Below are 57,671 nucleotides of genomic sequence, written 5' to 3' on the forward strand. Positions count from 1 at the left end.
TGGCGGATCCGCAGCTCGTGGGCGACCATCACGTTGCGCTGGTACCAGGCGACCAGCTCAGGGAAGTGCCGTTGGGTGAGGATTCCCGACTCCAGGCAGACGCCGATCGCGTCACACCGGACCTCGATCGGATCCGGGCACGGGATCTTGAAGCAGGGTTTCGTCGACCCGGCGATGTCGTCGGCCTCGGTGTGCACGAACGTCATCGACGCCACGTCAAGGCTGGGAATGGGGAAGTACCTCAGCCCGCCGCGCGCCAGCTGGATCTCCGGCAGGTCCCACAGCATCTCCGGGCAGGCGATGCTCGCCAGGTCATACACCGTCTCGCTGGGCGCACACCAGCCGCCCGAGGCGACCAGGTCAGTGCCCGGCAGGCGGGCCTGGTCGGAGGCGAGAAGCACCGCCCGGGTGCCCTCGGTACCCGACGACGAATCGTTGACGATCAGCTCGCGGTTGAACGGCAGCCGGTAGGAAGCGGTCAAACCGACGCCGCCGCCCGCGGTCTTCAACGCGTTGGCGCGGCGGATGATGCCCTCGGTGACGCCGTCCATGTCCAGCGGCTGCCCCGGCTGGTAGCCGGGCACGTCAACGGACGCGGTGATCTCCGGGCCGGGCGGAGGAGGCGGCGGCAGCACCGACGGCATACGGCGCCGCACCCCGGACAGGTCCAGTGCCGGGCGGCGCTGCACCACGGCGGACGACGCGGTCACCGGCTCTTCCACAGCAGCGGCGGGCTCTTCGACCGCGACCGTCTCCCCGCCCTCCGCGGCAGCCTCCACCAGCTCGTCGCCCGGGGTGCCACGCACCTGGGCTGCCAGCTGGTCGATCTCGGCTGCGGCAGCCTCAGCCGCCTCCAGGCGAGACTGCATCTCGCTGCGAATGTTGTTCACCGCACCCGACAGGCGGCGCAACTCGGCCAGGTCGTCAGCTGACACCCGGTCACTCGTGGACAGCGCGTCGAACGCGGCGACAGCACCCGCAAGGAGCTCTGACAGTTCGGCGTCGTCCAGGGCAGTGATGTCGTCGGGCAGCTCGAACCGCTCCACGGTCTCTCCCAAAGATTTCGGAGAGCCCGGCCCACGACCAGCGGCTATTGCCGGTAGCGTACCCGCAACCTGGCCTTTCGGGCGTCTACCCCTTCAGGGGTGGCCGCGTTTCGCCGACCCGCCCGGCACACCCCCGGGGCCGCGGTTATTCCGCCACGTCGTACACCGGGTTCCACCCCGCCTCGGCCAACGCGTACAGCTCGACGTCATCGCAGATGAGGCGCTGAATGTCCCGGCCTACCTGTTCGAAAACGCTTTTCATCGAATCTCCCAGGGCGGGGTGGCGCAGCAGCAACTGCAGGCCGCCCATCACCACGTACGCGTCCCGGCGACTCACCCGAACATCAACGGGCGGAAGACCCGACCAGCGTTCGTAGGCGCTGCGCACCAAAGCCACCCCAGCCGCCTCGCTACCACAAGGACCGTTTTCGTTGTCCGTCACCTCGGTTACGGTACGGCGACCGCCTACCCGCCGGGGTTCACAGCCCGAAATCCGCTGAGCGGAAGCGTGCACCAAGCCCTGGCCGGCCGGTTCGGGCAAAAGCCTTCCGCGCTGGGTACCGTCGCCGTCATGGCTTCTCCTCCCCCTGAGACAGGCCGGCTGACATACACCGACGAGGACGTCATGGCCTGCCTCTGCTGCGGCGAATCTCTTGGCACGCACTTCGACCACGTCTGCGTCGCCGCGAAGAGCGGCATGGTCGACACCCAGGTCGAGGCGATCGGCCCGGCCCGTATCGGGGCGTCCCGTAAACGAGCACAGAACCCGTGCGCTCCATACCATTTCTGACACCCTAGGTGCTACTGCTGTTATATAGGGAGGAAATGTGGCTGAGTTGTCTTCTGCTGACCCCAGGGAGCCAGACACTGCGGACGAGGTACGGCACGCCCTGAGAGCACCGGAACGCGGATGGTCTAGCCCTTCGCTGCTGAACTTCCCGGCGGCCGCCGCAGAACTGCTGGGTTGGCTGGAAGACTCCCGCAACTTCGACCCCAGGTACCATCCGCCAGCGTTGATGTCAGCGATCCGTGACTACGACCGTGCGATGAAGGATGGGCTCGGAGCGAAGGTTCAGGCCGCGCTGCAGAGCGACCTCGCTGTCTTGGAGACGTCGCTCATGCCTCTTCGGAACGATCCCGAAACGGATAGAAAACCCGCCGAGACGGCGTTGAACATCCTTATCAACCATCTCAAGAACCCTGACGTGCTGCAAGCAGCATGGCTCGACCTGTGGTCGAAGTGCGGGAGGGACGATTCCTCTCCCGAAGCGATTGCGATCAGGCGTGATCTCTTCCTGGCGCTCGCGCGCCTCGCTAAACACGATGTCGAACAGTTCATCTCCGACCTGGACGGGCTGCTCGACAACGACGCGTCGGCCGTGCATCGTATCCGCTCCGCTCTCGGCGACACCCCGGCGCCTGACTCCCCCAGTACCAGACCACACCCCTGGGAGTTGGAGAAGTTGTCCGCCACGCAGCGGCGCGACCTAATCGAACGATTCCTTACCTTGCCGCCCAGCGCACGTCAGCACGTGGTCTGGCTGGCGTGCGAGCGGGCAGCCCTCTATCTCCGAACCGCCGACACGATCGGGAACATGGCCTTCTTCGACAGCGAGACCGTTCCCGACGACCCGCAGAAAGCCACCGCCAAGTTCGGTAAGTATGGAGAGCAGTGGACCAGCTTCGACGGCCAGAGCATGGCTAAGATGCCGCACACCAAGGGCGTCGTGCTCATTCGCGTCTCCCTGCCCGCGAACACCTACGTCGACCCTGTCAAAGCGGCCCGCGACCAGGTAGAGGCGCTGGTCACGATCGGGAAGTTCCACGCGAACGTCTACGAGGAGCGCGTCTGGCGTCTCCTGCCCGGCACCAGCCACCTGTCGCCGGCGCAGACCCGTCTGCAGTACATCCCCGTCAGCTGCGACGCCGCTGGCAAACCGTCCGACTATCCCGAGCTGATCAGGGTTTACGCCGAAATGACCACTTGGGCGAAGGCCCATGGCAAGATCCCGATTATCGAACCCAGGCTGGCCGAAGCCGTGGAACTGCTGAGCTGGTGGCGAGATGCTCAAGCCCAGTCGGCTCGCGGCCGGGTGACCGCGAACGTCCAGGTGATCGAGACCGCTGCGTCTCGTGTCGGCACGGCCGCATGGGACGACCATCTCCGCGCGTACATGAAGACGGCATGGCTGGAGTACCAGACCCGGGCACACCTGGCCGGCACGATCTTTGACGCTGTTGGTGGCGATCTCGGGGAACTCCCCATCACAGCGTGGAAGCAGCTTGAAAACATCAAAAACAGGACGGTGGAGTTCACCGAGCTGGGACGCATGGAACTCGTTCCGAACTCGACACGGCAGGCCCTCCATGAGCTCAAAGACCTCTACCCGACGCATCATCAGCTGGGGCGCCGGCTACGAACCTTGGACAAGCGGCTGAGCAACACCGCCGCCTTCAACACGTGGCTGACCCAGCTTGTCGACCAGTGGGACCGTCAACTCGACCGGCTCTTCCGGATCCGTAACGCGGTCACCCACGGCGGCCCTGCAACCGCAGGCGCGGTGGGCAGCATCGCCCTGTTCAGCAGCTATCTCGCCATGTGGGAAGTGGAGATCTTCTTGGAGTCCGCCCTGACCGGCACCGACCTGGTGACCGCCCATAACGACTTCCACACCAAGAACACAACCTTGCTGGACAAGTTGCGTACGGCGGCGCTGCCAGGGGACCACCTGCATATGTGACGGCGGACCGCCGCAGTGTCTCGGCGGCCTACCTTTGGGCCGACTACGGCGCGGGGGCCGGGTTGCCTCCTGCGGCGGACACGACCTGACCACCCGGGTAACGCTGGGCAACCGCGTCCGCAGCCGGCCGGGACGTACTCTCGTAGACGACCCGGCCGGTGGTCTCCTTCACCTGCCACACAGGCCGGTTGGCGGCGCGGGCCGCGCACGGCGTACACGCCATCACGCCGCCTTGATCTCAGCGGCGAGCGCTTGTGCGATCTCCGCGCGGATCGGCGCCAGCCCGGCAGCCAACGCCTCGATTTCAGCGCGGGCCGCTTGCCGACGTTCCATCTCGTCGACCACAGCGACAGCCAACTGCTCGTAATCGACGACCGGAACCGCCGGGACCGCCAGGGCGGGGGCGACGGCCGCGGTCAGCGCCAGGTTCGCCCGGCCGATGACCACGGACGCGGCCAGCCGGGACGGATGCCCGGGGACCGGCACCGACAGGACCGCCCGCAGCGCCCACCGCCCGGACTGCTCCTGCCGCATGTGGTAGCTCGGCTGGCAGGCGGTGAACACCATACGGTCCCAGTCGCTGAGCCAGGGCGCGGCCGCACCGCTGAACCACATGCCGCGCTCGTTCATCCCCACGGTGATCACCCCGGCGACGGTGCGTGAGTCGTCGAACTGGCAGGCGGCGGTCTCGCATTCGGCGCCGTCCCGGTGGTGGCCGACGTTCATCGTGAACGCGCCGACCTTCACCGTTGTCCCGTCGTCCAGGTTCATCCTGGCGCGCAGGAAACCCGTCAGGTCGATGTCACCGAGGCTCTCGATCGTCAACCGGCGGCCGGGGAACCCTTCGTGCGGCACACCGGCCTGCGCCACCCACCCGTAGATCCGGCCGTCGGCGTAGTGGACGCCACCCGAGTCCGGCGGCAGCTCCTTCACCGTCGGCTCGTGGAACCACGCGGCGGGCAGAGCGGGCAGGGCTTGCAGCTCGTGCCACGCGGACGCGGTCAGCGGGTCCATCACCTCGAGTTCGCTGCTGCTGTCGCACTCCTCGCAGTCGCCGGAGGCGGCCAGGCCCGGCGCGGGCGCGCCGACTGGGTCGAGGGTGATGCACGCCTGCGCGAAAGCGGGCATGGCCACCAGGGTGGCGCCGCGTACCCGCGCCTTCGTGATGCGCATGACGAAGTCACCGGCCTGCTCGGAGAACAGCACTTCGCCCGGCTTGTCGTCGCCGTCGCCGGCGGCCGCGGCGATGCCCGCCGCGGTGAGCGCCGCCCGCAACCCGTCGCCGCTCATCGCCCCCTGCTCGCCGGTCGTCCACTCCACCACCTGGGTGGCTCGCACCGACCAGGCGCCGCCCGGCAGCTGCATGACCGACGCCTCCTTCAGGGACGCCAGCAAAACCACCTCGTCCTCAGCTGGGTGCTCTTCGCGGCGGCGCCGGTCGACGAGCTCCATGTCGACGTCGTCCAAGTCGACGGACACCCCCAGCGGCGCCTGCTGCTCCAGCAGGTCGATCGCCGCCTGCCCCGCGCCCCGGTCCGGGTACAGGACGCCGCCTCCGGTGATACGGCCACCTACCCGGTTGATCTGCTGAATCTCCCCGGCGAGGACAGCGCCCTGGTGGCCGCCGCGCATTTCGTCGGCGTACTGCAGCGGCCACGACTCGCCGTCCCAGTACAGGGCGCGCGGCGCGAAAATCCGGCCGTCCCCCGTCTCCTCGTCTTCGAACGCGAGCGCCGTCTCGCCCGGCGTGGACCAGCGGCGGGGCGGCTGCGCGGCAGCGGAAAGGTCCTGGTCAGGCATGGCGTCTCCTTCAGAAGCCGAGAGTGGAATGTCGGTGATGTCGCCGTTGAACACGACGCGCAGCCGATCAAACGTGATCGGCCCGGTCCGGTCGACCAGCCCGGCAAGCTGGGCCAGGTCGTCGCTGTAGGTGAGGGTGACGTGCGCCACCCACGGGGTGTGCTGGGCCGGGAACGCGTACACGTCGCCGACGCAGTACGTCACCGCGTTTTTCACCTGGGCGAGGTGTTCGCCGCCGACGCCGAGCACAAGCGCCGTGTCCGGCTCGGAGCTACCCGGGTTGAACGCGCTGAGCGCGAACCCGTCGCCCTGCACGGGCAGCGGCACACCGTCGACGTCGCGCAGCTCCGCGACACACCCCCGCAGCCGGTCCACGATCTCCTGCCGGGTTTCGGCGTCAACGTCGTCGCCGTCGCCGAGGAACAGCAGCGTCAGGTGCAGGTCGTCGGCGAGTTCGCCGTCGTCGACCAACAGCCGGTCGATGTCGGCTTGCGACGGCACCAACGCCACCATCGCCCCCGTGTACGGGCCGCCCGAAGCGGCACTAATGTCCCTCACAACCCCTCGCTTTTCGAACCCGTTGACGACATCGTTGATTTCCTGGTCTGACAGCCCCTGCCGGCCGGTGTCAGGCGGCGGCTCGGCCGACTCCTCGGAATGGAACGTCATCGCACACCGGCAGTTCACCGTGTTGCCCGGCGAAGCGATCGGGTCGCCGGGGAAGTCGAGGAACTCGCCGCCCACACGAAACACCCCGTCCAACGGCACCACCTGCCCGTCAGCGCGGAAATGCGCGTCGCGGGTGCGCAGGTCCAGCGTCGCCAGCCAGCTTTTGAACAGCGGCCGCGATCCGGACGGCTGGGAGCGGGCGACATGCAACGCCGCCCAGTTCCACGCGGCCAGCGTTTCCGTGCGGGCGATACGGGCGGCGCGGGCCTCCCCCAGCTGGGCTCCGCCTTCCCGGAACGTGGCCTGCAGCCGAGCCCGTAACCCGTCCATGGTGTCGCCGGCGGCGACCCCGTCCGCGAGGGACTGCCGGGCCGCCCGCCACAGGCTGTCGCCGACGTCACGCAGCCGGTTCTCCGCGGCGAGCAGGTAGTCACGGACCACGTCGGGCAACTCCAGCGGCCGGTTCATATACAGGTCGACCAGGTCTGGGATGTCAGCAGGCCGGTCCGGTTCGCCGGCCTTCACCGGCGAAGGATCAGGCGGCGGGGTGCTGGGCTGCTGGTCGGGCACGCCGAGCGCCCGCCGCGCCGCCACCAGGGCGGCGCCGAACACGGTCAGCAACGCCAGCACGATCACGAGGAGCGCCGCAGCCCACAACTCGGAGACGCGGCGCGCGTCAGCGTCATCAACCGGCTCCCCCTGAGCCACCAGATCCCCTACGGCGGTGGATGCTCGCAGGGAGGCCGCGTACTGGGCGGCGACCCGATCCAACGCTGCCCGCACAGCGCGCCCCACCATGGGTTCCAGCCCGGCCAAAGCCCGCGCCACCTGATCACGCTGCCCGGCCCGCGGATCACGCCCGCCCATCACGTCTCCTTGGAGTGCAGCAGCACCAGGCCATACAGCACATCCCGTAGCTCATCGTCGTTCAGGCCGTGCCGGCGCTTCATCTGCTCGACCAGGTCGCGCCCCCTGCGGTCCATGTGGGCGAGCGTCCCCGCCGGGTCGTGCACGGCTGCGGCAGCGGGCAGTGTGTCCGGCATGTTTTCGGTCTCGTCGACCGGCAGCCCCGGCTCCCGCCCGATCGGCTCCTCTCGGGCGTCGCGGGCGGCGCGGGCCTGCTTCTCCTCCAGGGTGGGCGCGTCGTCGTCGTCGAACCCTGTCTCCCGGCGCAGCGCCTGATCAGAGATGACCCCGCGGTCGTGCACCTCCAGCGCGGTCTGCGGCCGGTTCGCGCGGATCCGCAGCAAACTGGTTTCGTACCAGACCAGCGCCTGCTCAGCCTCTGGGTGGTTTTCGTCTTCCAGGGTGGGTCGCAGCCACTGCGTGGTCAGCGCGTCAGCGAGGGTGCCCAGGCGCGGCTCCACCGCCAAAGTGATCGCTTCCTCTTTCAGCTGCCAGCCGGAGTTACCGGTGAAGAACACCGTCCCTTCGTGGCGTGCCAGCCATGTGCCGTTCGGGGTGGTCGGGCACCAGATCGTGCCGGTGTACAGCTCTTCGGTGAAGCTACGGCCGCGTGGCGCGAACGTCGCCCGGTCGGAGCCGATGACCATGTGCTGGGTCTTCTTGCGCGGCCCTGACGCGGACGTTCCCCACCCGTTGTGCTCGGTCCGGTACGACGAGCGTCCAGACAGGATCAGAGCCAGCTCGAAGGCGTCGCACATGCGCGGGTTCTTCTGCCCGAACACTGGCGTCTTGCCCTGCATGTAGTGGCCGTCTGCGCGGATCGCGGTGTCGATGAACAGCTCCAGCTGGGCGGCGGTGAGGGAGCGGACGAAGTCGAGCGTGACGATCCGCTCGGGGGCGTGCTCGACCACCACTTCGGCGGCGGCCGAGTTCAGCCGGAATTCCGTCAGCTGGCCATTCGCCGAGATGGTCATCCGCCAGCGCGGTATGGCGTCGCGGGTCTTGCTGTCGCCGGCGAGGTACTTGCCGGCCATTACCTTGGAGACGCCGAGCCGGCGGCCGATGTCGGCGTTGGTCATCGTCGGGTTTTCGGCCTTCAGCCGCTTGGCTTCGTCGCGGCGGGCGACCGATTCGGGGCTGGCGTAGCGGCCGCCCTTGTCGAGGGTTTCGCTCGACGGGCCGAACAGGGCCGTCAGGGCGCGCATGATGCGGTCGCAGTTGCCGGGGTTGACGTGGTGCGACTGGTAGATGGACACCTTCGGCGTGTTGCGGCCCTGCCGGACACCGGAGGTTCCCTCGGTGAAGTACCAGGCGACCGCTTCCACCAGGGCGTCGCTGTACTTGGGCTCCGTGGGCAGGTCGGCGTTCGGGGCGGCCAGCACCAGGTACTCCTGGCGTTGCGTGTCCGGGCCGTCGTGGTGGGCGGCGTCGGCGAGCTCGCCGCTGGTCGTCCAGGCGCGGGCACGGTTGCGTCCGGTGACGAGCGGCCAGCGGTGCTTGGCCGTCGTGATCGAGGTATGACGCCTGCCCTTGATCTTGATCATGGGTTCGTCGACGACGTCCCAGGTGTTGACGGCGGTGAGGGGCTGCCACTGCGACAGTCCGGTCTCGTGGTTGAGAGTCAGAACCGGTTCGCCGACCGTGAGCTGGTCGTAGGTCTTCCAACCCGACCCCGTCATGATTTCCACATGGCGCACCGTACACCAATGATTTACTTCACCTGTGCCCAACAGGATTTCCGCCGGAGTATCCAAACCTGTGGCGAATCGGCGGATGGTTTCCTCGCGGAGCTTCGCCGCCAGGTCGTCGAAGTCCGACTCAAACGTCACCCGTTCGATCTTGCCGATCGCGTCGGCCGGCACCTCCAGAATGATCGGCACTGCGGCCGCCGCACTCTCGGGATCCTTGTACGCGGTTTCAGCGACCTGCATGAACACGTCGATCAGGTCGTCTTCTTCGCCGTCCAGCACACCCGGTTTGGACGGGAACCGGGTTCCGTGCGGCACCAGCAGCACGCCGCGCCCCGTCAGCCGGGAACGGGCGATCGACGCGACAGCCGCGTTCAGCAGCCGTAGTTCTTCCAGCAGGCCCAGCGACGACCGGATCGGCGAGTCCGCTTCGATATGCCGACGCGGGTGCGGATCCCACACGCGGATCGCGGCCGGCGCCAGCGGGTCAGCGGGTTTAGACGGGTCATGCGGCGGGATCGGAACCGGCTCGCCGTCGATCTCCGCCTCCAGGTCCTGGCCTTTCGATGTCACCTCTAGCACCGACAGGGCCCGCCAGTCCTCGCCTGTGCGCTGCCCGGTACGGGCGTCCTCAGTGGGACGGATAACGATCCACCCTTCGCCGGCGACCACCAGGTGCGGGCCGAACGCGGCGAGCAACTGCGACTGCCCAGCCGGGCCGCCGGCGATGGACGCCACCAGCTCGGATGCCCGGTGGCTGTCAGGTAGCGGCTTGACGGTGCCGTCCTCGTCGCGGACGCCAGCGAACAGGCGGCCCTTGCCCATGGCGTTGCCGATCCACTTCGACGCGAACCGCACCTCCGGGGTGGTGTCGTAGTAACTCCACGCTCGGTGTTGCCACGACTGGTCCGGCTGGGTGATTCGGAACCGGCGGGCGGCCCAACGCTGAGCCGCCGCGACGAGTTCACGCGGTTTCCTCACCTGGAACCACCGGGCTGGCAGCTGGTCACGTCACGGGCCCCCGAAGACGTAGGGTGCCCGGCCCTCAGCTCAGCGGCGCACGGGCCAGCCTAGCGGGCGGCTCTAGCCGATCTGGGAAGGTGATGTGGAGAGCGGTTGCCGAAGTCCCGCGCCGGTCTGGGCTGATTCTGGGACTAGGGTCGGGCACCGCATACAGACCGGGAAGTATCAACGGCCGTTCTTGCGGCCAATCTTGGTCGGTGATCATCGTCCGGTGCTCCCGCAGCGGCGTCGTCGCGCTGGGCCGGGCCACTGGGCGAAGTTAGTGCTTTTACTCGGTTAAGCGGTGAGGTCAAGGAAGTCTCGGACAACTGCCACATGCCGGTGTTTAGCGAGTTTGCCCCTCAAGTCGTCCAGAGTCGCTGTCGATCGGGCCGAGTCAACGCCACCGAGGCAGCGGACAGCATGGTCGGCGACCGCGACCGCTTGGTCCAGGTCGCGCAGTGCCAGGTGAGCATCCGCGGCGCGCGCTAGATATATGGCATGCGTGCGCGGATACTGGTCGTCTCCCGCGTAGTTAGCGTCAATCGCGGCGTCGAATCGGCGGATTGCTTCATGGGGGTCGCCGAGCTGAAGCGCGGACGAGCCAGCGATCATTTCCACCTCGCCCAGGGTTACCCAATACAGGTAGGGCGGATCATCGGCGTGCGGCCCGAAGGCGAGTAGATCACGTGCTTGGTGCAGCGCGCGAGCGCAGGCGCGCCGATCGCCAGCTTTGGAGTAGGAGCGGGCGGCACGGGCGGCGAGCATCGCGCGGAAGCGGGGAGTGGCTTTGTTTTTCGTCTGGACTTGAGCAGCTTCGATGAGGGCAACGGCGTCGTATGGATCTCCAGCGGTGTAATGCTGAATGGCTCGGAAAGACAGCGCGTACGCGCCAACGAGGGCGTCGCCTGCGGTAGCCGAGGCGCGCAGCGCCGCGTCGAAGAACTTCTCCGCTTGGGCGTGGAAGCCGTCGTCGAAGTGGACCCAGGCGCAGCAGCGAGCGGCTTCGGCGGCGGCTGCGTACAGGCGGCGGCTGGTGGGTCCGTCGAAGCGCGCATCCTTGACCAGCCCGACGATGAATGAGAACTCGGCCATCGCGAGGTCGCGGAGGTGGGCACTGCCCAGGGCGTCGTCGAGATGACGGAGGCGATCCAGGCGGACCTCAAGGTGATCCACCATCGGCGCGGATATGCGGCGCCGACCGGTCGAGACCGGGCTGGTTATCGCGGCCATGGCCTCTTGCCAGCCCGCAACGGAGGAGCCGAGAGCAGCCGACGTCATGATCAGAAACTCGCGTCGGTCCACCGCGCCTCCCCGTGCCAGATCAGTCAGCACTCCTACCGTAGCTGCCTGATCCCCATAGCAGGGAGACCCCTGTATCTGGTGGCATGCCGTTGCCAGCCACTCCGGCCACGGCATCGCTTTCACGAGCGCAGCCGGTACCCCATGCAGTTCTGCAATCGCCCGCTGCGCGGAAGCCTGCGGGACCACCGAGCCAGACTCCCAGCGGTAGATCTTCTGTCGCCGGTGCGACAGCCCCCCGAGCCTGAGTGCCTGATGCACCTCATCCAGCTTCTTCGCGTACTCGGCCTGCGACAGACCGAGCTCAGCACGCAAGATCACCAATGGATGATCTTTGAGTGGTTCCGTCATACGGCTGCTCCCCAGGGGTGGGTGTGCTTGCCAGTACTCTCACGATCCCGCACCCGCGCCTTGATCGCCTAGCGCTCGCGGGCGAGAGGCTACAGCGGCTGCGCGAAAAGACTACAGACAACCTCTAGTCAGCCTTGTGACATCAGGTTTTCATAGCCATCAGCACTGGTGAAAGGCATGAGAGCACGCTCTCGATGATGTGCTTCTCAGTCTGGCTTTCCTTAATCGCACGCCCGTGAAGGGGCCTGGTTTCGCATGCACAGACTCGCGCTCCACGGCTTGCCCGGCGCCGGTAAATCCACCTTCGCCCGCCTGCTGACCAAGCAGCTCGACGCGGCCGGGGTGACATCCACGATCGTCAAAGTCGGTGCGCCCCTGTATGAGCTGCAGGCACTCATTCACACGGTCGCCGGACGCCCCCTGCTCTCCCCTGCTGTGCAGGATGGGCTGCTGCTCAACGACCTGGCCGGGCATCTGCGTCGGATCAATCCCACCGCATTGACCGACCTGTTCGCCGCCAAGGTGGCCACCGCTGCTCCCGCCACCGTGATGGTGTGCGACGACATGCGCGCCCCCGACGTCGACGCGCTGGTGGCCCTTGGCTTCCTGCTCATCGAGGTCCACGCCCCCGAAGACACACGTCGAGCGCGCAAACAGGCCCGCGGTGACCTCACCACCGGCGATGAGGAGCATCCGAGTGAAGCACCCATCGGCCGTGTCCCGTACTACCGGGTGGCCAACCATGGTGGTCTGGCGGCGCTCCGCGCTCAAGCGGCCTTTCTGATCGACCAGCTGGCGGTCAAAGCATGATTCTCACCGGTCCGGCAATCACGGCCGAGCAGCAGCGCGGACGGATCGTCATCGACCCGTTCACCCCTGATCTGGTTAATCCCAACAGCGTCAACTACCGGCTCGGTGCGACCTTGCGCCTGCACCGCAGCACGGTTATCGACCCGCTCGGTGATCACCCCACCGAGGAGATCGTCATCCCCAAAGACGGAGTCGTACTCCGGCCGGGTCGCGTCTACCTCGGTACCACGCTGGAGCGGATCGGCAGCGACCACTACGTGCCGTCCCTGATCGGCCGCTCCTCTCTCGGCAGGCTCGGGGTGTTCCTCCAGGTGTCGGCTGACCTGGGAAACCTCGGCGCAATTCACCGGTGGACGTTGGAGCTCGTGGTCGTCCAGCCGATCCGCCTGTACGCGGGGATGGTGGTGGGTCAGGTGTCGTTCTGGGTACCCGACGGAGCTATTCATCCCTACGTGGGGCACTTCGGGGGTTTTTCTACTGCTGTTACTCCGCCGCCACGGCTGCTCACGGCTTCCTGACCCGCCATTTCGACGCCACCGCCAGGAGGCCCCCGATGATCTTGACTGGTTCGGAGATCACTCTCCAGCACGCCGCGGGACGAATCACCATCGACCCGTTCACCGCTGATCAAGTAAATCCCAACAGCTATAACTTCCGGCTCGGCCCGATACTCAAGACCTACACCTCCGAGATCCTGGACGTCGCCCAGCCCAATCCCGTCATCGAGCACACCATCCCCGCCGAGGGGATCGTGCTGGAGCCAGACCGCATCTACCTTGGCCACACCTTGGAGATGATGGGCAGCGACCACTACGTGCCGATCATCCGGGCCCGCTCCAGCATCGCCCGGCTCGGCCTGTTCGTCCACGTGACCGCCGACCTCATCGACCTCGGCTCACACAACCAGTGGACACTGCAGCTGCACGCCGTGCAGCCCGTACGCGTGTACCCGGGCCTGCTCATCGGCCAGGTGACCTTCTGGCGTGTACAGGGCGACATCACCCTGTACACCGGCAAGTACCAGGGTGCGCGCGGACCCCGCGAGTCGGAGATCTACCGCGACTTCCGCCCTCCGGGACACATCGCATGACCCCCTCCCCAGAGAAGGACCCGTCCGCGGGCTGCGGCGATGAGACCAACCGCCGGGTGGTCGCCGCCGCCTACGAGCTGATCTCCTCGCGCTACGTGCTGGCCCGGCACCAGATCGGCGCCGCCATCCTCGACCGAAACGGCGGCCTCCATCTCGGCCTGCACCTGGATGCCATGGTCGGCCGCGCCGCGGTGTGCGCCGAAGCCGTCGCGCTCGGCGTCGCTCGCATGGCCACCACCGCCCCGCTGATCATGGTCGCCGCCGTACGGTACCCCAAACCGCAGGAGGACGAGCCCGCACGGCTGGTGCCACCCTGCGGGCTATGCCGCGAACTCCTGCTGGACCACGCACCCGCCTTGGCCGTCGTCGTCGGCACCCCCCTCGGCCCGCGCACTGTACCGCTGGCCGAGCTGCTGCCCCACAAGTACGTCGGCACCAAATGGGCCACGTCCGGCCCCTGACCCCTGCCGCAACCGAAGGAGAACGCACATGGACTTCCGCACGCCCGCCCTCGACCAGCTCGCCGACACCATCCCCCAGGAGTACTTCGAGCTGAGCGCCGAAGACGCCCGCGACCGCTACTTCGCCGACACGCGCATGCTCGATGGCAAGCAGCTCGCCCACAACCGATTCCGCACCAACCCTCGCACCATGGTCGATCATCTGCTGGAGCAGATGGCGCTGACCGGCACCGAGTCCTGGCTGGACGTGGGCTGCGGCAACGGATTCGTGGCCGAGCAGATCCGCCCCCACCTCTCCGACGGCCGGATCGTCGGCCTCGACATCGCCCCCGGCGTGCTGAGCGCCGCCCGCCAGCGGATGGCCGGTGTCGCCACCCCATGCGAGTGGATCGAGGGCAGCGCCGACGACCTGTCCATGTTCGCCGACAACTCCTTCGACCGCGTCACAGCGATCTACATGATGCACTACGTCTCCGACATCGACGCCTGCCTGAGCGACGTCGTACGGGTGCTGGCCCCAGGCGGACGGTTCATCCTGACCACCGACCGGCCCGACTCCATGGTGGAAATGTTCGACGCCCACTTCACCGCCATGAAGCAGATGAACGCTCCCAAACACCTGTTCAAGGCCACCCCCAAGGCCCGCATCTCGTTGATCAACGGTCATGACCAGCTCGCCGCCCACTTCACGGAGATCGACCTGCGCACATGGCAGGACCAGCTTCGCTTCACCGCCGTCGACCCGTTCCTGGACTTCTACGCCGCACACAACTACTGCTGTGCCGCCTCCCAGCCGGGCGACGAACTCGAAGCGGGCTTCTACACCGAGCTGCGTGAACGCGTCGGCGAGCAGGTACAGACGGTGATCGACCGCGACGGCTACTTCGCGGTCACGAAGTTCACCGGCTCCTTCATCTGCCAGTAACCGCCAGCGAAGCGGCCCGGCGGCGAAGGAGCGGACACCCCCTTCCGGTCCGCCGCCCTCCTCACAAGCCTGCACCCGCCACCTCCGGCACCAACCAGGAAAGGATCTTTCACGATGTTCACCGATCTGGTTGAACTCGACGGAGCACGCATCCTCATCACCGGCGGAGCCGGGCTCATCGGCGCCGCCATCGCCCGGCACCTCAGCGCCGTAGGCGCAAGCGCGACCGCCGTGGACGACCTGTCCGGCTACGACTCGGCCACCTACGCTCTCCTGGGCGCCACCCAGGACACGCCCGGCCTGGTCGTCGGCGACATCAACGACCAGCCGCTCATCGACCGGCTCGTCCGGAGCAGCGACTTCGTCATCCACGCCGCCGCGTTCTCCACCGTGGCCGGATGTCTGCGCAACCCCGACGCTGCCTTTCACGCGAACATCGCCGGAACCCACCGCATCCTGCGCGCTGCCGCCGACGGCAGCGTGCGGCGACTGGTGTTCATCTCCTCCGCCCAGGTGTACGGGCACGGCGTCGCGGGCCTGGACGAGGTGCAGATCTTCACCGAGGACCAGCCCATGAGCCCGCTCAACCCCTACGCCACGGCCAAGCTATGGGGGGAGACACACACCCGGCACCTGCTGGAGGCCGCCGGGGTGGACTACACGATCGTCCGGCCGTTCTCGGTGTACGGCGAGCGGCAGATTCCCAAGCCGGGTGCCTGGTCGTGGGTGGTTGCCCAGTTCTGCATGTACGCCACCCTCGGCCAGCCGCTCCCGCTCAACAACAGCGGCCGCCAGGTCCGCGACTTCGTCCACGTCGACGACGCCGCCCACGCCATCATCCGCGCCTTGATCGCTCCGCAGGCGAGCGGCGCCACGTTCAACATCGGCACCGGCCAGACCACCAGCATCTTGGAGGTCGCCGAACTGGTCCGCTCTCACCTCCCCGCAACCGTGTTCGAGGCAGCGCCCAGGCCCGCCGGCGACCCACTCGGCGGCCGCGCCGATATCACGCGCATGACCAGCGTGCTCGGCTGGCAGCCGAGCACGCCGATCTCCGACGGCGTAGCCCGCTACCTGGCGTGGCTGCAGGCCACCCCGGCAGCCATCCCGTCGTGGCTGCCCGACGAACGCGACCGGGTCACCGCCTGGAACACCAGCCGCTAGCTGGACCCCCCGTCGATCGAGGGTGGCGCGTCAAGGCTGCGACGCGCCGCCTGTCCCTGTCCGTTCCTCGCGCATGTAGGTGGTTCCACAATGAGCAGATCCCTTCGCGCAGCAGTCATCGGCCTGGGCTGGGCCGGCACCGTCCACGCCCGAGCGCTGTCTCAGATGGACGGCGTGGACCTGGTCGCCGTGGCCGACACCGACCCCGATCGGCGCGCCGCCTACCCAGCCCTGCACCAGGCCGTCGATGTCGACGGCCTCCTGGCCCTGGATCTGGACTACTGCGTGGTGGCCACGCCGACAGCCACCCATGATCAGGTCGGGCTCGCCCTGGCCGCCGCCGGAATCAACGCCCTCATCGAAAAGCCCTTGGCTTCTACTCTGGCGGCGTCCAGGCGTTTAGTCGACGCCTTCGACCAGCAACGCCTCGTCGCGGCCGTCAACCACACCGAACGGCGAAACCCCGCCATCGGTGAGCTCGTCGCCCGGCTGCGCTCCGGCGAGTTCGGCCCCATCTACACCGTGGCCACCCGCCGACACAGCCCGTTCCCTGACCGGATTCGCGACGTGGGCGTGGTGAGCGACATCGGCATCCATGACGTCGACCTGGTGGCCTACCTGACCGGCCACCAGATCACGTCGGTCACCGCCCACACCGTCCGCATCTCCGGCCGCTCCCACGAAGACCTGGCCACCGCGACGTGTGTCCTGGACGGCGGGGGGCTGGCCACCATCGAGGTCAGCCGCATCGCGCCGCTCAAGGAACGCCTCGTCACCCTCTACACCGCCTCCGGACGGGTGAGCGTGGACGCGATCACGCGCACCATCACCCACCACACCAACGCCGCCCACCAGGGCATCGGCCAGTCGGAAGGCTTTCCCGGCATGGCCGCCGGGCCGATGATCAGATGCCGTGTCGACGGGGCGGAACCCTTCTACGCCCAAAACGAGGCATTCCGCGACGCGCTCTACGGCCGCTCGCACGACATCGTCACCCTGCACGAAGGAGCCGCAGCGGTCGCCGCGACCGAGGCCATTCTCACTGCCGCGCAGACCGGCAGCAGCACGCCCGTGCCTCGTCTGCAACCGGCAGGCCACGACGTACCAGCCACCGCCCTCGCTCTCATGCCCCAGGAAAGGACCCTGCTGTGAGGCTCACCATCGACACCGCCGTCCAGTTCTTCCCCCGCGGCGGCTCGGCCCAAGTCATCCGTTACCTGGCCGCTGACCTCACCGGCCGAGGCCATACCTGCCGCATCCTGTGCGGCTCCCTCGGCCAGCCCGGCCAGTTCAGCCACGCCGAAACCTTCTACCAGAATCTGCCAGTCACGGCGATGGACTACACGCCGGCCGCCGATGCCTACGCGCGGGGCGGCAGCGCGATGGATGGCCAGGCGGCGCCGTTCCACCCTTCCTTCGAAGACCGTGGCCCGGACGCGCCGGACCGCATGTTCACCGCCGTCACCGCTCCCACGACAGCACACCTGGTCAATGCGTGGGCCCAGCATCTGATCAGCCGTCGTAGCCAACGCCCCGACGTCGTCCACGTCCACCACCTCAGCCACCTGCAGGCCGCAGTCGCCCGCGCCTACCCGGGCATCCCGAGGGTCACCACCTTTCACGGCACCGACCTCAAGCTGCTCGACCAAGCCCAGCAGCACACCAGGTTGGCTGCTCGAACAGGGGTGTCCTTGGAGCAGCTGGCGCGAGCATGCCGCCACCCTGACCCCGGCGCTCGCCATGACGCGCTTGAGCAGCTCCTGCCCCGCGAGCTTGAGGCCGCGTTGCGCGAGCGGGTACACGCCCTCGACTGGCGACACTGGAGCCACGCCGACAGTTGGGTTGCCCTGATGAACGCCTACGCCCGGCAGGCCGGCCGGATCGTCACCGTGTCGACCAGCGACCAGGCCGAGGTCGAGCGGCTGCTCGGCCTCCCCGCCCCCCAGGTAACCGTCATCGGCAACGGGGTGGACACCACCCGGTTCGTACCGCAACACCTCACCGTCGGTCAGAAGCTGGCGCTGCTGCGCCACTGGCTCGTCGATGATCCCCAAGGGTGGGCGCCCGGGCAGATGCCGGGCAGCATCCGCTACACCGACGAGGACCTGGCGGCCATGCTCACCCCCGACGGGCAGCTGCGGCCCATCATCTTGTGGATTGGCCGCTACCAGCAGGTCAAACGCCTCAACGTCCTGCTGGAGGCATTCGCCACCACGATCAAGGAGACCTCGCCCGCGCCGATCCTGCTGCTGTGGGGCGGCTACCCCGGCGAAAACGAGGGCGAGCACCCGTATGAGGCCGCACGCAGGCTGGGCATCGACCGGCACGTCTACCTGATCGGCTGGCGCGGCCACGACGAACTGCCGGCCGGCCTCAACTGCGCCGATCTCATGGCCGCCCCCGCGGTCAACGAAAGCTTCGGCATGGTCTACATCGAAGCCGCCGCGTGCGGCGTGCCACCGATCGCCACCAGCACGGGTGGCCCCGCCACCCTCATCACTGCGCGTGGGCCGCAGGCGGACGGGTGGCTGGTAGCACCCGACGACGTCGCCGACCTGGCCGCCGCCCTGACCTCCGCGCTCGCCGATCCGGCCGAACGCACCCGCCGATCAGCCAACGGCGTCGATCATGTCCGCCGCGATTACGCCTGGCCACGGGTAGCCGACCGATACCAGCAGGTCTATCAGGAGGTAATGCAACAGCAGCCAAAAGCTTGATCGAATGCCCGTGATGGTCTGACATGAACTGCGATAGCCTCGATGACTCATCTACCGCTTCCTTAAAAGCGCCCCTTTTCGGGGACGGCAGGAAGGCGAGGCACCCGCGTGACAGTCAGCCAATCCACTACCCATGATCTCGACATCGGCGACCACGTCGTGATCAAGCGATATCGGTCGTGGGAGCGGCGAGAACCCCACCGCGAATGGGCCGCGCTGACACTGCTTGCCGAGCACGCGCCCGGCCTGGCACCCGCGCCCATCCAGGCCGACCTCGACGCGGCGCCGCCCGTGGTGGTGATGAGCCGCCTGCCCGGCCGAGTGCTGCGTGGCGAACACGCCACGAGCGAGCAGGTCGCCGCGGTGGCCGCCGCCCTCGCCCGGCTGCACCAGGCGATCCCCACGCACGTGATCGAGACCGTCGAGCCCGCCGCGTGGGGACCAGCCGCCGCCGTGACCAAGGTCCGCACCTGGGCCGACAAGCAGCCGAACCTCGGGGAGGATCCCCTGGCGCTGCGGGCCTACCAGGCAGGGACAGCGTGGCTGGCCAGTGCAGCCCCCGACGCGCTCACCACCGACCCGCTGCCCCCGGTACTCGGCCTGTCCGACGGCAACCACGCCAACTACCTGTGGGACGACCATCAGGTGCGGATCATCGACTGGGAAGACTCCGGCCGTAGCGACCGCATGTTTGAACTCGCCGAAGTGGCCGAGCACATCTCCCGCGTCGACGGCACCTTCGACGCAGAGCACCTTCTGGCTAACAGCGACCTGACCCGTCAGGAGACCGCACGGGTGCGGGACTTCCGGCGGCTGCTCGCCCTGGGCTGGTTTCTGATGCTCGGCCCTGATGGGCCCTTCGCATCCCGCAACCCGGAAGGCACGTTGGAACGCCAGGCCGAGCGGGTTTTGCACCTGCTCGGCTGACGCTCCACCTTCTCAACACCAGCTTCAACGACCGCGAGCCCATCGTGGAAACCCCTGCTCATGCGCTGGCCACCTTCCAGGCCAGCGACAATAGGCGCATGCCCACCCCGACCCTGCGCCACGCTGCCCGCGTCGTCACCCTCGATGAGCACGACCGGCTGCTGCTGCGCTATGAGGAAAACGGCGGATTCTGGGCCACCCCCGGTGGCTCCCTGGAACCCGGTGAAGACCATCACAGCGCAGCGCAGCGGGAGCTTCGCGAGGAACTCGGCGTCAACGATGTCACGCTCGGCCCTGAGCTTGCCGTTCGCAGCAAGGACCACCTGGTCGGCGGCCAGCCGGTTCGGCAGGTCGAGAAGTACTACGCCGCCCGCGTCCACGCCGATGACGTCGACCCCGAGCATGCGACCCAGCCTGATGACATCCGCGCCTGGCGCTGGTGGACCCTCACTGAGCTGGCCACCAGCGACCAAACCGTGTACCCGATCGGGCTGGGTGACCTCATCGCTGGATACCTTCGCGACGGCGCCCCGGCCACACCGCTCGAACTCACCGATTGAGCCGGAGCGTCAGCGGCGCCTGGTAGGAGCGGACTTCCTCCACCGTGGCCAGGCCTGCCGCGTGCAGATCAGCCAGCAGGGCACGTTCGGTGGTCGAGACGACGGCGCGAGCCACCAGGGCGTCGTGCCGGGCACCTGCGTCGAGAACTGCCGCGATCAGCGGGCCGACCAGGGCCGCCCGGTCTGCGCCGGGGTGAACGAGCACCTCAGCTAGCAGAGCCTCCGCCGGCTCTCCGGGGTTGGCGTGGATCAGCGGGTACATCAGGGCGGCCGCCTGTAGCTCCCCGTCAGGGCTGGCCACACCGACCAGACCATCGGTGACGAACCGCTCGTCGGTGCTCCACCGCCGGTAGATGCCTGCGGCGACCAAAGGCTCACAGGTGGGGTGGACCGCGTAATACAGGCGGCCCAGCGCGGCGGCATCCTCCGCGCCCAAGACCCGCAGGTCCGGCAGGTCTCCCCCCGGCGCGGGAATGGTCAGGGTATGCAGCAGGGCGGCAGTGGAGTGCAGGCGCCACCCGGCTTTCGTGAAGAACGCGCAGCCGTGCCGTCGGATCGCCGGGATCTCCGCGGTGACCAGGACCGTCTCACGATCAAGCAGGCATGCGTTGACCTGCTCCAGCAGGACGGTGCCCAGCCCTTGCCGTTGCCAGCCCGGGTCGACCACCGGCCCCCACAGGCGACCCGGTACGCCGGGCCCGGCGGGGTAGCACAAGGCTGCTGCCGCGACCAGGTCGCCGCCCGCGGTACGGGTCAGGAACATCAGCGTCGGAGGGGAACCCTCGAAGGTCCGCAGCAGGGACCGCACCAGGGCCGCCGTCATCGGCCGCTGATCCGGCCAGCCGCGCAGCGCAGCATGGCCGAGGTCGGCGAGCTCCGCGTCCAGGAACGTACCGGGCTGGTAGACGGAGATGCTGACCGGCAACGTCACCGGCGCACTGGCGTAGTCAACTGGCGACGCACAGCTGTTCCTCACGAACGTTCCTCCTTGAAAGCGATCAGAGAATCGAAGAAGTTCGGGCGTTCGAGTACCAGCCGTGTCGACAGGCAGCGGGTCCGCAGCAACTCCTGCAGCTCACGAACGGCCTGGGTGTCGGGCAGCGTGCCCTCACGGACGGCCCGGCGCAGCGCGAGCAGCCGGGGAAGCCTCGCCTCGAGTTCGGCCAAGCCGACCGTTTCACGACCGAGCCACTCCGTGAAGCGCTCCTCGGTCATGACCTCCCACACCGCGATGTCCTGCCATGTCCCGTCAGGGCCTGCAGCGGTGACCAGGTGCGGGAGGCGGCACAACCCGAGCCGAGGCAGGGGCGGCCGCAGCGGGCTCGTCACCCACGCGCCGTGCAGACCATGCCGACGTCGTACTTCGTGCAGGTGCTTGGCGAAGGCCAACGCCAGACCGGCCTGGGCCAGGGCGGCGCCGACCGGAGCGACCGCCACGGCGTCAACCCAGGAGCGGCGGGCAACGCCGAGCGCGACACGCACCGCGGCAGCCGGGTCGTGTTCCTCGTACCAAACCCGGCGCCCCGTGGTGCTGCTGGTGACGATTCCCGGGCCGAACAGTTTGGCCGCGTCAGCGGCAGTGAACCACCGCTCTCCCTGCTGGGTAATCAATCGTCGGCCCCTCCCGTCGCGCTTCGCTCTCACACCGTCACGTTCTGGTCTCACTGACGAGTGAAGGGCGCAACGACCTGATCGAACAGGGCTTTCGGTATTGGATGGTTTTGGATCCTCGGGCCACATGGAAAGCGACACGAGGGGATAGAAATGCCGAGACAACGACACCACCCGGTGAAGAACACCGCCCTGCAGGAGGCGATCGCGGCCGCTGGGAAGCCCTACACACACATCGCGAAAACGATCAACGCTGTCGGGGCTGAAACTGGGCAGGGTATGTACTACGACCCGGCCGCTATCGCACACTGGCTGTCGGGGACCATCCCTGCGTCGGCGGCGGTTCCCGTCATCGTCGAGGCGTTCGTCCGGCTGCTCGGCCGTGACCTCGCCGCTCACGACCTGGGGTGGCCACACAACGAAGCGGCACCTGAGAATCCGTGGGAGTGCGATCCCATGACCTGGGTGACCCGCCTGGGGAGGGACGACATGCTCAACCGGCGATCGCTGCTCAGCGCTGGCCTGTACTCGCTTGCCGCGCTGAACCTGCCGCCCGCACTCCTCACCACCGTTGACCGTCCGGGGCAGCCTCGCCAGGCCGGCGACTCCGACGCCGAACGCATCCGCGTGATGAGTAGCCAGTTCTCCGCCGCCGACGACCTGTTCGGCGGCGGCCACGCACGCACCGCCGTCCTCGCCTACCTCGTTCACGAGGTGGGGCCCCTGCTGCAGGGCACCAGCGGGCAGGCCCGGCCCGCGCTGTTCTCAGCCGCCTCCCAGATGACGTATCTGGCGGCGTTCATGGCCTCCGACGCTGGGGACTCTCCCGGGCTGGCGCAGAACTATTACATTCAGGCTGCCCGGCTCGCCCAGGAAGCCGGCGACCCGGTGGCGAAAGCGACCGCTCTGCGGGGCCTCGCGGTCCAAGCCGTCGAGCTCGGCCACCCTGCCCGCGCCGTCGATCTCGCCGAGGCGGCGGCGTCGACCCTACGCGGCGGCCCGCTCCGGGTCCGCGCCTGGATGGCCGGCATGTGCGCCGAAGCACACGCCGCCAACGGCAACCCCAAGGCCGCGCTCATCGCGCTACGCCAAGCCGAAGCAGACGTGGAACGCGCCGATTCCGTGCCCGAGTCGCAGTGGACGGGCGCCTACCGCCGCGCCGCCCTGGAGCACCAGACCGGGATGACGCTCGCCCACCTGGCGGACCTGCCCGCCGCCCAGCGGCACCTCATCGACTCCAACCGTGCCCGCCGCACCGTCGAACGCCGCTCCCGCGCGCTCATCACCTGCCGCCTCGCTGACCTGCAGGTCCGCCGGCGTCACCCCGACGAGGCCGCCGCCACCATCCTGCAGCTCCGGACGGATCTTCCGCTGCTCACCTCGGGGCGCGTCAAAACCGAGCTCGGCCGGTTGCGGGCCTCCTGGGTTCCCGCCCGTTCCAACCCCACCGTCGACGAGGCCGACCGGCTCATCGCCTCCTTGTCCGATCGCTGATCCGAGCGTCAGCCGCTAGCTGCCGCCGACCTGCACGGCCTCCTGCCCGCGAACACCGCCTGGCCGGGCAGGCGCCCCGGCAGGGGGGGAAAACCGTGCGGGGGCGGCGCTGAGCGCGTCTGTGACGCGGCCTCCACGGCCCGCAGGGGACCCAGGTGGGGTTGAGCCGGGGAAGCCGTACGGTTCCGCCGACACGGAAAACCCCACCCCCTCTGTGCCTGCTGGCCGGGGGTGGGGTGGGGGTTTCCGCTGCGCCGCCTGGTCGCGTCACCCGCTGCGGGCCAGCAGGTTGCTGAACTGGGCGTTGACCAGCAGCAGGGCGTCTTTGGTCTCCTCCAGGGAGGAGCTGAGCAGCGTGGAGTGTTCGGCGGTGGCGGCCTGCAAAGCCCGGAACCGCTTGTGCAGGCCGGCGATCGTGGCGTCGGAGTGGCCTTCCCGCTGGGCTGCGGCGATGTCAGCGGCGAGCTTGTTGAGGTCTTCTTTGGCTTTCGCGGTGAACGCCGCGATGACCATCTCTCGCATCTCCTCCTGGTCGGGGAGGGGGACACGCACCAGGTGGCTGCCTCCGCCCATGCGTTCGGCCAGCTCGCGCAGCGCCGCCAGCGTGTCGGCGTGGGTGCGGTGGACGAAGTAGACGCCTCCGGTGGCGCGGACCCGTACCGCCTGCAGCGCTTCCACGTAGGTGCGGATCACGGTGCGCAGCCGGTCACTGGTCAGGTACCTGCACTGGTACCGGAACTCCTCTTCGATCTTGTCGAGGGTTTCGCGGACCTTCGTCTGCTCTTCGGGGGCCAGCGCGGTGATCGCGGCGTGGTCAGGGATGACCTGCAAGGTTCCCTTGCCGGGTTTGCCGGAGTCGAGCGGGTCGCGCCAGAACACGACCTCCGCGAGCCGAGTGTCGTAGGTGAGCCGGGAGCGGCCCTCGTCGCGGACCTCCCGCACCAGGTGTCTCACCAGCCGCAGCCCCTCACGGCTGACGTGGCGGATCATCAAGGTCGCCTCCCGCTCCTTGTCGCCCGGCGCGCGGCGCCGCCGCCCGGCCGGGGCGCCGTCCAGCGAGTAGGTGACGCGGACCCCTGTCTTGCCGGTCACCCGCTCGTAGGCGTCGATCTCGCGGATCTCGCCGGGCACGAACGCCGAGTCCAGGCCCAGCTCCAGGAACCAGCGGTGCATCATGTCGACGGTCACTTTCCCCTCGAAAATCGAGTACAGGACGAGGTGCCCCAGGATCGGCGTCTGCCCGCCCTCCAGGGAGGCGTAGTTGCTGAACGCTGCGAGCGTGTCGAGGGCTCCGCCCTCCTGCGGTGCGGCCTGCTGGGCTGCCTGCGGTACTGCCTGCGGGTCGATGCTCATGATCCAATTCCCTTCTGCTGCTTCAACGGGCGTTTCAGTACCGTGGTGGGGTCAGATGAGGCGGAACAGGTCGGCGGCCGTGTCGAGGTCGGCCAGGTCGGTGACGGTTCGTACGCTGTCGCAGAGCTCTTCCAGGGCCGGGCTGGGGCGGACGGCGACCGCCACCCCGAACACGCGGTGGCCCAGCAGCGCCTTGCGCCGACGCCACTGCGTCATCCACTCGTCGTCGACGCCGCACTCCCCGTCGGTGATCAACACGATGTCGCCGTGCCGGGTTCCGTCGCCGTCGTACTGCCCCTGCAGCACGTCGGCCGCCGCGTCCAACGGCGCCTGGAAGCTGGTGCCGCCGCCGAAGAAACGCTCGGCGAACTCCAGCACCTGCTCCAGGTCGGCGCGGCCCTCCCGGAACGTGAACACCTCCACCTGCTGGGCGTTGGCGAACAAGACGCCGACGAACGTGCGGCGGCTGGCGCGGGCCTGGTCCAGCAGGGCCAGCGCGCACGCCTTCGCCCACGCCTCCCTGGTGACGCCGCTGCCGTCCTTCGACTTCATCGAACCGGAGCAGTCGACGCAGGCGATGATGGCGCCCTCCCCTGCGATGTCCTCACCGCGCGTCTCGTACGTCATCAGCCGCCGCTCGGCCAGACGGCTGACGAAGTCGCCGCGCAGCGGCGGCACCGCCAGCGCGGCCAGCTCCGAGGGGACCAGCCGGCACAGGTCGTCGCCGAGGGTGACGCCGACCAGCTCGCCGGGCGCGCCCCGCACCTTGCTGGCCCGCTCCCCTTTCGCCATGGCGCGGAACCGGCCGATCAGTGATGCGAACTCCGCCAGCCGGTTACCGGCCAGCCGCTGCGCGAGCTGGCTGCGCTCCTCGAAGCTCATCCGCTGCAGCTGCCCGGCTTGTACTCCCCACCCGGCCAGCACGTCGGCTTCGTCGCTGGCCTGCTGCGCGGCTTCGGCGGCGGCGGCGCGGGCGGCGGCGTCGATGCGGGGGCCGGCTTCGGCGAGCGCCGCGTGAGCGTCCACGTCGGCCTGGGCGGCGGCTTGGTCGGCGGTTTCGGCGGCTGCGATCGCTGCCGCCACCTGCTGTTCGGCACCGTCAGGAACACCACCGCCGCTGTCGCCGTCGGCTGCTGCTGCGGCGGCGGCTTGTAGGGCGTCTTGTACGGCGTGTGCCGCCTGCGCGGCGAGCTGGCGGGCGTCTTCGGCGGCTTGGGCGGCCTGCTGCGCCTGCCGGGTCTCCTCCAGCATGGCGCGCAGCGCGGCGCTCTGCGCCAGTACCGCCATCGCCGCGGCGTAGGGGTCGCCGACGGTGTGGGTGCGCAGCTGCGTGAAGTCGGCGCTGCCCAGCAGCGCCGACACCACCCGGTGGTTCAGCAGCCTGGAACGCTCCATCTCGGAGCTGGGCCGCGGCTGGGGCGCCGCCTTGTAGGCGGCGCTCCACACGTCGCGCAGCAGGTCGTCGGTGTGGTCGTGCCGGTCGGCCAGGTCGTAGGCCAGGTCGCGCAGCGCGCCCGCCTGCTCGTAGGTGTCGCGCCACGCCATCTCGTCGAACGGGTCGCTTGCGATGGCGCTGGTGTGCAGGGTGGGCGGGGCGGCCAGGCCGAGCCACCGCCCGGCGCGGGCCGCGAGGTCTTTCAGCGCGGTCAACGGCTTACGTTTGATCATGTCGTGTGCCCCTTCTCAGACGGTGATCATGGAGGCGTCCATGCCGAGCGCCTCGACCATCACGCGGGCGTGCACGGCGCGGCGCTTGGCGTCGATCTCGGCGATCTGGGTGGTGGAGCGGCCCGCTGCCTTCGACTGCTGAAGCAGCTCCTCCAGGCGCTGGCCGGCCTTGCGGAGCTTCCCGTTCGCCTCGTTGATGGCCCAGTCGGCGACTTCCTCCCGCGACTTGCCCGCGAGCGCGTCCAGCTCGACCTCCAGCGCGGTGACACCGTCCAGCAGGGTCAGCGCCTCACGCGCGTGCGGGTTGATGAGCTGCAGCACCTCCCGTTCCACGGCGGGCTGGTCTTCGGGGGCGTCCCACAGCACGTGGGTGAGGATCTGCAAGTCGTTGACCTCGACGCTGGGGCGGCCCTCGAGGAACGCCAGCGCCTGCAGCAGCCGCATCGCCTGCCGCCACCGGCGGTCGGAGGCGATGATCCCGGCGCGGCGCAGCGCGGTACGCAGCGTGCACACGATGTCCACGATGGGGTCGGTGACGGCGACGGCGGGCACGTGGGTTCGGATGGCGGTCTGCAGGTCGGCCAGCGCCACCGTGGTCGGCGCCGCGGCGACGGGGGCGGAGGTGGAGGTGGAGCGCAGCAGCCGCGCGAAGTTGCTGAGGTCGGCCAGGTAGTCGACCCTGATGCGGACGAGCAGCCGGTCGTAGATGGCGGCGCTTTCCTCACCGGACGGCAGCTCGTTGCTGGCCGTGATCGCGGTGAGCAGCGGGCATTCGATCGGGGCGCCCCCGTTCTCCGGGTGGTACAGGCGTTCGTTGAGGAGCCCCAGCAGTTCGTTCAATGCCCCAGGCCCGCATTTAAAGATCTCGTCGATGAACGCGATGTCGGCCTGCGTGGCACGGCCCTCGAACACCTGCGTGTAGGTGCCCTGCATCAGGGCGGCCACGTCGATCGGGCCGAACATGCGCTTGGGGTCGCTGTACTTGCTGAGCAGGATCTCCCACATCCGGGCGCCGGCGATGCGGCCGGTCAGCTCCCGCGCGAGTTCGGATTTGGCCGTTCCGGGCGGGCCGAGCAGCAGGCTGTGCTGGCCGGCCAGCATGGCGGCCACCAGCGTCTGCACCACCCCGGAGCGTTCCATGTAGCGGTCGGAGACCTCGCTGACGATCGCCCGCAGCTGGGCGGCGGTGACGCTGCCGTTCCCGGGGTCGGCCGGGCCGTGCGGGTGTTGTGCTGCTGTGGTGGTCATTGCCCCTCCTGGTCGGTGCCGGGAGCCCTGAACAACTCCCGATATATCTTCATCATATCTAGTTATACTATTGATAGTCGCAGGTTTCGGGGAAAATAACTCTGAATTCCCCGCCGCCGGGAGGGCGCCCCACGAAGGGGCACCCTCCGGCGGCCGGCTACGCGCCGTCCACCACGTCCCGGACGCGAAGCTCCTCCCCCCGCACCTCGACGACCGCGCCGAGCGGCAGCCGCCCGGCCAGGGCGATCAGCGAGTCCGCCTCGACCGCGATCGCCGCCTCCACGCCGGGGACAGGGAAGGCGTACGCGGAGATCAGCGCCTGGACGTAGTCGTCGCGGCTCATGTCGACCTCGCGCACCAGGGCGGTGGTCGTGGCCTTCGCCGAGTCGAACCCGGCGAAGGATCGGGCGCAGCCACACCCTCCGGCGGGGTCGCCGCCGTCGCGCCCGCAGGCGGACGCGAAGCGAACGAGCTCGCCCTCCTTGCAGTAGTGGAAGTCGTCGCCGCGGCGCCCCTGCGTCTGGGTCGTCGCTACCAGCAGATGCATGTAAACCCCTCCTTTTTGTATATCAAAAGCATAGCAAATTATGAACTTGATATACAGCTGGTGGTGTGATGAATTCCGCACCTCACAGGAACATCACGACGCCACAACCGCCGGCCTACGAACAGCCCCAGCCCCGGCACTCACCACGCGGGCGGGCGCTCCTGATAGCCACACGCCCCGCAGTAGTCGTTCGCGGCGTCTTGCGGATGAGCCGATCCGGCGCCGCACGTCGGGCAGTGGAACACGTGCCCGCAGGCGCTGGGGCGACAGCAGGGAGGCGGCCTGCCCAAGCCACCCGGCTGGACAACGGTCGAAGAGTCGGCCACCCCCCGATCATCTCGTAACGGCCGTTGCCGCACAGGCCATACGGCCGACACCGGAACTATTCGTCGCGGTGAGGCACCCGCTCCTCGCCCCGGGTCACGATGACAGCGAGCGTTCTCGGCGGGAAGTGCACCGCATGCTCACCGCTGACCAGCACACCCAGGTTGTAAGGGGCGCAGCTGACGGTCAGCACGGCGACGTCCTTGCCGGCGATGTTGTACGGCTCGGACACCACGGCGAACAGCTGACCCTCACGCCACCATGACGAGCCGTGATCCAGCAGCCCGCCGTAGTCGATGTCGCAAACATCGTCGCGCCGCTCGTGGGCGGCGCGACGCTCGGGGTGGCGCAGCAAACACGGACAGCACCAAGGCTTCACCGTGACCCGCAGGTCCTTCTCCAGCTGGCTGACGCGTTCGGCACGTTCGGCGAGCTGCCGCTTCATTTCGGTGTTGCGCGCGACGCGCTGGGCGCGGATCTCCTGCCGCCAGCCGCACACGATGGGCGCGGCCGCCACGGTGAGGTCGCTGGCGGCGATGCGCCCCTGCTGCACGGAGCGAAGGTCGACTTCGGTCTGCAGCACCAGCTGCCTGACCTGTTCGAACTCCTCCGTCTTGCGGGTGAGCCGACCGAGGTCGAAGACCAGGACACGGTCCGCGCTGCCGTCGCCGACCTGGGCGAACGCGGCGGCACGACCGGACCGATGCGACCCGACGTCGCTGTGCTCGCCGACGACCACCCCTCCCTCGGAGACGACGTGGCCCCGCATCACGGCGAACTGACGTTCCAGCGGTTCATGCGTGTTCTCGGCGGCGAAAGCGTACAGAACCCACCTGACGGGGTCAGAAATCAAAGTCATCCACACAGCGTAAGAATTCAATCACCCGTCGTGGCATGACGTTATGAATTCGCGGCCTCGTCTGCCCAGCGAAGCAAAACGCGAAGGCCCGGCAGCCGCACGGGAGCCGGGCCTCTATTCGTCAGTCGACTAGGTAGTGGGCTTCGATGTAGGCGACGGTGGAGTCATATGGCTCCCCTACCGGCTTCAACATGTATCTGCGAAAGACTGCGGCGGTGGCGCGACGGGCGCCTCGGTTGCGGGCGTCGGCGTTGTCCCATGACCGGGCGAGGGTGCGGGTGACCACTTGGTCGATCTCCTCGGCCAGGTTTCTTTCCGTGATAGTGAGGCCGGGCGGTGCATGGTCGCGGATGATCCGCGTCAGGACACCCACGTGATCGTCGTCCAGCACGACGGCTTCATCAGGGTGCTTCCCCGCGTTCACGATGGCGCGAGCGATCCAGAGTGCCTCGGACAGGAACTCCAGGGCGTCCTGGGAGTTCTGGATGATCCGATCCCGCAGCAGCTTGATCCGCTCTGCGAGGGCGGTGTACTTCGCGGACCCTGGTTCGACACCCTTTTCGAGGGCGGCTTTGATGTGATCCAAGATCTCCGCCGCGGACGGCGGCTTCTTGTCGCCGTCGTCCCTGCCGGGCTTGGGGCGGACAAGGGACAGCAGTTCCTTGAGGATGGCGATGCCCTGCGCGTCCAGGACGAGGGCTTCCTCTCGGGTGGCGACCACGGAGAAGGAGTGGACGTGGGCGTTGATGATCTCCAGGACCATCGGCCCCAGCTCACTCAACCGCTCCTTCCTGTCCTCATCGGAGGACTTCTTGAACAAGGTCGTGTACACGGACCCGAACAGCCCTAAACCGTCGCGGTACTTGGCCACCCGCTTGTCGGTGCTGATGAGCGGGTACAGGCGAGCCAGGAGCCGGTAGTCCTTGGTGAACACTTCGGCGGCGCCGGGGTTGGCGTCCAGGAAGGCGTTGATGGCCCGTACGGACTCGTATCCGTGGACCGTGAGGTCGAGGCCGTCCACGTCTACGAAAAGGTCTTCGATGCGGGCGAAGGTGGTGCGGAACTCGTCGACCAGTTCGGACAGATCGGTGACGAACCCGCCGCCCTTGCCGGCCTCCGACGAGGTGGGGTCGATGACGGCCCGCTGGACTTCTTCGGCCAGCCCGATGTAGTCCACGATCACGCCGGAGGTCTTCACAAATCCGGTCGGGGACACCCAGGTGCGGTTCGGGCGAGTGATCGTCTGGAAGAGGGTGTGGGCCTTCAGCGGCTTGTCCAGGTAGAGGACGCCCTCGTTGGGGGCGTCGAACCCGGTCATCAGCTTCGCGGTCACCACGAGAAAGCACAGCGGGTCGTCGGGGGTGAGGAACCGCCGCTTCTGCTTTTCCTCCTCGGCCTCCGAAAGCTGGAACGGCCGCATGGCGGGGTCTTCGCTCTTGGCATCCGAGACGGAGATGTTCACCTCGGCGGTGATCCGACCATGCTTGCCGACCTCGGCGAGCACCTGTGACGCCTCGAAGCCGGCCAGCAGCTCGTTGATCTTGTCCGTGTATGCCACGGCCAGCTCACGGTTGTAGGCGACGACCTGGGCCTTCAGGCCGTTGCGGTAGGCGCCGGCCAGGTAGTGGTCCACGATGTCCTGGCAGACCGCGTGGATGCGGTCGGGGTTGGCGAACACCGAGGTGAGGCGCCCGAATTTGCGGGACAAGAGCTCACGGTCGGGGTCGTCGAGGTCGAAGTCATCGGCGAACTGGTCGAATTCGGCCTGCAACGCCTGGTCGTCTAAATCGAAGGCGACCGGGTGCGGGTCCAGCAGGACCGGGACGGTGGCCCCGTCCAGTAGAGACCGGGACACCGAATACCGGTGCAGAACCCTGTCCGAGTCGGTCTCTTCGCCGAAGAGGGCGAAGGTGTCGGTGGCGAGGTTCCTGATTGGGGTGCCGGTCATGCCGAAGAACTTCGCGTTCGGCAACGCTGCGCGCATCTGCCCGGCAAGGGACGTCGACTTGGCGGACTGGGTGCGGTGTGCCTCGTCGACCAACACGATGATGTTGTCCCGCATCGACAGGTTCTTGCCGGCGTCGGCGAACTTATGGACGGTCGTGGAGATGACGCCGCGCACGTCGTCGGCCAGCAGGGAACGTAACTCCTGGCCGGTGGTGGGCTGCTGGAAGTAGGCGCTCCCCATGGCGGAGGTGAAAACCCCGGAGGTCTGGCGGACGAGCTGGGTGCGGTCCGACAGCAGGATAATCGTGGGTGACTCGGTGCGGGTGTCGGCCAGCAGCAGTGAGGCGGCGAACACCATCAGCAGCGTCTTCCCGCTGCCCTGGTGGTGCCAGATCAGACCTTTCCGGCCGCCGGCCAGAACTCGCTCGTGGATGAGGTGGGCGGCCTCCATCTGGGGGTAGCGGGGCAGGTACTTCATGTCCACCCCGCCTCCGGAGGTGTCGAACAAGGCGAAGTTCGCCAGCATGTCCAAGACGGTGGCCGGGTTGAGCAGCAGTTCAGCGGAGCGCTGCACGTCGGCCTGCCCGGACAGGTTCTCATCGTCGGCAGTGGACCGGAACGGCTGCCACAGGTTCGTGGGGGCACCGGCGGCACCGAACCGCAGCCTCAGCCCGTCGGAAGCGACGGCAAAGACGTTGGGGGTGAAAAACCACGGGTACTCGGTGGCGTACACGTCGTTGATCTCGCGGACCGCATCCGCCCAACCAGACTTCGCGGTCGGCGACTTCACCTCAACCACCACCAGGGGCAGACCGTTGACCCAGTACACGAGGTCGAACCGGCGGGAGGTCTTGCCGGGGACAGTGATGGTCACCTCGTCCGACACGACCAGCGTGTTGGCGGTCGGATGCTCGAAGTCGATCACCTTCAAGGCATGCCACACGCCGCTGGCATCCCGGAACTCCTTGTGCCCGCGTAGCAGGCGCAGCACCTGCTCGTTGGCCCGCACCAACCCGCCCTCGACGGCGTTGACCGTGGCGACGATCTCCTCGACCACCGCGTCCACGTCGAACCCGCCGATCACTCCAGGGTTGAGCCGGACGACGGCGTCCCGCAGCTCGCTGGCGACGACTGTCTGCGTCGTTTCACGCGGCAACGACCTGCCCGCTGTGAAGGCCCAGCCCATGGGGAGGGACCACTGGATCATCAGGTTCTGGAACTCACGCTCTCGAATGCCCTTCGCCACGACTCAGCCCTCCAACTAAGCGGATTCAATGTCGATGGTGCGGTCCAGTAGCCCTTCCAGCAGCCTCGCCCGAACCTGACGAAGACGGGCCGCCTCAGCACGGATGGCCATGATCCCCCCGACCACGACGTCGCACCGCCGGACGTACTCACCCTGCTCAGGAAGCGGCGGAATGGGCACTCGAATAGCGCCGAAACCGCGCTTATTGATCTTAACCATCGACTTGCTCGTTCCACCCGCCGCAGCAGAGATAAGCGTCCGCAATTCGCGCGATGATAAAGCATGTTCGAGATAGTCCATGGAAACGCGAGACTCGTCTACACGAAGGCGCCAGATCAGATCAGGAATGAATGTCCCCTCAGGTACGTTCTTTGCGACGGCAACGAAGCCGACACGCTCTGGCGTGTTTGCCCGCGTTATGAGTAGGTCCCCGTTCTTCACCACATGACTAGGCGAGAACGCGGCGCCCTCTGTGAGCGTCTTTGCCTCAGAAGGCTTGAACCAACCACGCTGCACCGCGCTGAGCTTCAAGATTCGGTACTCGTCCTCAGCAGAGGCTTCTCCGCCAGCTTGGACGCTCTTGCCGCTGTCGATCCCCAGCAATACGTCACCGATGGGCTGCTGACCCGTCTCTGGCAAGTCCGAGCGCAGGAACTCCAGAATCCCCTCCAGCGCCTCGGATTCGGTATCGAGTGCGGCGATCTGGTCGTCAACTGCGTCGAGTATCTCGACGATCCCCACCTGTACCTCGCGGGGTGGGATCGGGAGTTCGATCTGCAAGAGTTGCTCTGGGGTGAGGCGCTTACGCCGTTGAACTGTCCCGCTCACCCGGTTCTTCATTTCTGCCCACAGTCGTGGTGAGCGGCAGACGTGTCTCATCCAGTCGGGCATCAGTTCTGGACCAAGCGTGAATGTCGGGAACTCGTTGCTGACGACGAATCCGTCGAACTCGGCAGGTACTACGGTGATCGGGCCTTCCCACGCGGTCAGCTTTCGCATCACGACCTGGTCGACGCGCAGCACGTTCATTGCCGCGTACTCTGTGTCTCCGCCGTCGAGTTCGCCTTTAGCGACAAGCCCCTGTCCTGCGTTCAGGACCCCGGCCAGACGGTAGGTGGTTGCAGGCATCATCGGTGTGCGCTGGATGTCGAGGCGCATCACCTCTCCGAGCTGGCGAAGCGGATAATCGTCACTCATCGAAGCCCTCGATCCCTGCGGCGGAGAGGACGGCGAGCATGCGCTGTTCGGTCTTTTGGCGCTCAGCGCGGGCGATGTTGTAGGCATCGATGAGTGTGCCGAGGTCTTCCTGCTCGGCGGCGGCCTGCTTGATGTAACGGCCGATGTTGAGGTTGAACCCGTTCGCCGCGATCTCCGTGGAGGGAACGAATTTCGCCGCGAGTCCGCCTTCTCCGTCGGGGTCCACCGGGTTGCCGTCAGCGTCCATTTTGGAGTGGTAGGCGGTCACAATGTCGGCGATGTCGGCATCAGTGAGGATGTTGCGGTTCTTGGCCTTGGCGAACCGATTGGAGGCGTCGATGAACAGGACGCCGCCCTGCCGCTCCGGGTCCTTCGTGCCGGGTGCGCGGAACACCAGGATCGCCGTGGGGATGGTGGTGTTGTAGAAGAGGTTGGCAGGTAGGCCGATGACTGCTTCGAGCAGGTCATCGTCTAGGACGCGCTGGCGGATGGCTGCCTCTTGACCACCTCGGAAGAGAACACCGTGCGGCAAGACGACGGCGGCGCGCCCCTTCTTCGGGCTCATGCTGGCGATCATGTGCTGGACGAATGCCCAGTCCGCCGTCGACGGTGGGGCGACCCCGCCGAGGATGCGCGGGTCATTGCTCCAGGGCTTCCACTTCAGGCTGTAGGGCGGATTAGCGACGATCACGTCGAACTGCGCGACGGACCCATCGGACTTCTTGAAGCGCGGGTCCTTCAGGGTGTCGCCGACCTCGACCTTGAACTGGGTGAGGTTGTGCATGAAGAGGTTCATGCGGGCCACACCCGCGGTGTCCGGTACGGCCTCCTGCCCGTACAACTTGAGTGTGTAGCCACGTCCGCCGCGGGCCTTCAGGAGGTTAGCGGAGGCGATGAGCATGCCGCCCGACCCGCAGGTCGGGTCGTACACCGACTCGTGGCCCTTGGGATCCAGGACCTCGACGATCAACTCGACGACCTCACGGGAGGTGAAGAACTGGCCGGCTCGGGTGCCAGACCCGTCGGAGAACCGCTTCAGCAAGTACTCGTACGCCCCACCGAGGACGTCGTGGGACATGTTGCCTTCATGCATCTTCGGAGTGCGGTCCATCGTCTGCATAACCGCCGCCAGTACCTCCCTCGACAGCACCTCTTCAGAGGTCCAGGTCATGGACCCGAACAAGCGGGAGAACTTGTCAGGGTTGGCTGTCTCGATGGCCTGCAGAGAGGCGCGGACGCGGTGGCCGAGGCCGGGCTGGGTGATGGTGGCGAGGATGGACGTCCAGGAGGCGCGACGCTGCTGGACAGTGTTGGGGTGGATAAACGGGATTTCGAACGACTGGTAGTCGCGGTACTCGATCTCGTGGGCTTCCTCGGGGGACAGGTCGTCCAAGCCCGCATTGTCGGACAGGAACAGCTCGTGCTGGTGCTCCCAGGTATCCGACAGGTACTTCCAGAACATCAGCGGGAAGATGACGGAAGAGTACTGCGCCTCGGGCATCGCCACGCGCAGCTCGTCGGCGGCATCCCACAACCGGTTCTCAATCTCCTGCTGGGTCACTTTCATCAGTCGGGGGTCCTCGCTCGTCAAGGTGGCGACCCGAAGGCCGTGGGATTTCTGCTGGTCACCCAATCGCGGGCGTAACCGGCATGTGTGCGCCGGACGCGGCCTCAGGAAGAACACACAAGGTGTCGTACTCCTGTGTGAGCGACCCACCAACGATATCCCTCGCCAGGATCACGGACTTCGACAACAGGTGATCCTTCTTCCGCGCTCAAACAGGCTGCCCTCCTGCTATAGGTCGGCATCTCCGTCCCAATCTCCCAAGAGCGGCATCATGACAGACCCCACCGACAGAACGAGCTCACAGCCACGGAGCCTCGAGAGCAGCAGTGTCCTGCACCGAACCCGCTAGAGGACACGAGGTTTCCCCTTTTAGGAGAGGAACGACCCACGTCACAAGGTTGAGCTGCCGACATGGGTCTCAGACACCAGATGGCGGGGCTGTTTTCACAGTCCGACACCGCGCATGGCGTTGTCACGCCAGCGGTCGACGGCGCGGATGTAGCGCAGCAGCACGGGCGAGGTCGGAGACCAGCGGCCGTGCTTGGCGATGACGGAGATGGGGCGGCCAGCGGCGTAGGCGACGGTGGCGCCGCCGGCGCGGAGGCTGTGCGCGGTGTACTCCGCGGCGCGCGGGACGCCGGCCCGGATGGCGCAGGAGCGGACGATCTCGTTGATGGCGTCGCCGCCGAGGGACCGGCCGATGGTGTCGTGCACGTAGAGGCGGCGCAGCAGGCGGCCGTCGTGGTGGCCGGCCTCGTCGAGGAGGCGGGTCCAGGTCAGCCAGGCGTCGACCGGGTCGGTGAGCGGGTGGTCTCCCCGCGGGACGGCGATGATCTCGCCGACGCTGTTCTTGTCGGTCTTGCTGGTGCGGATGGCCACGTCCAGGCCGTGCTCGGTCTGGGTGACGTCGGCGCGGTTGAGGGCGACCAGTTCGGAGCGGCGGCCCATGAGGGCCAGGCCGAGGACCAGGAGGAGCCGGTCGCGGATGCCGACCACGGTGTTCTCGGGGCAGGCGTCGACCATGGCGCGCAGGACGGGGATGGTGACGGGGGGTGCTTCCTTCTGGTGGCGTTGCCCGTTCTCGGCGAGGTGGCGGCGGTGCTGGCGCAGGACTTGCAGGGCGGCGCGGCCGTGGGGCTGGCCTTCGTGTCCGGCGGTGGTGTGGCAGCTGCGGATCGCGCCCATCGCCTGTTCGATGCTGGCCGGGGCGTAGCCGGTGTCGGCGAGGTGTGTCACGTAGTCGGTGAAGGTCTGTGCGGTCGCCGGCAGCGGCACGCGGCTGCCGTTGGCGGCGCACCAGGTGGTGAAGGCGTTCCATTGGCGGGTGTAGGCGCGGCGGGTGTTGGCGGGGACGCTGTCGGCGAGCCGCACACGCGTGCTGTCCGAGATGGTGAAGTCCGCAGCCGTGTAGGCGGGTTCCGCTGGTATGGGCGCGGTGCCTGCCTGGTCGGGTATGGCGAGTTCCACCCCGATCTCTCCCCTGCTTGTCGAGTACCCGCGATAAGCCACCTTATCGCGGGTATAAAGGCAGGGTCAGAACAACGCGCAAGATTCAACCTCAAGGTCAAGGGAACGCCACGACCGCATCTTCCCGTGCTGCAGCCACCAGCCCTCCAGCCAATAACCTGGGCTGCAGCCCTTAAGCCACGCACAGCCGACACATCACAGTCCGGCTACTTCGATCGTCGCCCTCCTCTCCCCAAGGGACGATCATGGGGTGGAAAGCTGGGCAAAGTTAATCGAAGCTATCGCAGGGCTGATAGGAGCCCTGGCATGGCCGATAGCCATCGTCATAGCCGTTTGGCTGATCATGCGGCGACATCAAGAGGCATTCGGACGACTCATCGACCGGGTGAAGATGGTCAGCTACCCGGGTGGGCAGATCGACCTGGATGCCCTCGAGGCCGCCCAGCGCGCCCAAGTGGATGAGCTGGCCGAGCAGGCTGCGGAGCCACAAGCAGACGATGATCAGCGGCGAGCTGCTGTTGATGTCCTGCGCCTGGAGGCAGAGCGACTGGGCCAGCTGCAGGCCGCCAGACACCTCACCTTGGTGAGGTGTCCCAACCCGACCTGTGGCACCGAGTTCCATGGCCGCCCCCGAGGTGGTGTCTTCAGGTGTCCACAATGTTGGGCGGTCATCTCTTTCAAGAGCGTCATGGAAGCTCAGCGAGAGCACCGAGAGCCAGAGACGGGCGAGTGACTGAAGACTCCTCCCGGAGGAAGGCTTAGAACCGTTTCCATCCCCGCCCCTTACGGAGGGGTCGAAGCAGCGAAGGAGCCCCCGCCAATGGGGGCTCCTTCGCGTTGCGCTGGCCCTCGATTCCTACCGTCGGAGCCGAGACCAGCGCAGGAGGCAGAAAACCCCAGGCCGGGAAGCGGGACTCCTCGGCCCGTTAACCGTGATCCACGGGAGACACGAGGTGCTCCGGGTCCCACCAGATCGGATAGAACACCCGCGGGGACTCGTTCGACAGCACGCCCCACAGGCGGCCCTTTTGCATGATCCGGAAGCGGAACAGCTCATCCCAGTCGTCCAGGCCGAGATCGCCGAGCCGTTTCTGTGCCTCGGCGCACAGGCTGCCCACCGGCTGGGCGTGATGCTTGGCCAGGGAGCGGCTCTTGCTGTGCGCCTGCTGGACGCGGATCTCTCTCCAGGTCAGCCGCTCCATCGCGGTCAACGCTTCGATGATCGTCATCAGGGTGGCGCCGTCGATCTTCCATGACCAGCTCCCATCATGCTCGCGATCGAGCAGCGACAGGCGCCACACGGGGTGGCGCAGGTCATCGTCATCGCTGTTGGTATGGACCCCGAGCAGCTTCTTCGGTGCGATCGGTTTGCCTGCCCCAGGTGCAAGAGAGCCCGGCACGACGGGCTTGCTCTTGCCTTTTGGGACTGCTGGGACAGGCTGCCGCTTATCCCTCTTCGCCATGCGAGACGGCCGTCACCATGGTGTCGAAGAACTCGAACATGTCCTCGTCGGTGAGGGGTTCGGCGCTGCGTTCCATGGGGGACGCGCCTGCGCGCTCGCGGGCGAACATCCACGGCTTCTCGGCGTGGGTCATCTGGGACAGCTGGTTGGCGGTGAAGTCGCTGTAGGAGGCCAAGACGAGGTCGATGGACTCGCGCTCGCCTTCGTCCAGGACGTTGATGTCGCCGTTGATGTCGCCGGCCTGGAGTTGGAATCGGCCGCGGTGCTTGGCGTACAGGGCGGGGGAAACGGGGCCGTTGGCCCAGGCTTCGAAGCGCTCGGGAAACAGCTGTCGTTCTTCCCAGGCGAGGTGGTAGCCGTAGGAGTAGTAGCAGAGCTTCTGCAGCTTCATGGCCGTCGTGGGGCCGAGCTTGTCGAGGATGTAGGCGGCTACGTCTTGAATGTGTGCCATGGTGCCACCTCCTCCTGCTTCGTTAGCTCTTACGGTATCTGGCCCTGGTTTCCGTCTCTTGATCGGCATGTGGTTCCCGGTTCAGTCTCGCTGTTCCACGGTTTCACGGAGGAAGGGAATCGGCAATACTTTCGAATACTTTTGCCGTGCTTGATCCCTGTGTTGCGAACGTGCAACTCTGCCACCTCCTGGTGATCGTCCGCAGGCAGACGTGGCGATGCCCCGCCACGTGGGGCAGGGGCGTCTACGGTTCTACTCCTGCCGGCCCTCGGGCGGGCAGCCCGCGACGGGTCGACATGCCTGCGCCGTCGAGCCGGCGGCAGGGCGCCGGCGCCCCCGGAAGGGCTCGCGCACTCATGGGCGGCGGCGGGCCTCTCCGAGCGGCAGGCCACCATTTACTCTTCCACCGTCACCGAGGCGCGCGCGCTGAATCCGTCCGGGCGGCGTTCCGCGGCCGTTTCGTTCCGGCCTCATCCGCACCCGTTCTCATCCGGACCCGTTGGGCTCCACCTGGCCGGCGGGTCCGCCGAGGAACGTCAGCACGCGGACGCTCCCGCGCTCCGCAGAGCGGCGGGAGCGTCCGGGCCCACCGCCTACATGCGGCTTCGGGCCTCCTCGACCTCGCCGGCGGCCTTGGCCTTCTGGAGCAGGGAGAGGAGCAGTTCGCCCTCGCCGCGGCTGCTCGCCATGGTCTCCTCCACGAACTCCCACTCCTGCGGGGTGAGCGTGGCCTCCTTCAGGAGCTCCTCCGCGGTGGCCAGCATGGTGGTCGTCTCGTTGCCCATTTTCGTCTCCTTGTAGATCGCCACCGTTTTTCTTATATCAATATCATAAGAATCTATATGTCAGATAGCAATCGGGAGGCGAGGGAAGTTCCGGCCCCTGAACGGCTCCCCCGCAGGCCACACACCATCCAGAAGGAGGCCGCGACCCCAGAGACCTCCGCCTCCTTGAGCAAAACGGCGACAGCACAGCCAGGTACCGGACCCCCGAGCAGGAGCGGCGTCGCCCCAGCGTGGCCGCGTGGCATGTCGCCGCGGTTCTCGGTGAGGCGCAGAGGGCTGGGCCTGGCCTGCGCGAACCGGCCCGCACCCCCGGCTGATCCGCGACGCGCTCCGCCCTAACGTCCGGTGCTGCCGAAACTACGCTGGTATCCGGCCGCCGCCCCCGACCCGCCGGGGCCGGGCCGCTGCGGCAGCGGCGCGTGGATCGCCGTCCCGCTGTTCGGGATCGGCAAAAGCCCGTACACCAGGTATACCGACGCGTCGATCCGGCCCGGCGAGTCCGGGTCGGTCGGCATCCACGTCGCCCACTCCCGTTCGAGGTCGGTGTGAACCCCACGCAACCGCACCTTGTCCAGGATCATCTGCTGCGCGATCGGCTCAGCCCGCAAGACCTTGCCCTGCTTGGCGCGAACCGACTTCACCAGCGGCGGCAGCTTCCGCTCCGGAATCTCCCCGCTGCGCTGCAGCGCCTCCCACGAGGTGCGTATCGCCAGCTCGCACATGTCGCCGCCGTAGTTGCTCTCCACGAACACCACACCCGCGTTCGTCTCGTGCGCCAGCCTGCACGCCGCGGTGGACCACTCCGTCGACGACATGACCCCCGACCAGTCGTGGGTGATCCACACCCGGTTGTCGTCACCGAGGAACCCTCCGACGACGCCCGCGGTGTCGCGGCCGCCGCCGGACGGGTCAACCGCGACGGCGATCTTCTGCGGTTCAACGCCTTCCCCCCGGTCGCGGGGGGGGGGGGCGGGCCCCCCCCCCCCCCCCCCGCCCCCCCCCCCCCGCCGGGGGCCACCCCCCCACCCCCCCGCCGCCGCCCGGGGGGCCGGGCCCCCCGCCGGGGGGGACACCCGCGCGGGCGATCTTGGGCGGTACACCGCCCCCCCCCGGGGCGCGGAGCGGCCGCCGCCGCCCCCCCGACACCAGGGCGCCCTCCGACGGCTGCGGGTCACCTTGGCCGAGCGCGTGCCAGTCCCGCACGATCGACGTGCGTTTCATATCGTGCCACCAGGCCAGCAGCGCCGCCCGATCCCGGGTGCGGATCTTCGGGTGCGGCAGCGGATCTCCGGGCTGCCTGCCGAGCGGGTCAACACCGAACTTCGGGTCGGCGATCGCCGGCAGGTGCACAACCTTCCACCGGCCGCCTTCCTCCAGGCGGCCCTCCTCGGCGAGGCGCCGGCCAGCCAGGTCGTCCGGATGCCACCTCGTCAGGATGATCACCACGGCGTTACGATCGGGCTGCAGCCGCTTCAGCGCAGTGCTGGAGTACCAGTCGTGGACGGCCTGCCGCATGCGGGAGGACTCGGCGTCGGCGCGGTCCTTGTGCGGGTCGTCGACCACCAGCAGGTTCACGCTGAACCCGGTGAGGCCAGCGCCCACACCGACGGAGCGCACCCCTCCCCCGGTGGCCAGATCCCAGTCCTTGGCCGCCCCCGACCCGTCCTTGACGTGCAGGCCGTACTCGTGACCATGCTCGTCGACCAGGTCGCGAATCACCTTGCCGCGGCGCAACGCCAGGTCATCGGAGTACGACGCGACAGCGATCTTGTCCTGAGGGTGCTTGGCCAGCCACCAGAACGGGCCCCACTCCGCAACCGACGTGCTGTTGTGCACCACCAAGTCGTCGGAGGTGAACGTGTGGTCGTCCTCGACAGTCAAGCACAGGCACTCCTGTTCTCCGTGCGGCTCAACCGACACGATCGCATCGGCCGCGAGCTGCACGTCGAAGTCAGTCCGCGGGAGCAGGTGCCCGGCCAGAGCTGCGGCCCGCTTGTCATTGGTTAGGCGGATCCATTTCTGGAACTTGGCGACGTCGTCTCGGGCGATCACCATCAGCCGGAAGGAGATGTGCTCAGCGTCGTTGTAGCTGCCCTTCTTCGTGCGGATCATGGACCGGATGCCGAGCCGCAGCAGCAGATGCTGGACGTCCTTCACAAGGTCAAGGCTGACCGAGTACAGCTCAACCGCAACGTCCTTCCTCATCTCGCCATCGCGTCCCTTGCCTCGCGAGCTTACGACGCCGTCGCAGTCCCAGTAGCCCGCGATGAACTCGGCGATCACCTCGGGCGGGCTGGTGAACACGGCCGGGGGGACCCGCTTCGTCCAGGACGTCTTGTGGGCGAGGCCGTGCTTGACGAGCCAGGGGCGGGCGCCGCCGGAGATGTTGACGCGGCCTCGGGCGGTTCGGGCGGTCGAGTTGTTGGCGACGAAGCCGAGCACCTCGCAGCACCGGTCGATGCTCTCGCGCACCCCAGGGCTGAACGTGGTGATATTGCAGTTGAACTGTCCGACGCCGCTGAGGGAGCTGACAGCGCCGTCGCCGACGAACAGGCCGAGCAGTCGGGCCTCTTCGGGGAGCAGTTCTCCGGCTGGCCTGGTGGCTGGGCGTGGCACGGTCGCGAGAGCCTGCCCCGGCACCAGGTCTCCGGCATTGACCCAGCCCTCAGGCGTGAGGAACGGATGGTCCAGGGCGGCGACGGTTATGCGACCGCCGTGCGTAGTGATCCGGACGGTCGGCAGCTTGCCCTGCTGGTGTACGGCCGACACGCGACGCGGGCGTCCCGTGTGAGTGATGACTTCCTCTCCGACTTCGATCTCGTCGATGCGTTTCCGCGAGCCGTCTCCCATGAGGATCATCGACCCAACGTAGACGGGCTTTCCCACCTGCGGAGGAGTAACGACCAATAAGCGGTCGTATTCACCGCGTTCGAGCGTGGCGAACGCCTCGCCGATCACCCGCAGGTGCGGCCGCATCCGAAAGTTCGCGTCCAGGCCGCGGGCCAAGGAGATCGGCGTACGGAGCAGGTCACCTCTGGTGGCGTGCGACGCGGCGGCGAGCCGCCGGTAAAGGTCGACGTCGTCCAGGTGGCCCAGCTGGTCGGTGAGGTCCTGGCCGCTCAACCGCGGACGCTGCCCTCGGGTACTTCAGGCCATGCGGACCGGTCGTGGCCGCTACCAGGGATCGGCCCGCGTTCGATCAGATGCGGCGGCCGCCGGCACAGCACTGCGGCCACCTCGTCGACAAGGCCAGCACCAACCGTGGACACAAGGAGCCCCTCCGTGGAAGGCCCGGCCCACGACCAGCGGCATGCGGCACATGGTACTGGCCGCCGCTCACCTCCGGGACGTGCGTCCGCGCCGCAGTACCCCGGCTGGTCACTCGTCGTCGAGGTCGCCGACCGCCGCGATGCGTCGCGCCACCTGCTCGGACAGGGCGGCGAGTTCCTGGCGGCGCTGCTCGGGTGTCAGCTCAGCGAAGCGGGCGACGAGCGCCGCCAGCGGGTCGGCGCCACCAGGCCCGGTGATCGCGATCGTGTCGGTCGGGTCGCCGAACAGCTGACGGCGTAGCCGCATCGTTGTCTCGGCCAGGCGGGTGAACTCGGTCCACGTCATCGTGTCGGGCCGCATGTTCGGCAGCGCCTGACCGACGAGGCCCGTCATGGCGCGCAGGATCGTGGCGTCGGCTTCGGCGGCCCGGCGCCGCTCCTGTTCGAGCATCGCCTGGTACTGCCGGGTGTTGTGCGCGTCCCATGCGGCGGCTCGCTGCTGCCACAGGTAGTCGGCGGCGAGGTTGCGGGTGTGGCCGTAGGACAGTGTCAGCTTCTCGGCGACCTTTGTCAGCGTGCGAACGAGTCCGAGGTCACGGTAGGTGATGAACTGTCCGTGTTTTTTCGCGGTTTCTCCGGGCTGCCGTTCCCAGGGTTCGATGCTGGGGTCGAGCTGGAACGTGGTCATGTGCCTTCTCCGGAGGTGCGGGCCCTGTGCGGGGGGTTCCGGCGGGGTGTTCCGGGGGGCGGTGGGGTGGTGCTGGGCGGGCCTGGTGGTGGCCTGGGCGTGGCAGGGGTGCCGGGGTTGGGGGTGGGGGTTCAGCCGGCGGGGACGGGTTCGCTGGTGCTGTCGGTGTCGGTGTCGGCTGCGGCGCTTTCGGCGCGGGCTTGTTCGACTTCGCGGCGGGCGAGGTCAGTGAGCAGGGCGACCATCGTGGTGAAGTTGCGGATGTCGCGGCAGCGGCCGAACTCGTAGACGGCGGCTGAGAACTCGTCGAACTGTTCGGTGTTGGCGACGCCGAGGAGGTCGGTGGCGTTGTCGAGGATCTTGATGGCGTCTTTGAAGTCGGTCATCTGGTGGGGCAGGAACATCAGGGTGGCCACGCGCCAGTCGAACTCCCCGTGGGGGATGGACAGTTTCGTGTCGTCGGGGGCGACGGTGGGCAGGGCGTCTTCGGGCAGGCCGGTGGCGAGGAGGTCGTCGACGTTGTCGATGAGCGCGACGAGGTGGGCGAGGATGTCTCGGTCGGGATCGCCGTGGAGTTCGTTGTGCGCGATCTGCTTGGCGATGATCTCGGAGCGGCGCATGCGGCGCGTGTCGACCAGGGCCCAGACGTGGGAGTGGCCGGCGGCGCGGGCGGCTCGGCACCGGTGGTGGCCGCTGATGATCTCGATGGGGCCTTCGCCGCCGGGCTGGTGGCAGTAGGGGAGGCTTTCCAGGGCTCCGCGGTTGCGGATGTTCTCTGTGAGCCGTTCGAAGTGTCTCGGCTGCATGACCTGCGCGTTGATGTCTTGTTCGCGGAGGGAGGCGATCTCGACCTGCATGACCCACAGGTCGTCGCCGATTTTCAGGCTGTCGCCCGCTGGCGTGCCTTTTGCCACTTCTTCTCCTTGGTCAGGAAGCTGGTGAGGACGTCGTCGATGCTGGTTTCGGTCCAGTCGGCGCGGTAGGACAGCTTGTGCCCGTCGGGGTGCTTGTCGCGCTTCTCCAGGGTCATGAGGCCGCGGAGCCCCTTGACTTCGGGGTGGCGGGTCATTTCGACGGTGACGAGGCCGTGGGAGGCGGCGAGCAGGATGCTGGACTGGCCGACGAACACCAGCTTGGCGGTGTCGCGGCGGAGGGCGAGCATCGTGACCAGGCGGGTGAGGCGTTGGGTGAGGGTGGGGGCGCCGAACGCGAAGCGCAGCAGCAGGTGGGACTGCCAGCGGCTTTTGCCGTGCGGGAAGGGCCGGGTCATGGTTTCGGCGCCGTAGCCGATGACGCCGGCGGCGTAGCCGTCGATGGCGACGAGCACGTTGTAGGAGCCGGTGCTGGAGGAGATGCGGTGCATCCACAGGTTGCGGTAGTAGTCGCACTCGCTGCCCTTGACGGGGATCAGCTGGATCGTCGAGGTGGCGGTGACCTCGTGGTCTGGGGGGATGATCGGGAGCGGGGCGGGGTGGTAGGAGCGGGGTGCGCCGAGTGCCACCTTGGGGCCGCCGGTGTAGGTGAAGATCTCGTCGGGGCGGTTGGAGATGACATAGGCGCAGGAGCCGGGGCCGAGCGGGTGAGCGAACACCGGGCGCGGGTGCGCGGCCTGGCCGGTGCGGTCTTCCTGCAGGAACATGAGCAGCGCGGCTTTGCCTTCCATGTCGTCGGCCAGGCGCTGCATGTCGGTGTCGGGGTCGAACACGCTGTAGGTGGGTTCGGCCCATTCGATGCGGCCGCCGGTGTCGAAAAACTTTTCGAAGCCGCTTTTGTATGTCGGGGGTGCTGCCACGATGATCGTTCCTGGGTCGTCGGCGACCTGGGCGATGTGGTCCCACATGCATTGCGGGCGGAATCTGACGCCGGGTAGGCGGTCGGCGAGGCCTTTCAGGGAGTCGCGCAGGTGGGCGCGGTGCTCGTCGGCGCGGTCGACGATGTCGATGACGAGGCTCTGCCAGTAGTCGACTTCGGGTTTGGCCTGCATGCGGGTCAGCCAGTGGACGTACAGCAGGTGGGCGGCCTGGTCGACGGGGTCGGCGTCGGGGATGGGGACGAGTTCGCCGTCCAGGGTGATCTGGAGTGCGGCCAGGTCGCCGCCTGACACGAGGGTGCCGACGATGGCGGTGTAGAGGGTGACGTCGGATGTCTCCATGCAGGTGGTCGGGATGCTGGCGTTGGCGGCGACCAGGGTGGCGGCGAACGAGCCGACGCCGACTTCGACGTACCGGGTGTACGTGGCGGTGGGCAGGGCGTTGAACACCTGCCGGTAGAACGCCCGGTCGGGGGCGGCGGAATTACCCGCGAACAGCACTCCGGGGGCGGCGAATCCTGGCATAAGACTTATCCCCCTATTGTGCGCAGACCGCAGAGGAGGACTCGAACCTCCGGCCTCCGCCTTCGAAAGGCGGTGCTCTATCCACTGAGCTACCTGCGGGGCAGTTGCAGCGGTCAGAATGCTAGCAGCTGCAGATCACCCGTTCCAATTTCCGGGATGTTCCATCCGTACCGTTGTTTGAACCATTCAGCGGCCCATCGGCGGTGGCAGGCTTCGCCGGCGTTGACGTTTTCGTAGCAGAGGAGGACGCCGCCCCTGCCGGGGTGCTTGCGGGCGACGGAGCGGAGTTCTTCCAGGATGGCGGCTTCGTGTTCGGCGAGGCGCTTGTTGTACACCCATCGTTCGGTGGGGATGTCGTCGATGTCCTTGTAGGGGGGTTTGAACAGTTCGTGTGGGGCGAGCGACAGCGCCTCCTCATAGGGGTACCGGACGAATCGCGGGCGGCCTACGGTGATGCGGATCGCGACTCCGTATTTCGGGTCGAAATCCTTGTACCGCCCTGTTGTCAATAGCAGAGGCTGACCGTTTACGAGTTCCATAAACTACGTCCTAATTTACGTTCAAATCGGCGGCTGTGTGCGCTGCGTGAATGGTTACGGCGTTCATTATGGCCAGTTTCTCCTTTCGTTTGGTCGTCGGTTCGGAGGCGCCCCCGCGGTTAGGCGGGGGCGCCTCTGCTGGGCTGTCACGCCGCGACGGTGGAGGCGTCGTCGGAGGCGGCCTCGGGGGCGGCGTCGGGGGCGATGTCGGGGGAGATCCGCAGTGAGCCGGCGCGGACGGCCGCCACCGCGCTGGCCTGGCGCAGCGCCGTGGTGGCCTTGCCGGTCATCTCCTTGAGGTAGTCGACGCGCAGGCGCTGGGCGGGCAGGCCGCCGGGGGCGCCGGCGAGCAGCATCGCCAGCTCGGCGGGGTCCATGGTGGCGATCTCGGCGAGGATGGCGCCGGCGGCGCTGAGCCGCTCGATCTTCCCGAGGAGCAGGCGGCGGTCGGCGGCGAGCTGCTCGCGCTTGTCGTCGGGCAGGTTGAGGCCGCCGAGCAGGTCGGCCTGCTGGCCGCCGCCGCTGGTGCGCATCGTTTCGACGGCGTCTTCGGACAGGACGAAGAAGCTACCCTGGCTGGCCTGCTCCTCTTCGGCCTTCCGGCACGCCTGGGCGAACGCTTCGGCGTCGCGGACGGTGGGGAACTCTCCGCGGGTGAAGCGGGCCAGGAACCGGTTCTGGTTGTCGGCTGCCAGGCAGGCGACGTACCAGGCGAGTCCCACCGGGACGTGCCCCTTGATCAGCGCCTCCTGCATGGAGGGGGACAGCTTGAGCAGGTCCACGCGCAGCTCGACGAAGTTGAGGGACTTGCCGCAGACGGTGGCGACTTTCTCCATCGTGTATCCGAGGTCGATCAGCTTCTGGAACGCCTTGCCTTCCTCCAGCGGGGTCATGTCGACTCTGCCGACGTTCTCGGCGACCGCCTTGGCGAACGTCTCCGGGTCGCCCTCCTCGACGCCGTGCAGCACCAGGCATTGCATCTCGGGGAGGCCGGCCTGCTGGGCGGCCCTCCAGCGGCGCTCCCCCATCACGATGGTGTACCGCCGGGTCGTGGGGATGTAGCGGACGCTGATCGGCTGCAGTTGTCCGATCGCCTTCATGGAGGCGGCCAGCTCGTCGAGCTTCTCCTGGTCGAACACTTCGCGAGGCTGGTTCGGGTCGCGGTCGATCCGGTCGGTCGGAACCGTCTTCTGGCTGATCTTCGCGGGGGTGGTCGGCTTCGCGGCCTCCGGGGCCGTCTTGCTGGTGGTGGTCTTGATGGCCATCTGGCTCTCCTTCATGGTGGTGGAGGCAACCGCCCTTGTTATATCTAAATCATATGATGCTATGTTTTTGATATCAATCGAGTTGGGGGTTTGAGCGGAGAAAAATTCCCTCCCCCGGCGCAGCGAAGCCGGCCCCCAGGTCTGCCTCACGCAACGAGTTGCAGCTACCTCGGACCCAGCAGCCCTTTCTCCCACGCCTCGCCGAAGCCAGGGCCGATCTTGTCGGGGACCAAGACGGGCGCGACCGTCAGCAGCTCCTCCACGCACGGAAAGTACATGTTCTTGCGGTGCGGCCAGACGCGGCGATGCGCGCCGTCGCGTCCGACCGGCTTACCCAGGGTTTAGTGGTGAGGTTGTCGCCCTTGCTCCACCCATAGGTGATCTTCGACAGCTCGGCGCCGGAGCTGTTCTTCGCCGCCTGGGAGGTGAGCCCGGCGTCGCAGTCGTAGGTCTGGGTGCCCACACCGGGCTCGCGGAAGTCTTGGGCTTGAGCCGGTTGGCGTTGTCGTAACCGTAGGTCTAGGTGCGCCCGGTCACCGGGTCGCTCGCGACTTCGAGCCGGCCGACGGCATCCCAGGTGTAGTTCGCCGTCCCCGCCGGGTCGACGCGCTGGGAGAGGCTGCCTGCAGCGTCGTAGCTGTAGGCGGCGATCTGGTTGGCGGCCTTGGAGACCTCGGTCAGCAGGCCGTGGCCGTTGTATTCCCATCACTCTTCAGTATCGCCACGACCATCTGCTTTCACCCAGGGTAACAAATATCTCACACCAAGGAGATCACACTTTGCGACCCCTCCCTTCCTCTCCGCTATTACGGACTGCACCTTTTGAGTCGCAATGCGATAATAAAAATGCTTATTGACCTATACCGATATCGATGATCTAATCACTTGGCCAACCCATTTTCGAAAGGCGGAAAATGAAGTCTCCTTCAACGGAACGTTGGGTGCTCGCATTCGATGCATCGTGCGGACAGTGTCATAAAATCTCAAGGGCGATAGCACGAGAGAGCGGCGATAAAGTCGAAATCCTGGGACTAAGGGATCCAGACGTTCGGCAGTGGCGTAAACTCAGCCTGGGCGAAGAGGCGCCATGGGCGCCAACACTGATTAGGATTAGAGATTCAGCCGTACACGCCTGGACCGGACCAGCCATGGGGCTTAGGCTCGCCTATATATTAGGTCCAGGAAAAACAATAATCCTACTACGCACCATCGGAGAGCTTCGTAACCTGGCGAAGGGCCAAGTTCCCGAAGCGGGTGGTTATTCGATGGGTCGAGCTCAGTTCCTTCGCCTCTCCGCTGGCCTGGGAGTCGCTGCGGCATTCCTCATCACAGGAAATATTCCGGCCTTTGCAGATTCCGAGCCTGAAGTGGCCAGAACCTGGGTGGAGGCCAATAAGGATAGACTCCCAAAGAGTTATGCTGAGTTCGCTGCCTACTCTATGGCCTATCGGAAAGCTATCTATGCCGAGCTGTCATCGGAGACGAGAAGCCGGTTCTGGGTCGAGCATGTCGAAAGCTACCGAGCCGCGCACTCAGGACTCTCGCCCGAGCAGCATGAAGTCATCAACAAAGCCGTCGAACTGTTCTCAGACGAATCTAAGTTCCTGCCGGGCGGCGCAGATTCATCTCGCGAGTCGATTGCTACGCTTGAGAAAGCTGCTAAGGATGCGTTTGGGTTCGGCGAGGCTCGTGCTCTTATCGCGACGCTAGGGCCCCCGGAAGAGGCTTCTCGAACAGCTGTCGAAGACTGCGACTGCAACGTCGCGGACGAGTGGTGTTGGTTCGGTGAATGCTATGCCCGACCTTGCGGTTGGTGGTATTCCGGATGCGGCACCGGCTACTTTAAACCCTGTGACGGGTTATGTTAGCTTTTCACTACCATTCCTTCGAGGGTCGATGCGATAGTCGACCTGGTTAACATCCGGTCATATCGTCGGCCGCACGTCACCGCTCCGGAACACCCAATCAACCTAGGGATACGTCGCCGATTCTGCTGGGGCTGGCAGTGATGTGCTGGAGGGTGCGCCAGCGTTGGGTGAGCAGAGCGAAGCCGCGTTCGCCCAGGCAACGCAGGGCGCGCAGGAGGACGTTGCGGGTGCGGGTGTCGATGTCGAGAGGCCGGCGTCGGCGGGTTGTTTGACCGGGGTGAGAATGCCGATGTCGGCGCCGTCGTAGCCCGAATCGGCCAGGGTGGGCAGCCCGCTGGCGGCGGCTTTGTACAGCGCACCCAGGACGTGTTCGCGGGCCGCGGTCAGGTCGTGGATTGATCCGGGCTCGACACCCGACACCATAGCGGCAGGGCGCGAACAGCGCCTGAGTGTTGCCGCCGTGGTGGCGGGTCTTTTCGGAGTGTCACAGGTCGATGGGTTCGCCTTTGATACTGGTGATCTTCTCGGCGCAGCGGTCGGTAGCGATGACGGTGCCGTCCAAGATGAGATAGGTGAGGCCGATGTCGATGGCCTGGTGCCTGCTCGCCCAGGACGTTGATGACCTCGTCGATGTAGCGGCGGTGGCGCGGGAGATGCAGTAGTCGCGGCCGAGGGCGGTTCGGTCGGTTGGCGAGGCTGGCACCATTACGCCACCCTGCTCACCTTCCGACGCCTGGACCCAAAAGTCTCAGCGCTGGCCCCTGACCTTCTACCGGTTCCTGGCCATACTCCAAAACCTTATCCGCGCATAGACCAACGCGTGCCCCACTTGCCACTGCGGCATACCTGCCACCGTACGGCAAGAACATCACCCACCCGGACCAACCTAATGAAGTATTACTAACACCCTTACCAGTTGTTCAACATGAAGTGATAAAGCTATTAGCAATTTATATGAGCATCCGTTACTCAGTTCGGAGCTCCTCCGGCCGAAGTGCGCTGCGCAGTATCGGCCAACTCGCTTGCGCTACCAACATTGAAGCCAGAACTCCGATCCCTGCCGTGACTACTGCTCGCATGATTGGGAAGGCAATTGATCCGGACTGGTTGTAACCTTCAAACATTATCAAGAAGGCTAACCCCGCCCCGGTCGCGGCAGCCACGGCACATACCGGCAGCGTCGCTATGAGCGCCTGCCGGGTGAGGGCCTGCCTCAGCGCGCGCATTGGCGCACCCGCTGCAGCCAGAGCAGCAAGCGAGCGCCGATGGTCCAGCAACTCCTCCGCCTGACGGACCACAAGAGCAGCGGTAGACGTACACATGGCAATCAACAGGACGGAGTCCACAAGGAGATAAGTGGCAAGGGGAAAGGTCCCCACACTGGACCGGAAGAGAATGATTCCCTGCTGCACCCCAACAGCCGAACCAAAGAAGACTGTCAGCCCTACCACCGACAGTGCGCGGGCCCACCCCCGAGGATCGGCCTCGATCATCCGGGCCGCCAGTAGCGTCTCTGGAGCCGTCGCTCTATGGGCGACGTGCCGAGCGACCGCCCTGATCAGCCACGTAGCGGCCAACACCAAGCCGAGGAGCAGAATCACTGCACCAATTATGATGGACAGAGTCGCACCGTACGGTCCTCCAATTGGAAATCTGCCTTTCAGAATCAGTCCGACGGCAGCCATTCCCATACCCAGGACGACGAACATGAAGTCCATTATCCGTGGTTGCCGTAACCGGACTCGGCGGACTGCACCTAAAGGCGAAGTTACCACATGTCGCCCCGCTAGGAGCCCTGACAATACTCCGTTAAGAACTACTACAGCTATCACGACCACTACCCACCCCAGCGGCAATAACGGAACGTCACCATTCAGCGACCACCAGAGTGTAAGATTGAAGATCAGGTAGAACACACCGCCGAATAGGCCACCCCGAACCGCCTGCCAGCCGCTTTCGTAAGCTCCCATCAGTCGCACCTCGTGCGGTGTGGCTCCGGCGAGACGTAACGCAGACAGCCGCCTTTCTCTAGTCGCCGTCGCTAGTCGGCTGACCTGGTAGATAAAAGCTCCGATAGGAATGGTCAGTAGAGCCAAGGTTAGTGCGCCGAGGAGTTGCGGCTCTCGCCTTGAGAAAATACCGAGATAAGTGTTTGGCGGGCTTATACGAAAAACTAGGAGGTTCACCGCTGCGCAGAGAATAAATGTTGCAAACGCTGCCCCCCCAACCATCAGGCGACCTCGGACTCGCTCCCGAGCGGACTGACCTTTGCCAAGCATTCGTATCACGGCGATCATCCGCTGGTCCTGTCTGTCGTCGCTTCGTGATGCGTTGCCGCGAATGCCCCGCCCATAATCACGCCATCACGCATTACTATCTCTCTATCTGCGTAAGCGGCCACTCGATTGTCATGGGTGACAATCACCAGCGTGGTGCGACTCGCACGGGCCGTGCTGATGAGCTCATCCATCACTTGCTCCCCGGCCAATGAGTCAAGTGCACCAGTGGGCTCATCAGCGAAGATCACACGTGGCCCAGTGGCCAGTGCACGAGCCACCGCGATCCGCTGTAGTTGACCACCGGAAAGTTCTCCCGGCCACTGGTCTGCGCAGTCGGCTACGCCCAGCCGCTCTAGCCAGGAGCGTGCAGTCCTTAGCGACTCCTGTCGCCCATGACGATTGAATAGCAGGGGAAGCGCCACGTTCTCCGCAGCGCTTAGCTCCGGTACCAGCTCGCCAAACTGGAAGATAATTCCAAAGTTCTCCCGTCGTAATCTCGTGCGATCGGCCTCATCAAGAGCGTCGACACGGCGACCAGCGAACACGACCTCCCCTGATTCTGGGCGAATAATTCCTGCCAGACAGTGCAGCAGGGTGGATTTACCTGAACCGCTCGGGCCGACGACTGCGACGATCTCCCCTTCTTCGACCTCCATGGACACTCCATTCAACGCCGTCGTCCGACCGAAGGCCTTACGTAGCGCACGGGCTTCAAGCACCGTTCTCCTCCTCTAGATCCGCTAGCCGCGCTATTGCCATCTCGATCCATCGCAGGTCGGCATCTAAATGCTGAATCGCATAATCGGCGGCCAGCACCCGCGCAGGCGACTCTGTCCCCTTCTCCACAGTTAATTCCCGCATGCGGGCGAGATGAGCCGAGCGTTGCCTGAGCAGGTAGGTATCAGCCCTCCCGCTGGTCATGGTCGCCACCACTAACCGCGCGAACAACGGGCTGGCCACGTATGGCGTGGGCTCCTCTACTTGCTCCAGCCACCGAATCAGCTCAGCCTGCCCCGCCTCAGTGATGGTGTAAACCGTGCGTTCTGGGCCTCCTTCTCGCACGGTCTCGACCACCTCGACGAACCCGTCTCGCTCCAGTCGCTGAAGCGTTGCATAAACCTGCCCGTAGGCGAGTGGTCTCGCGCCTGGTAGCCGACGATCATGATCATGTTTGAGCTCATACCCATGCTTAACTCTCTCCGCGAGCAAGCCGAGCATGATGTGTCCGACTGACATGATCATCACTATACACTCAGTACATGCACAGAGAGAATAGTTCAACTAGACTCATGAAGCAGCACGCGTCGCGTGTTGGCGGGTGCGGTGAGGGCGATCTCGGTGTTATCGGTGGCGGCCACACCTCCTCCACAAGAGACCCACAAGGACGCTTGTATCTAAATCGAATAATCATATCAAATCGATAGCATGATAGTCGGGCGGGATGATTACCAGAAAGGACTCCCCGCTTGGCGGGGCAGGTCAGCGGCGGCTACGCGAACGGGCGCGGGTGCCGCGCGGTCGGCGCGGGTGCCGGAGCCGCCGGGCGCGGCAGGCCCGCCGCGGTCATCCGCCGAGGCAGGGCCGACAGATGCAGGTGGGGGCCGAGGCATCGGCGGCGGGCTGGGACTCGACGTGTGCGGCTAGGGCTCCGCAGTGGCGGCAGATGTACAGCGTGTTTGACCGAACTCGCCAGCGGCGCAGCCGTGGCATAACAGCAGCCCATCCCAGGGTGCGGATCCAGTGGGTCATCGCGGCTTCGGCGTCTCCTCGGCGAGGGTCCCTGCGTCCTGGATGGCCTGGGTTGCGAACCGGCGTTGCACGTCGGGGGCTACGTAGCCGCTAACGTACTCGTCGTAGTCCCCCGGCTTCCCCGTCGTCCGGCGCACCGGGTCCGCCGAGGTCGGTCACCCGATACCAGGTCTGGCGGATCTTCTCCGCGAGGTAGGCCAGCCCGTCCTGTTCGGTGGCGTGCGGCGTGACCTCGGCGTCGTAGCGCGCGTCGACGCTATGGTGCAGCAGCCACACGGTGCCCGACGGCGCGGCGGCTGCCGCCGAGATCACGTCGCCGCCCGGCAGCTGGACGTCACGCAGATTCGGGTCGTCGTGCGCGGCCTGCTTCCAGCGCAGCTCGTCCATCAGCTCGTAGCTGAGCCCGAAACCGCACGCCTGGGTGAGGATGCTCTCCAGGTGTATGAGCACCGTGTGCGGCACATCGACGTGCCGGACGCCGTCGACGTGCCAGACGGTGCAGTCGGCGTCGTGGATCGCGACGAGGGCGACGGTGGCCCCATCGGCTGCGGACGGCACGTGGAGGCGCAGCAGGTGGGTGGCGCGTGCGACTACCCGGTGCAGGTGGTCGGCGCGGGCGCCGGCTGCAGCTTGCCATGCCGCTTCGACCCGGTCGGCGAGGCCTCGATCCAGGTCTTGGGCTACGTCGTCGCGGACACTGTCGGCCGCCTGGGTGTCATGCTCGCGCAGGCCCGGAACCTCGTCGCCGGGGACCGGCTCCGCTCTGGCGCAGAAGTAGATCGCCGTCTCCAGGACCTGCCGCTGTTCGGCGCCGGTCAGGTCGGCGAACGCGGCGGCGGTCAGCGGGCAGGTGAACGTCTCGGCGAGGCGCTCCACCCACCCCGTCTCTTCCAAAGCGGTTTCGTACACCTCCTCGCGCAGCGGCTGATAGTCGTCCGCAGTGTGTGCAGCCGCCACGCGGGCCAGGGTGTCCAGCGCCTGCCCCAGGGTGCCGCCCATCTCAAGGCAGTCGCGGGCGGTCTGGGCGGGGCTGTCGCCGCACGGCGGCGGGCGGTCAGGGGCGGGGGTGGTGTTCACGAAGCAACGTCCTTCCGGTAGGGGCGGCGGATGCCGCCGCACCAATGTGCCGATCAGTTCGCCACCGGTGCGCCAGCGCTCTCCTCCCCCTCGTCTTCGTTGTCGTTGTCGAGGAGTCCGGCGTTCTGCGCGGCTTCGGCGGCGAACTCGTTTTGAACGTTGGGGAACTCGTTATCGCAGACGTGTTCGTCGTAGCCGTCCAGGTGGGAGGCGAGTTTGGCCCACCCGGCGTCGGTGAGCTTCACATCGTGGAACTCCTGCAGGTAGCTGGTGAACCACTCCCGGTCCAGGTAGTTGACAGCGATCTGGCCGACGTCGGCCAGATCGAGCAGCGCCTTGGTGGCATCGCCGCCGTACTGTTCGGCGATCAGCTGCCGCAGCAGGCCGCGCGGGCTGGGCGGCGCCATCTGGTGGCCGCGTCCTGCTTCGCTGTCGTCGAACACCGTGCCAGCGCCCACGTCGACATGCAGCGCCACGGTGGAGTCGGGTCGCAGAAGGTGCGCTGCGGGGCTGTCCAGGTCGACGGAGACATGTACGGCTCCAGCCCTGGGGGCGAGGTAGGCGTACACCTGAACACCTTCGATGAGCAGGGAGGGCAGGGTGTCGTCGGTTTGGGGCAGGAAGCCTGCTGCCCGGTTAGCGGCGTCGCACGCGGCGGCGTCGGGGAACACGTACGGCCGGTCGGCAAGGGGCGTGGCGTCGCTCATCAAGGCTGCTGCTCTCCTTGCAAGGTTGGGATCTGCGGGTGAGTCCGGGGCGGCTGCCTCGGTTGCTGGTGCTGGCTGTTGTTCCTGGCAGGTGGTCATAGGAGGCCGCCGTGGGCGGCGTACCAGCGGCCGAGGACCTCGCCGTACTCGTCGTGCTGGCCGTCATCCACCACGATCACGTCGCGGCTGAAACCGCCGTCGGTGCGGACCGCGATGGCGCTCAGGCAGGTGACGTTTCCGCCGGCGAGCTCGGCCTTGGCGTACGCCTCGACGTAGCCGACGTAGTAGCCCTTGGCGGCGTCGGTGGCTCGGGCCTTGCGAGGGTCCTTGGCCTTGGAGGGGCCGAACCAGCCGCAGCGGCGGCCGTTGGGGTCGTCGGTGGCGAGCAGCACCCAGTAGTAGCCCCACTCGCCTTGCACCTGCTTGGCCGCCACCAGGTTGCCGGCCAGGTCGAACAGGGCGGGGAAGGTGGCGCGGCCGCCGGCCTCTTCGAGGTCGGCCTGCAGCCGCTTCTGGGCGGCCATCAGGCCGGATGCCCACTGGGATACGAAGCCGTCGGTGTCGCAGCGCTCGCGGGAGTTGTAGGCGTCGCGGTCGTGCTGGGCGGCCTGCTCGCGGAGGTCGGTGGCGGCGGTCATGGCGGACGCTCCTGCCTGTAGGGGGAGAAGAAGTTATGCAATTCATACACTACAGATATGCGGCAACGGATGCAATTGTTGCCCTACAGGATGGCGGCAGGTTTTAGCCCCTGAGCAGGGGTTTCACCTGCCGCCTTCGCGGATCGGCTACTCGTTGGCGGCGTCGCCGCGCGCCTCACGCACCTTCCGGGCGATCAACTTTTGCACCTGCCCCGGGTCGAGCCCTTCCAGCTCGGCGCGGGTCACCTTCCCCCGCACCTCGTCGTACGGAACCGTGTCGGTGTGCAGGCGGCCACCGTCCCGCTTCGCCTGCTCGCAGTCGGCGACCGACCACGCGCCCGGGCCGCCCGTGATCCAGTAGTGCGACCACGGGATCGTCACGCTCTTGGGGTTGGCCCGCATCACCTCGACCGCCGTCCCCCACCGGGTGATCACGAAGACGTCCTTCTCCTTGAAGTCGTCGCGTGACCACAGCTTCACCCCGCGTTCGGCGGCCTTCGCCAGGATCTCCCGCCAGTAGCCGAGCTCGTCGTCGAGCGCGGCGATGTCGGCCTCGTAACGGGCCTTCGTCTTCGCGGAGATCGGCATCTGGCACCAGCGGGAGCCGTCGTCGTAGGTCTGCAGCACCACCGCGCCGTCCGGCGGCTCCTGCCCCTCCCCCACCAGCTTGGTCGGCTTCTCCTGCGACTGGCGGACGAGGCGCCGACGGTCGGCCTCCAGCTTGTCGATGCGGCGCCGGGTCCTGCCCGGGTCCTCCCGGTGCTGCTGGTAGTGCTCGGCCGCGATGGCGCGGCCCGCCCAGTACTTGCCCGTGTTCACCTCCTCGATCGCCTTGCCTTCCTGGCGGTGCGCCCAGTCGAGCAGGTTCCGGTCGGCGCGCTCGCTGTGGTGGCCGACGAGGGTCGGCTGGCCGGGGGGCCGGTGGCGCATCCGCTCCCGGGTTCTCTCCCACCGTGCGTTTCCGGACGCCGTGTTGCGGTCGGCACGCTCGCCGTAGCGGTCGGCCCGATCCTCCGACCAGGCGTTGCGGTCGGCTTCGGCTTCGGCGAACGACCGGCCTGGCGTCTCGTCGTCGATCGACACCTCGACGGTGAAATCGGCCGCGCGCAGAGCGCCGGCGGCGTCGTTGATGATCCAGGTCTTGGCGGCCTTGTCCCGGGAGTGCGGGACGTACAGGCCGACGGTGCGAGAGGAGCGGAACCCGCGGGTGCGGACGATCTCCCACACGCCGTCGCCTTTCCGGCTGCCCTCGATCAGGGTGCCTTCGGCCCGGCTGTGAACGATACGGATCGTTGTCATCGCTGGTACTCCTTACGGGGTGCGGGGATCATGAAGCGGAGGATGCGGTTGACCAGGGGGCGTAGCAGGGCGGCGGAGGGTGGCGGCGCGGGCAGGCTGGAGTCGGACAGGTCGTAGTAGCCGCGGGATGGCCCGAGGTTCAGCAGCCTTTTCAGGTGGAGCGCCGCCGTGTAGCGGGGCTGGCACAGCAGTGCGATGTGCAGCGCGCGCCGGGCGGTGTCGTCGTCGCCGGCGAGCGCGGAGGCGCACCCGGACAGGAACATGGCGGGCGCGCCGAACACCGGGGGGACGGCCATGGCGACGTCGACCCACAGGACGGCTCGGGAGGCGGCGTTGCCGGGGGTGAGGTCGCACCAGGCGCGGTCACGCAGCCAGATGACGTGCAGCGCGACACCCAGTTTGGTCTTGTCGAAGTCGGGCAGCGCGGGAGCCGCGTCCTCCCCCGCGTACAGGCCGTCCAGGAGTCGGCGGCCGTCGACGATGAACTGCCGCGGGTAGTCAGGGCGGGTGCCGTTGGCGGTGAACCGGTGCAGAACGTCGCGGCAGTGGGCGTTCAAGGCGGACAGGTCGGT

The 57,671-nt window shown here is 67.0% G+C and carries 50 protein-coding genes, 1 tRNA gene and 2 pseudogenes (2 of these 53 only partly in view); 14 read left to right on the top strand and 39 right to left on the bottom strand.

What is annotated here, in order from left to right; genetic code table 11:
* Both ACIBH4_RS11315 and ACIBH4_RS11320 read right to left on the bottom strand, forming a co-directional pair.
* On the bottom strand, nucleotides 1–1,046 hold the 5' portion of the coding sequence (locus ACIBH4_RS11315; protein WP_362766899.1) for a major capsid protein. 586 nt of this gene lie to the left of the window's left edge; 1,046 of the gene's 1,632 nt are visible here — the first part of the coding sequence; the start codon lies at nucleotides 1,044–1,046; the stop codon falls past the left edge of the window.
* Nucleotides 1,047–1,191: 145 nt separating this feature from the next.
* Complete coding sequence (locus ACIBH4_RS11320) at nucleotides 1,192–1,488, bottom strand: hypothetical protein (protein WP_362766902.1); 297 nt, start codon at nucleotides 1,486–1,488, stop codon at nucleotides 1,192–1,194.
* 129 nt (nucleotides 1,489–1,617) lie between these two features.
* Here ACIBH4_RS11320 and ACIBH4_RS11325 point away from each other — a divergent pair, with 129 nt between their 5' ends.
* Nucleotides 1,618–1,836, top strand: a complete 219-nt coding sequence (locus ACIBH4_RS11325) for a hypothetical protein (RefSeq protein WP_362766904.1) — start codon at nucleotides 1,618–1,620, stop codon at nucleotides 1,834–1,836.
* 37 nt (nucleotides 1,837–1,873) lie between these two features.
* Nucleotides 1,874–3,787: a hypothetical protein gene (locus tag ACIBH4_RS11330; protein WP_362766907.1), complete on the top strand. Its 1,914-nt coding sequence runs from the start codon at nucleotides 1,874–1,876 to the stop codon at nucleotides 3,785–3,787.
* Nucleotides 3,788–4,009: 222 nt separating this feature from the next.
* Here ACIBH4_RS11330 and ACIBH4_RS11335 read toward each other — a convergent pair whose 3' ends face one another.
* The 3 genes from ACIBH4_RS11335 to ACIBH4_RS11345 form a co-directional block, all read right to left on the bottom strand.
* The gene (locus tag ACIBH4_RS11335) at nucleotides 4,010–7,123 is read right to left on the bottom strand and encodes a phage minor head protein (RefSeq protein WP_362766909.1); all 3,114 of its coding nucleotides are present in this window, start codon (nucleotides 7,121–7,123) and stop codon (nucleotides 4,010–4,012) included.
* Nucleotides 7,123–9,831 carry a hypothetical protein gene (locus ACIBH4_RS11340; protein WP_362766912.1) on the bottom strand — a complete coding sequence of 903 codons (2,709 nt, stop codon included), beginning with the start codon at nucleotides 9,829–9,831 and terminating at the stop codon, nucleotides 7,123–7,125. Before ACIBH4_RS11340 ends, ACIBH4_RS11335 begins: the two co-directional genes overlap by 1 nt.
* A gap of 318 nt (nucleotides 9,832–10,149) precedes the next feature.
* On the bottom strand, nucleotides 10,150–11,505 hold the full coding sequence (locus ACIBH4_RS11345; RefSeq protein ID WP_362766915.1) for a helix-turn-helix transcriptional regulator: 1,356 nt from the start codon (nucleotides 11,503–11,505) through the stop codon (nucleotides 10,150–10,152).
* Nucleotides 11,506–11,760: 255 nt separating this feature from the next.
* Here ACIBH4_RS11345 and ACIBH4_RS11350 point away from each other — a divergent pair, with 255 nt between their 5' ends.
* The 10 genes from ACIBH4_RS11350 (at nucleotide 11,761) to ACIBH4_RS11395 (ending at nucleotide 20,159) form a co-directional block, all read left to right on the top strand.
* Entirely contained in the window at nucleotides 11,761–12,315 is a 555-nt protein-coding gene (locus ACIBH4_RS11350) for an AAA family ATPase (RefSeq protein WP_362766918.1), read from the top strand.
* A complete protein-coding gene (locus tag ACIBH4_RS11355) occupies nucleotides 12,312–12,833 on the top strand; it encodes a dCTP deaminase domain-containing protein (protein ID WP_362766921.1) in 522 nt (173 codons plus the stop codon). The genes ACIBH4_RS11350 and ACIBH4_RS11355 overlap by 4 nt, the downstream gene beginning before the upstream one ends.
* Nucleotides 12,834–12,868: 35 nt before the next feature.
* The gene (locus tag ACIBH4_RS11360) at nucleotides 12,869–13,405 is read left to right on the top strand and encodes a dCTP deaminase domain-containing protein (RefSeq protein WP_362766924.1); all 537 of its coding nucleotides are present in this window, start codon (nucleotides 12,869–12,871) and stop codon (nucleotides 13,403–13,405) included.
* Nucleotides 13,402–13,866 (top strand): hypothetical protein, encoded by a 465-nt coding sequence (locus ACIBH4_RS11365; RefSeq protein WP_362766927.1) that lies wholly within the window; start codon nucleotides 13,402–13,404, stop codon nucleotides 13,864–13,866. The genes ACIBH4_RS11360 and ACIBH4_RS11365 overlap by 4 nt, the downstream gene beginning before the upstream one ends.
* A 28-nt stretch (nucleotides 13,867–13,894) precedes the next feature.
* Nucleotides 13,895–14,791 carry a class I SAM-dependent methyltransferase gene (locus ACIBH4_RS11370; RefSeq protein WP_362766930.1) on the top strand — a complete coding sequence of 299 codons (897 nt, stop codon included), beginning with the start codon at nucleotides 13,895–13,897 and terminating at the stop codon, nucleotides 14,789–14,791.
* A 114-nt stretch (nucleotides 14,792–14,905) separates the two neighbouring features.
* On the top strand, nucleotides 14,906–15,955 hold the full coding sequence (locus tag ACIBH4_RS11375) for an NAD-dependent epimerase/dehydratase family protein (protein WP_362766933.1): 1,050 nt from the start codon (nucleotides 14,906–14,908) through the stop codon (nucleotides 15,953–15,955).
* 90 nt (nucleotides 15,956–16,045) lie between these two features.
* Complete coding sequence (locus ACIBH4_RS11380; RefSeq protein ID WP_362766936.1) at nucleotides 16,046–17,107, top strand: Gfo/Idh/MocA family oxidoreductase; 1,062 nt, start codon at nucleotides 16,046–16,048, stop codon at nucleotides 17,105–17,107.
* On the top strand, nucleotides 17,104–18,672 hold the full coding sequence (locus ACIBH4_RS11385) for a glycosyltransferase family 4 protein (RefSeq protein WP_362766938.1): 1,569 nt from the start codon (nucleotides 17,104–17,106) through the stop codon (nucleotides 18,670–18,672). The genes ACIBH4_RS11380 and ACIBH4_RS11385 overlap by 4 nt, the downstream gene beginning before the upstream one ends.
* Nucleotides 18,673–18,780: 108 nt before the next feature.
* Complete coding sequence (locus ACIBH4_RS11390; RefSeq protein WP_362766941.1) at nucleotides 18,781–19,599, top strand: aminoglycoside phosphotransferase family protein; 819 nt, start codon at nucleotides 18,781–18,783, stop codon at nucleotides 19,597–19,599.
* A 98-nt stretch (nucleotides 19,600–19,697) separates the two neighbouring features.
* Nucleotides 19,698–20,159: an NUDIX domain-containing protein gene (locus tag ACIBH4_RS11395; protein WP_362766944.1), complete on the top strand. Its 462-nt coding sequence runs from the start codon at nucleotides 19,698–19,700 to the stop codon at nucleotides 20,157–20,159.
* On the opposite strand, the gene ACIBH4_RS11400 is transcribed toward ACIBH4_RS11395, so the two are convergent.
* Both ACIBH4_RS11400 and ACIBH4_RS11405 read right to left on the bottom strand, forming a co-directional pair.
* Entirely contained in the window at nucleotides 20,149–21,135 is a 987-nt protein-coding gene (locus ACIBH4_RS11400; protein ID WP_362766947.1) for a GNAT family N-acetyltransferase, read from the bottom strand. The genes ACIBH4_RS11395 and ACIBH4_RS11400 overlap by 11 nt on opposite strands.
* A complete protein-coding gene (locus ACIBH4_RS11405) occupies nucleotides 21,132–21,770 on the bottom strand; it encodes a hypothetical protein (protein ID WP_350946945.1) in 639 nt (212 codons plus the stop codon). Before ACIBH4_RS11405 ends, ACIBH4_RS11400 begins: the two co-directional genes overlap by 4 nt.
* Before the next feature lie 153 nt (nucleotides 21,771–21,923).
* Between ACIBH4_RS11405 and ACIBH4_RS11410 the strand changes: the two genes are divergently transcribed.
* Nucleotides 21,924–23,264, top strand: a complete 1,341-nt coding sequence (locus ACIBH4_RS11410; RefSeq protein WP_362766950.1) for a hypothetical protein — start codon at nucleotides 21,924–21,926, stop codon at nucleotides 23,262–23,264.
* Between the two features lie 267 nt (nucleotides 23,265–23,531).
* Here ACIBH4_RS11410 and ACIBH4_RS11415 read toward each other — a convergent pair whose 3' ends face one another.
* From ACIBH4_RS11415 to ACIBH4_RS11520, 22 genes and pseudogenes are all read right to left on the bottom strand, one after another.
* The gene (locus ACIBH4_RS11415; RefSeq protein WP_362766953.1) at nucleotides 23,532–24,617 is read right to left on the bottom strand and encodes a DUF6744 family protein; all 1,086 of its coding nucleotides are present in this window, start codon (nucleotides 24,615–24,617) and stop codon (nucleotides 23,532–23,534) included.
* Between the two features lie 51 nt (nucleotides 24,618–24,668).
* Complete coding sequence (locus tag ACIBH4_RS11420; RefSeq protein WP_362766955.1) at nucleotides 24,669–26,285, bottom strand: VWA domain-containing protein; 1,617 nt, start codon at nucleotides 26,283–26,285, stop codon at nucleotides 24,669–24,671.
* 15 nt (nucleotides 26,286–26,300) lie between these two features.
* Nucleotides 26,301–27,533 (bottom strand): AAA family ATPase, encoded by a 1,233-nt coding sequence (locus ACIBH4_RS11425; protein ID WP_362766958.1) that lies wholly within the window; start codon nucleotides 27,531–27,533, stop codon nucleotides 26,301–26,303.
* A 157-nt stretch (nucleotides 27,534–27,690) separates the two neighbouring features.
* Nucleotides 27,691–28,080, bottom strand: coding sequence for a hypothetical protein (locus ACIBH4_RS11430; protein ID WP_362766961.1), 390 nt, complete (start codon nucleotides 28,078–28,080; stop codon nucleotides 27,691–27,693).
* Between the two features lie 382 nt (nucleotides 28,081–28,462).
* Nucleotides 28,463–29,263: a recombinase family protein gene (locus ACIBH4_RS11435; RefSeq protein ID WP_362766964.1), complete on the bottom strand. Its 801-nt coding sequence runs from the start codon at nucleotides 29,261–29,263 to the stop codon at nucleotides 28,463–28,465.
* 121 nt (nucleotides 29,264–29,384) lie between these two features.
* Entirely contained in the window at nucleotides 29,385–32,456 is a 3,072-nt protein-coding gene (locus ACIBH4_RS11440) for an HsdR family type I site-specific deoxyribonuclease (protein WP_362766967.1), read from the bottom strand.
* A 15-nt stretch (nucleotides 32,457–32,471) separates the two neighbouring features.
* Nucleotides 32,472–33,653 (bottom strand): restriction endonuclease subunit S, encoded by a 1,182-nt coding sequence (locus ACIBH4_RS11445; protein ID WP_362766970.1) that lies wholly within the window; start codon nucleotides 33,651–33,653, stop codon nucleotides 32,472–32,474.
* Entirely contained in the window at nucleotides 33,646–35,220 is a 1,575-nt protein-coding gene (locus ACIBH4_RS11450; protein ID WP_362766973.1) for an N-6 DNA methylase, read from the bottom strand. The genes ACIBH4_RS11445 and ACIBH4_RS11450 overlap by 8 nt, the downstream gene beginning before the upstream one ends.
* A gap of 444 nt (nucleotides 35,221–35,664) precedes the next feature.
* The gene (locus ACIBH4_RS11455) at nucleotides 35,665–36,729 is read right to left on the bottom strand and encodes an integrase (RefSeq protein WP_399171924.1); all 1,065 of its coding nucleotides are present in this window, start codon (nucleotides 36,727–36,729) and stop codon (nucleotides 35,665–35,667) included.
* A 226-nt stretch (nucleotides 36,730–36,955) separates the two neighbouring features.
* Nucleotides 36,956–37,261 carry a hypothetical protein gene (locus ACIBH4_RS11460; RefSeq protein WP_362766979.1) on the bottom strand — a complete coding sequence of 102 codons (306 nt, stop codon included), beginning with the start codon at nucleotides 37,259–37,261 and terminating at the stop codon, nucleotides 36,956–36,958.
* A gap of 352 nt (nucleotides 37,262–37,613) precedes the next feature.
* Nucleotides 37,614–38,150 carry a hypothetical protein gene (locus tag ACIBH4_RS11465; RefSeq protein ID WP_362766982.1) on the bottom strand — a complete coding sequence of 179 codons (537 nt, stop codon included), beginning with the start codon at nucleotides 38,148–38,150 and terminating at the stop codon, nucleotides 37,614–37,616.
* Nucleotides 38,134–38,601, bottom strand: a complete 468-nt coding sequence (locus tag ACIBH4_RS11470) for a type II toxin-antitoxin system antitoxin SocA domain-containing protein (protein WP_362766998.1) — start codon at nucleotides 38,599–38,601, stop codon at nucleotides 38,134–38,136. Before ACIBH4_RS11470 ends, ACIBH4_RS11465 begins: the two co-directional genes overlap by 17 nt.
* A gap of 593 nt (nucleotides 38,602–39,194) precedes the next feature.
* Entirely contained in the window at nucleotides 39,195–39,386 is a 192-nt protein-coding gene (locus ACIBH4_RS11475) for a hypothetical protein (RefSeq protein ID WP_350946925.1), read from the bottom strand.
* Between the two features lie 335 nt (nucleotides 39,387–39,721).
* Entirely contained in the window at nucleotides 39,722–40,231 is a 510-nt protein-coding gene (locus ACIBH4_RS11480) for a hypothetical protein (RefSeq protein ID WP_399171928.1), read from the bottom strand.
* 91 nt (nucleotides 40,232–40,322) lie between these two features.
* Nucleotides 40,323–42,509 carry an LAGLIDADG family homing endonuclease gene (locus tag ACIBH4_RS11485; RefSeq protein WP_399171929.1) on the bottom strand — a complete coding sequence of 729 codons (2,187 nt, stop codon included), beginning with the start codon at nucleotides 42,507–42,509 and terminating at the stop codon, nucleotides 40,323–40,325.
* 255 nt (nucleotides 42,510–42,764) lie between these two features.
* The gene (locus ACIBH4_RS11490) at nucleotides 42,765–43,343 is read right to left on the bottom strand and encodes a hypothetical protein (protein WP_362767313.1); all 579 of its coding nucleotides are present in this window, start codon (nucleotides 43,341–43,343) and stop codon (nucleotides 42,765–42,767) included.
* 131 nt (nucleotides 43,344–43,474) lie between these two features.
* Nucleotides 43,475–44,257, bottom strand: a complete 783-nt coding sequence (locus ACIBH4_RS11495; protein WP_362767310.1) for a ParB/Srx family N-terminal domain-containing protein — start codon at nucleotides 44,255–44,257, stop codon at nucleotides 43,475–43,477.
* The gene (locus tag ACIBH4_RS11500) at nucleotides 44,224–45,678 is read right to left on the bottom strand and encodes a hypothetical protein (RefSeq protein WP_362767308.1); all 1,455 of its coding nucleotides are present in this window, start codon (nucleotides 45,676–45,678) and stop codon (nucleotides 44,224–44,226) included. Before ACIBH4_RS11500 ends, ACIBH4_RS11495 begins: the two co-directional genes overlap by 34 nt.
* Nucleotides 45,679–45,704: 26 nt before the next feature.
* A tRNA-Arg gene (locus ACIBH4_RS11505) sits at nucleotides 45,705–45,777 on the bottom strand.
* 14 nt (nucleotides 45,778–45,791) lie between these two features.
* Nucleotides 45,792–46,217, bottom strand: coding sequence for a hypothetical protein (locus tag ACIBH4_RS11510; RefSeq protein ID WP_350946919.1), 426 nt, complete (start codon nucleotides 46,215–46,217; stop codon nucleotides 45,792–45,794).
* Between the two features lie 146 nt (nucleotides 46,218–46,363).
* Nucleotides 46,364–47,482: a ParB/RepB/Spo0J family partition protein gene (locus tag ACIBH4_RS11515; protein ID WP_362767305.1), complete on the bottom strand. Its 1,119-nt coding sequence runs from the start codon at nucleotides 47,480–47,482 to the stop codon at nucleotides 46,364–46,366.
* A gap of 519 nt (nucleotides 47,483–48,001) precedes the next feature.
* Nucleotides 48,002–48,169, bottom strand: a pseudogene (locus tag ACIBH4_RS11520) (RHS repeat domain-containing protein); the annotation flags it as partial.
* 254 nt (nucleotides 48,170–48,423) lie between these two features.
* Between ACIBH4_RS11520 and ACIBH4_RS11525 the strand changes: the two are divergent.
* A complete protein-coding gene (locus tag ACIBH4_RS11525) occupies nucleotides 48,424–49,350 on the top strand; it encodes a bacteriocin fulvocin C-related protein (RefSeq protein WP_362767302.1) in 927 nt (308 codons plus the stop codon).
* A 484-nt stretch (nucleotides 49,351–49,834) separates the two neighbouring features.
* Here ACIBH4_RS11525 and ACIBH4_RS11530 read toward each other — a convergent pair whose 3' ends face one another.
* The 10 genes and pseudogenes from ACIBH4_RS11530 to ACIBH4_RS11575 all read right to left on the bottom strand — a co-directional run.
* Nucleotides 49,835–50,053: a hypothetical protein gene (locus ACIBH4_RS11530; protein ID WP_362767299.1), complete on the bottom strand. Its 219-nt coding sequence runs from the start codon at nucleotides 50,051–50,053 to the stop codon at nucleotides 49,835–49,837.
* Nucleotides 50,054–50,315: 262 nt separating this feature from the next.
* Nucleotides 50,316–51,059 (bottom strand): FtsX-like permease family protein, encoded by a 744-nt coding sequence (locus ACIBH4_RS11535; RefSeq protein WP_362767324.1) that lies wholly within the window; start codon nucleotides 51,057–51,059, stop codon nucleotides 50,316–50,318.
* Between the two features lie 66 nt (nucleotides 51,060–51,125).
* Nucleotides 51,126–51,647: pseudogene (locus ACIBH4_RS11540) on the bottom strand (FtsX-like permease family protein); the annotation flags it as partial.
* A complete protein-coding gene (locus ACIBH4_RS11545) occupies nucleotides 51,644–52,348 on the bottom strand; it encodes an ABC transporter ATP-binding protein (protein WP_399171933.1) in 705 nt (234 codons plus the stop codon). The gene ACIBH4_RS11545 and the pseudogene ACIBH4_RS11540, both read right to left, overlap by 4 nt.
* A complete protein-coding gene (locus ACIBH4_RS11550) occupies nucleotides 52,341–52,865 on the bottom strand; it encodes a PadR family transcriptional regulator (RefSeq protein WP_362767293.1) in 525 nt (174 codons plus the stop codon). Before ACIBH4_RS11550 ends, ACIBH4_RS11545 begins: the two co-directional genes overlap by 8 nt.
* 603 nt (nucleotides 52,866–53,468) lie before the next feature.
* Entirely contained in the window at nucleotides 53,469–54,455 is a 987-nt protein-coding gene (locus ACIBH4_RS11555; RefSeq protein WP_362767290.1) for a hypothetical protein, read from the bottom strand.
* A gap of 53 nt (nucleotides 54,456–54,508) precedes the next feature.
* The gene (locus ACIBH4_RS11560) at nucleotides 54,509–55,162 is read right to left on the bottom strand and encodes a hypothetical protein (protein ID WP_362767288.1); all 654 of its coding nucleotides are present in this window, start codon (nucleotides 55,160–55,162) and stop codon (nucleotides 54,509–54,511) included.
* A gap of 95 nt (nucleotides 55,163–55,257) precedes the next feature.
* Nucleotides 55,258–55,800, bottom strand: coding sequence for a hypothetical protein (locus ACIBH4_RS11565; RefSeq protein ID WP_362767285.1), 543 nt, complete (start codon nucleotides 55,798–55,800; stop codon nucleotides 55,258–55,260).
* A 147-nt stretch (nucleotides 55,801–55,947) separates the two neighbouring features.
* Entirely contained in the window at nucleotides 55,948–57,099 is a 1,152-nt protein-coding gene (locus ACIBH4_RS11570; RefSeq protein WP_362767282.1) for a DUF3560 domain-containing protein, read from the bottom strand.
* Nucleotides 57,096–57,671, bottom strand: the 3' portion of a protein-coding gene (locus tag ACIBH4_RS11575; RefSeq protein ID WP_362767280.1) for a DUF4192 family protein. Its footprint extends 6 nt past the window's final position; the window shows 576 of its 582 coding nt (coding positions 7–582); the start codon falls outside the window, past its right edge; the stop codon is at nucleotides 57,096–57,098. Before ACIBH4_RS11575 ends, ACIBH4_RS11570 begins: the two co-directional genes overlap by 4 nt.

Source organism: Streptosporangium sp. NPDC050284 (assembly GCF_044459525.1).
Taxonomy (GTDB): Bacteria; Actinomycetota; Actinomycetes; order Streptosporangiales; family Streptosporangiaceae; genus Streptosporangium.

Excerpts from the sequence above, each read along its gene's own strand:
- ACIBH4_RS11345 (WP_362766915.1), bottom strand. The coding sequence starts at position 11,505 with ATGACGGAACCACTCAAAGATCATCCATTGGTGATCTTGCGTGCTGAG.
- ACIBH4_RS11570 (WP_362767282.1), bottom strand. The coding sequence starts at position 57,099 with ATGACAACGATCCGTATCGTTCACAGCCGGGCCGAAGGCACCCTGATC.
- ACIBH4_RS11560 (WP_362767288.1), bottom strand. The coding sequence starts at position 55,162 with ATGAGCGACGCCACGCCCCTTGCCGACCGGCCGTACGTGTTCCCCGAC.
- ACIBH4_RS11535 (WP_362767324.1), bottom strand. The coding sequence starts at position 51,059 with ATGTTCGTCGTCCTGGGTATGGGAATGGCTGCCGTCGGACTGATTCTG.
- ACIBH4_RS11430 (WP_362766961.1), bottom strand. The coding sequence starts at position 28,080 with ATGCATCTGCTGGTAGCGACGACCCAGACGCAGGGGCGCCGCGGCGAC.
- ACIBH4_RS11380 (WP_362766936.1), top strand. The coding sequence starts at position 16,046 with ATGAGCAGATCCCTTCGCGCAGCAGTCATCGGCCTGGGCTGGGCCGGC.
- ACIBH4_RS11365 (WP_362766927.1), top strand. The coding sequence starts at position 13,402 with ATGACCCCCTCCCCAGAGAAGGACCCGTCCGCGGGCTGCGGCGATGAG.
- ACIBH4_RS11490 (WP_362767313.1), bottom strand. The coding sequence starts at position 43,343 with ATGACCACGTTCCAGCTCGACCCCAGCATCGAACCCTGGGAACGGCAG.
- ACIBH4_RS11410 (WP_362766950.1), top strand. The coding sequence starts at position 21,924 with ATGCCGAGACAACGACACCACCCGGTGAAGAACACCGCCCTGCAGGAG.
- ACIBH4_RS11420 (WP_362766955.1), bottom strand. The coding sequence starts at position 26,285 with ATGATCAAACGTAAGCCGTTGACCGCGCTGAAAGACCTCGCGGCCCGC.
- ACIBH4_RS11475 (WP_350946925.1), bottom strand. The coding sequence starts at position 39,386 with ATGGGCAACGAGACGACCACCATGCTGGCCACCGCGGAGGAGCTCCTG.
- ACIBH4_RS11500 (WP_362767308.1), bottom strand. The coding sequence starts at position 45,678 with ATGCCAGGATTCGCCGCCCCCGGAGTGCTGTTCGCGGGTAATTCCGCC.
- ACIBH4_RS11395 (WP_362766944.1), top strand. The coding sequence starts at position 19,698 with ATGCCCACCCCGACCCTGCGCCACGCTGCCCGCGTCGTCACCCTCGAT.
- ACIBH4_RS11360 (WP_362766924.1), top strand. The coding sequence starts at position 12,869 with ATGATCTTGACTGGTTCGGAGATCACTCTCCAGCACGCCGCGGGACGA.
- ACIBH4_RS11425 (WP_362766958.1), bottom strand. The coding sequence starts at position 27,533 with ATGACCACCACAGCAGCACAACACCCGCACGGCCCGGCCGACCCCGGG.
- ACIBH4_RS11325 (WP_362766904.1), top strand. The coding sequence starts at position 1,618 with ATGGCTTCTCCTCCCCCTGAGACAGGCCGGCTGACATACACCGACGAG.
- ACIBH4_RS11355 (WP_362766921.1), top strand. The coding sequence starts at position 12,312 with ATGATTCTCACCGGTCCGGCAATCACGGCCGAGCAGCAGCGCGGACGG.
- ACIBH4_RS11470 (WP_362766998.1), bottom strand. The coding sequence starts at position 38,601 with ATGGCACACATTCAAGACGTAGCCGCCTACATCCTCGACAAGCTCGGC.
- ACIBH4_RS11415 (WP_362766953.1), bottom strand. The coding sequence starts at position 24,617 with ATGAGCATCGACCCGCAGGCAGTACCGCAGGCAGCCCAGCAGGCCGCA.
- ACIBH4_RS11335 (WP_362766909.1), bottom strand. The coding sequence starts at position 7,123 with ATGGGCGGGCGTGATCCGCGGGCCGGGCAGCGTGATCAGGTGGCGCGG.
- ACIBH4_RS11445 (WP_362766970.1), bottom strand. The coding sequence starts at position 33,653 with ATGAGTGACGATTATCCGCTTCGCCAGCTCGGAGAGGTGATGCGCCTC.
- ACIBH4_RS11465 (WP_362766982.1), bottom strand. The coding sequence starts at position 38,150 with ATGGCGAAGAGGGATAAGCGGCAGCCTGTCCCAGCAGTCCCAAAAGGC.
- ACIBH4_RS11515 (WP_362767305.1), bottom strand. The coding sequence starts at position 47,482 with ATGGCCATCAAGACCACCACCAGCAAGACGGCCCCGGAGGCCGCGAAG.
- ACIBH4_RS11350 (WP_362766918.1), top strand. The coding sequence starts at position 11,761 with ATGCACAGACTCGCGCTCCACGGCTTGCCCGGCGCCGGTAAATCCACC.
- ACIBH4_RS11375 (WP_362766933.1), top strand. The coding sequence starts at position 14,906 with ATGTTCACCGATCTGGTTGAACTCGACGGAGCACGCATCCTCATCACC.
- ACIBH4_RS11565 (WP_362767285.1), bottom strand. The coding sequence starts at position 55,800 with ATGACCGCCGCCACCGACCTCCGCGAGCAGGCCGCCCAGCACGACCGC.
- ACIBH4_RS11370 (WP_362766930.1), top strand. The coding sequence starts at position 13,895 with ATGGACTTCCGCACGCCCGCCCTCGACCAGCTCGCCGACACCATCCCC.
- ACIBH4_RS11510 (WP_350946919.1), bottom strand. The coding sequence starts at position 46,217 with ATGGAACTCGTAAACGGTCAGCCTCTGCTATTGACAACAGGGCGGTAC.
- ACIBH4_RS11550 (WP_362767293.1), bottom strand. The coding sequence starts at position 52,865 with ATGTCAGTCGGACACATCATGCTCGGCTTGCTCGCGGAGAGAGTTAAG.
- ACIBH4_RS11435 (WP_362766964.1), bottom strand. The coding sequence starts at position 29,263 with ATGACTTTGATTTCTGACCCCGTCAGGTGGGTTCTGTACGCTTTCGCC.
- ACIBH4_RS11450 (WP_362766973.1), bottom strand. The coding sequence starts at position 35,220 with ATGAAAGTGACCCAGCAGGAGATTGAGAACCGGTTGTGGGATGCCGCC.